Source organism: Xenorhabdus griffiniae, assembly GCF_037265215.1.
Lineage (GTDB): Bacteria > Pseudomonadota > Gammaproteobacteria > Enterobacterales > Enterobacteriaceae > Xenorhabdus > Xenorhabdus griffiniae.
Window position 1 is genome coordinate 3815223 of record NZ_CP147737.1, and the last position, 57671, is coordinate 3872893.

43 protein-coding genes, 2 tRNA genes, 3 rRNA genes and 4 pseudogenes (2 of these 52 cut by a window edge) are annotated in these 57671 nt (G+C 42.6%); 21 read left to right on the plus strand and 31 right to left on the minus strand.

Features of this window, described 5'->3' with window-relative positions:
* The 3 genes and pseudogenes from WDV75_RS17060 to WDV75_RS17070 form a co-directional block, all read left to right on the plus strand.
* A pseudogene (locus WDV75_RS17060) lies at window positions 1–241 on the plus strand (tyrosine-type recombinase/integrase); it begins 852 nt to the left of the window's first position.
* A gap of 479 nt (window positions 242–720) precedes the next feature.
* Window positions 721–1218, plus strand: a complete 498-nt coding sequence (locus WDV75_RS17065) for a Panacea domain-containing protein (protein ID WP_273572160.1) — start codon at window positions 721–723, stop codon at window positions 1216–1218.
* A 764-nt stretch (window positions 1219–1982) separates the two neighbouring features.
* Window positions 1983–3008, plus strand: a complete 1026-nt coding sequence (locus WDV75_RS17070) for an IS110 family transposase (protein WP_338860193.1) — start codon at window positions 1983–1985, stop codon at window positions 3006–3008.
* 280 nt (window positions 3009–3288) lie between these two features.
* Here WDV75_RS17070 and WDV75_RS17075 read toward each other — a convergent pair.
* The 3 genes and pseudogenes from WDV75_RS17075 to WDV75_RS17085 all read right to left on the minus strand — a co-directional run bounded on the left by WDV75_RS17075 (window position 3289) and on the right by WDV75_RS17085 (window position 6348).
* A pseudogene (locus tag WDV75_RS17075) lies at window positions 3289–4329 on the minus strand (IS481 family transposase).
* A gap of 166 nt (window positions 4330–4495) precedes the next feature.
* Window positions 4496–5044 carry a recombinase family protein gene (locus WDV75_RS17080; RefSeq protein ID WP_273572378.1) on the minus strand — a complete coding sequence of 183 codons (549 nt, stop codon included), beginning with the start codon at window positions 5042–5044 and terminating at the stop codon, window positions 4496–4498.
* Window positions 5045–5380: 336 nt separating this feature from the next.
* A pseudogene (locus WDV75_RS17085) lies at window positions 5381–6348 on the minus strand (IS30 family transposase).
* A gap of 153 nt (window positions 6349–6501) precedes the next feature.
* Here WDV75_RS17085 and dynA point away from each other — a divergent pair.
* The 6 genes from dynA (at window position 6502) to WDV75_RS17115 (ending at window position 12787) form a co-directional block, all read left to right on the plus strand.
* On the plus strand, window positions 6502–7698 hold the full coding sequence (gene dynA, locus WDV75_RS17090; RefSeq protein ID WP_273572366.1) for a dynobactin maturation radical SAM/SPASM protein DynA: 1197 nt from the start codon (window positions 6502–6504) through the stop codon (window positions 7696–7698).
* A gap of 154 nt (window positions 7699–7852) precedes the next feature.
* Window positions 7853–8872 carry an IS110 family transposase gene (locus WDV75_RS17095; RefSeq protein ID WP_273572382.1) on the plus strand — a complete coding sequence of 340 codons (1020 nt, stop codon included), beginning with the start codon at window positions 7853–7855 and terminating at the stop codon, window positions 8870–8872.
* A gap of 280 nt (window positions 8873–9152) precedes the next feature.
* Complete coding sequence (gene dynB, locus WDV75_RS17100) at window positions 9153–9320, plus strand: dynobactin A family peptide antibiotic (RefSeq protein WP_338860195.1); 168 nt, start codon at window positions 9153–9155, stop codon at window positions 9318–9320.
* Between the two features lie 276 nt (window positions 9321–9596).
* Complete coding sequence (locus tag WDV75_RS17105) at window positions 9597–10061, plus strand: hypothetical protein (protein WP_273571517.1); 465 nt, start codon at window positions 9597–9599, stop codon at window positions 10059–10061.
* The gene (locus WDV75_RS17110; protein ID WP_273571519.1) at window positions 10054–11337 is read left to right on the plus strand and encodes an HlyD family secretion protein; all 1284 of its coding nucleotides are present in this window, start codon (window positions 10054–10056) and stop codon (window positions 11335–11337) included. Before WDV75_RS17105 ends, WDV75_RS17110 begins: the two co-directional genes overlap by 8 nt.
* Complete coding sequence (locus WDV75_RS17115; protein ID WP_273571548.1) at window positions 11258–12787, plus strand: peptidase domain-containing ABC transporter; 1530 nt, start codon at window positions 11258–11260, stop codon at window positions 12785–12787. The genes WDV75_RS17110 and WDV75_RS17115 overlap by 80 nt, the downstream gene beginning before the upstream one ends.
* 378 nt (window positions 12788–13165) lie before the next feature.
* Here WDV75_RS17115 and WDV75_RS17120 read toward each other — a convergent pair whose 3' ends face one another.
* From WDV75_RS17120 to WDV75_RS17130, 3 genes are all read right to left on the minus strand, one after another.
* Window positions 13166–13267 (minus strand): tail fiber assembly protein, encoded by a 102-nt coding sequence (locus tag WDV75_RS17120; protein WP_338860199.1) that lies wholly within the window; start codon window positions 13265–13267, stop codon window positions 13166–13168.
* Window positions 13268–13468: 201 nt separating this feature from the next.
* Window positions 13469–14482, minus strand: coding sequence for a hypothetical protein (locus WDV75_RS17125; RefSeq protein ID WP_273571521.1), 1014 nt, complete (start codon window positions 14480–14482; stop codon window positions 13469–13471).
* A gap of 62 nt (window positions 14483–14544) precedes the next feature.
* Window positions 14545–15699, minus strand: a complete 1155-nt coding sequence (locus WDV75_RS17130; RefSeq protein WP_338860200.1) for a DUF1266 domain-containing protein — start codon at window positions 15697–15699, stop codon at window positions 14545–14547.
* Between the two features lie 413 nt (window positions 15700–16112).
* Here WDV75_RS17130 and zur point away from each other — a divergent pair, with 413 nt between their 5' ends.
* Window positions 16113–16625 carry a zinc uptake transcriptional repressor Zur gene (gene zur / locus WDV75_RS17135; protein ID WP_189761165.1) on the plus strand — a complete coding sequence of 171 codons (513 nt, stop codon included), beginning with the start codon at window positions 16113–16115 and terminating at the stop codon, window positions 16623–16625.
* A gap of 148 nt (window positions 16626–16773) precedes the next feature.
* Here zur and lexA read toward each other — a convergent pair whose 3' ends face one another.
* Both lexA and WDV75_RS17145 read right to left on the minus strand, forming a co-directional pair.
* A complete protein-coding gene (gene lexA / locus WDV75_RS17140) occupies window positions 16774–17388 on the minus strand; it encodes a transcriptional repressor LexA (protein ID WP_273571526.1) in 615 nt (204 codons plus the stop codon).
* Between the two features lie 118 nt (window positions 17389–17506).
* Window positions 17507–17878, minus strand: coding sequence for a diacylglycerol kinase (locus WDV75_RS17145; protein WP_273571527.1), 372 nt, complete (start codon window positions 17876–17878; stop codon window positions 17507–17509).
* A gap of 137 nt (window positions 17879–18015) precedes the next feature.
* On the opposite strand from WDV75_RS17145, the gene plsB reads away from it, so the two are divergent.
* A complete protein-coding gene (plsB, locus tag WDV75_RS17150; RefSeq protein ID WP_273571529.1) occupies window positions 18016–20484 on the plus strand; it encodes a glycerol-3-phosphate 1-O-acyltransferase PlsB in 2469 nt (822 codons plus the stop codon).
* A gap of 64 nt (window positions 20485–20548) precedes the next feature.
* Here plsB and ubiA read toward each other — a convergent pair whose 3' ends face one another.
* The 3 genes from ubiA to pgi form a co-directional block, all read right to left on the minus strand.
* Complete coding sequence (ubiA, locus tag WDV75_RS17155; RefSeq protein ID WP_273571532.1) at window positions 20549–21403, minus strand: 4-hydroxybenzoate octaprenyltransferase; 855 nt, start codon at window positions 21401–21403, stop codon at window positions 20549–20551.
* A gap of 47 nt (window positions 21404–21450) precedes the next feature.
* On the minus strand, window positions 21451–21957 hold the full coding sequence (gene ubiC / locus WDV75_RS17160; RefSeq protein ID WP_273571534.1) for a chorismate lyase: 507 nt from the start codon (window positions 21955–21957) through the stop codon (window positions 21451–21453).
* A 280-nt stretch (window positions 21958–22237) separates the two neighbouring features.
* Window positions 22238–23884, minus strand: coding sequence for a glucose-6-phosphate isomerase (gene pgi, locus WDV75_RS17165; RefSeq protein ID WP_273571536.1), 1647 nt, complete (start codon window positions 23882–23884; stop codon window positions 22238–22240).
* Window positions 23885–24160: 276 nt separating this feature from the next.
* Between pgi and lysC the strand changes: the two genes are divergently transcribed.
* From lysC to eda, 3 genes and pseudogenes are all read left to right on the plus strand, one after another.
* Window positions 24161–25534 carry a lysine-sensitive aspartokinase 3 gene (gene lysC, locus WDV75_RS17170; RefSeq protein WP_273571538.1) on the plus strand — a complete coding sequence of 458 codons (1374 nt, stop codon included), beginning with the start codon at window positions 24161–24163 and terminating at the stop codon, window positions 25532–25534.
* 196 nt (window positions 25535–25730) lie between these two features.
* Window positions 25731–26561: a glyoxylate bypass operon transcriptional repressor IclR gene (gene iclR / locus WDV75_RS17175; protein ID WP_189760899.1), complete on the plus strand. Its 831-nt coding sequence runs from the start codon at window positions 25731–25733 to the stop codon at window positions 26559–26561.
* Window positions 26562–26671: 110 nt separating this feature from the next.
* A pseudogene (gene eda, locus WDV75_RS17180) lies at window positions 26672–27111 on the plus strand (bifunctional 4-hydroxy-2-oxoglutarate aldolase/2-dehydro-3-deoxy-phosphogluconate aldolase); the annotation flags it as partial.
* Here eda and aceK read toward each other — a convergent pair.
* From aceK to gmhB, 10 genes are all read right to left on the minus strand, one after another.
* Window positions 27111–28913 carry a bifunctional isocitrate dehydrogenase kinase/phosphatase gene (aceK, locus tag WDV75_RS17185; RefSeq protein WP_273571541.1) on the minus strand — a complete coding sequence of 601 codons (1803 nt, stop codon included), beginning with the start codon at window positions 28911–28913 and terminating at the stop codon, window positions 27111–27113. The pseudogene eda and the gene aceK overlap by 1 nt on opposite strands.
* 85 nt (window positions 28914–28998) lie before the next feature.
* Window positions 28999–30306 carry an isocitrate lyase gene (gene aceA, locus WDV75_RS17190; protein ID WP_189760901.1) on the minus strand — a complete coding sequence of 436 codons (1308 nt, stop codon included), beginning with the start codon at window positions 30304–30306 and terminating at the stop codon, window positions 28999–29001.
* Between the two features lie 57 nt (window positions 30307–30363).
* A complete protein-coding gene (aceB, locus tag WDV75_RS17195) occupies window positions 30364–31959 on the minus strand; it encodes a malate synthase A (RefSeq protein ID WP_273571544.1) in 1596 nt (531 codons plus the stop codon).
* 309 nt (window positions 31960–32268) lie between these two features.
* Window positions 32269–33198 (minus strand): homoserine O-acetyltransferase MetA, encoded by a 930-nt coding sequence (gene metA, locus WDV75_RS17200; protein ID WP_273571546.1) that lies wholly within the window; start codon window positions 33196–33198, stop codon window positions 32269–32271.
* A gap of 597 nt (window positions 33199–33795) precedes the next feature.
* Window positions 33796–33911 (minus strand): 5S ribosomal RNA (gene rrf / locus WDV75_RS17205).
* An 89-nt stretch (window positions 33912–34000) separates the two neighbouring features.
* Window positions 34001–36911 (minus strand): 23S ribosomal RNA (locus WDV75_RS17210).
* A gap of 169 nt (window positions 36912–37080) precedes the next feature.
* Window positions 37081–37156, minus strand: a tRNA-Ala gene (locus tag WDV75_RS17215).
* Window positions 37157–37176: 20 nt separating this feature from the next.
* A tRNA-Ile gene (locus WDV75_RS17220) sits at window positions 37177–37253 on the minus strand.
* Window positions 37254–37319: 66 nt separating this feature from the next.
* Window positions 37320–38861, minus strand: a 16S ribosomal RNA gene (locus WDV75_RS17225).
* Together the 16S, 23S and 5S rRNA genes with 2 tRNA genes alongside form the textbook arrangement of a ribosomal RNA operon.
* A 366-nt stretch (window positions 38862–39227) precedes the next feature.
* Entirely contained in the window at window positions 39228–39794 is a 567-nt protein-coding gene (gmhB, locus tag WDV75_RS17230) for a D-glycero-beta-D-manno-heptose 1,7-bisphosphate 7-phosphatase (RefSeq protein WP_273558540.1), read from the minus strand.
* A gap of 179 nt (window positions 39795–39973) precedes the next feature.
* Here gmhB and metN point away from each other — a divergent pair, with 179 nt between their 5' ends.
* The 6 genes from metN to proS all read left to right on the plus strand — a co-directional run bounded on the left by metN (window position 39974) and on the right by proS (window position 45646).
* Entirely contained in the window at window positions 39974–41005 is a 1032-nt protein-coding gene (gene metN, locus WDV75_RS17235) for a methionine ABC transporter ATP-binding protein MetN (RefSeq protein ID WP_273558542.1), read from the plus strand.
* On the plus strand, window positions 40998–41651 hold the full coding sequence (locus WDV75_RS17240) for a methionine ABC transporter permease MetI (RefSeq protein WP_273558544.1): 654 nt from the start codon (window positions 40998–41000) through the stop codon (window positions 41649–41651). The genes metN and WDV75_RS17240 overlap by 8 nt, the downstream gene beginning before the upstream one ends.
* 166 nt (window positions 41652–41817) lie before the next feature.
* Window positions 41818–42633 (plus strand): MetQ/NlpA family lipoprotein, encoded by an 816-nt coding sequence (locus tag WDV75_RS17245; RefSeq protein ID WP_273558546.1) that lies wholly within the window; start codon window positions 41818–41820, stop codon window positions 42631–42633.
* 88 nt (window positions 42634–42721) lie between these two features.
* Entirely contained in the window at window positions 42722–43117 is a 396-nt protein-coding gene (gene rcsF / locus WDV75_RS17250; protein WP_273558548.1) for an Rcs stress response system protein RcsF, read from the plus strand.
* Between the two features lie 22 nt (window positions 43118–43139).
* Window positions 43140–43847 carry a tRNA (N6-threonylcarbamoyladenosine(37)-N6)-methyltransferase TrmO gene (gene tsaA, locus WDV75_RS17255; RefSeq protein WP_273558550.1) on the plus strand — a complete coding sequence of 236 codons (708 nt, stop codon included), beginning with the start codon at window positions 43140–43142 and terminating at the stop codon, window positions 43845–43847.
* 77 nt (window positions 43848–43924) lie between these two features.
* Entirely contained in the window at window positions 43925–45646 is a 1722-nt protein-coding gene (gene proS / locus WDV75_RS17260; RefSeq protein WP_273558552.1) for a proline--tRNA ligase, read from the plus strand.
* A gap of 81 nt (window positions 45647–45727) precedes the next feature.
* Here proS and nlpE read toward each other — a convergent pair whose 3' ends face one another.
* Window positions 45728–46411, minus strand: a complete 684-nt coding sequence (gene nlpE / locus WDV75_RS17265; RefSeq protein ID WP_273558554.1) for an envelope stress response activation lipoprotein NlpE — start codon at window positions 46409–46411, stop codon at window positions 45728–45730.
* 310 nt (window positions 46412–46721) lie between these two features.
* Here nlpE and rof point away from each other — a divergent pair, with 310 nt between their 5' ends.
* The gene (gene rof, locus WDV75_RS17270) at window positions 46722–46985 is read left to right on the plus strand and encodes a Rho-binding antiterminator (RefSeq protein ID WP_189759685.1); all 264 of its coding nucleotides are present in this window, start codon (window positions 46722–46724) and stop codon (window positions 46983–46985) included.
* 129 nt (window positions 46986–47114) lie between these two features.
* Here rof and tilS read toward each other — a convergent pair whose 3' ends face one another.
* From tilS to lpxD, 9 genes are all read right to left on the minus strand, one after another.
* Window positions 47115–48461 carry a tRNA lysidine(34) synthetase TilS gene (gene tilS, locus WDV75_RS17275; protein ID WP_273558556.1) on the minus strand — a complete coding sequence of 449 codons (1347 nt, stop codon included), beginning with the start codon at window positions 48459–48461 and terminating at the stop codon, window positions 47115–47117.
* A 31-nt stretch (window positions 48462–48492) separates the two neighbouring features.
* On the minus strand, window positions 48493–49410 hold the full coding sequence (locus tag WDV75_RS17280) for a DMT family transporter (protein WP_273558558.1): 918 nt from the start codon (window positions 49408–49410) through the stop codon (window positions 48493–48495).
* Window positions 49411–49625: 215 nt separating this feature from the next.
* Window positions 49626–50585 carry an acetyl-CoA carboxylase carboxyl transferase subunit alpha gene (gene accA, locus WDV75_RS17285; protein ID WP_273558560.1) on the minus strand — a complete coding sequence of 320 codons (960 nt, stop codon included), beginning with the start codon at window positions 50583–50585 and terminating at the stop codon, window positions 49626–49628.
* 12 nt (window positions 50586–50597) lie between these two features.
* Window positions 50598–54080: a DNA polymerase III subunit alpha gene (dnaE, locus tag WDV75_RS17290; protein ID WP_273558562.1), complete on the minus strand. Its 3483-nt coding sequence runs from the start codon at window positions 54078–54080 to the stop codon at window positions 50598–50600.
* Between the two features lie 14 nt (window positions 54081–54094).
* Window positions 54095–54688, minus strand: a complete 594-nt coding sequence (gene rnhB, locus WDV75_RS17295) for a ribonuclease HII (protein WP_273558680.1) — start codon at window positions 54686–54688, stop codon at window positions 54095–54097.
* The gene (gene lpxB, locus WDV75_RS17300) at window positions 54685–55869 is read right to left on the minus strand and encodes a lipid-A-disaccharide synthase (protein ID WP_273558564.1); all 1185 of its coding nucleotides are present in this window, start codon (window positions 55867–55869) and stop codon (window positions 54685–54687) included. The genes rnhB and lpxB overlap by 4 nt, the downstream gene beginning before the upstream one ends.
* A gap of 7 nt (window positions 55870–55876) precedes the next feature.
* Window positions 55877–56674 carry an acyl-ACP--UDP-N-acetylglucosamine O-acyltransferase gene (lpxA, locus tag WDV75_RS17305; protein ID WP_189759679.1) on the minus strand — a complete coding sequence of 266 codons (798 nt, stop codon included), beginning with the start codon at window positions 56672–56674 and terminating at the stop codon, window positions 55877–55879.
* A 3-nt stretch (window positions 56675–56677) separates the two neighbouring features.
* Window positions 56678–57130, minus strand: a complete 453-nt coding sequence (gene fabZ, locus WDV75_RS17310) for a 3-hydroxyacyl-ACP dehydratase FabZ (RefSeq protein WP_273558566.1) — start codon at window positions 57128–57130, stop codon at window positions 56678–56680.
* Between the two features lie 162 nt (window positions 57131–57292).
* A protein-coding gene (gene lpxD / locus WDV75_RS17315) for a UDP-3-O-(3-hydroxymyristoyl)glucosamine N-acyltransferase (protein ID WP_273558568.1) crosses the window boundary here: on the minus strand, window positions 57293–57671 show its 3' end. Its footprint extends 650 nt past the window's final position; only the last 379 of its 1029 coding nucleotides appear in the window; its start codon lies off the right edge, out of view; its stop codon occupies window positions 57293–57295.

A 57671-nucleotide genomic window follows, 5' to 3' on the forward strand; every position in this document is an offset into this window, starting at 1 on the left:
CAAAAGCGTAACAGCAGGATTCCAGAGAGTCCGTAACGCTCTAGGCATCGAAGACCTCCGCTACCACGACCTACGCCGAGAAGGAGCGAGCCGTTTGTTTGAGGCTGGCTTTTCAATTGAAGAAGTCGCGCAAGTCACAGACCATCGTTCTCTGAATATATTATGGCAGGTATACACAGAACTGTACCCGCAATCACTGCATGAAAAATTCAACAAGCTCATGCAGAAGAAAGAAGAGTAATCCCAAAGGGCAGTAATCTGCCCTTTAACTCCCAAAGTGAGGACCTCGGAAGAATCAATGGGTTATTGCCAAAGTGGGAATTCCCATTTAAATGGCTTTCAAATCCCAATTGGCGCGATTAACCAAAAATCTGTCCGATTTGAAATCAGAACATATTACCACCTCAGAGCAAATGATACTGGGGTGCAGGAGTGTGTCAGGGGTGGTGTTAATAAACTCTGAAAATCACAAAAAAATGACATTTGCAATATATTTATTTTTCTATTATAAATCAATTTCTTATATGTATTTTGTTGAAGAAAATTAGTTGTAAAATGTCTCAAAAAAGACAGAAATAATAGAGAATATTCATGCCCTAAAATATACTCCTCCGTGAGAGTTATCAATTTGATAACACGGATTCACTGGAGGTTTCTATGTTTTGCGAAATAAAAGTAGCCCAAATGGCTGCGTACCTGCTATCGAAAGGTGGCGGGCGCATGGCATACCTGAAACTCATGAAGCTCATGTACCTATCTGACAGGGAGCATATGAGGAAATACGGGGAGTCAATCAGCGGTGACCGTATGGTATCTATGCCTCACGGACCTGTGCTTTCATATTCACTCGATTTAATGAATGGCTCTAGCCAAGGTTCAGATGAGGGCTGGGGAAAGTGGATTGCTGGCGCTAGTAATTATGAACTGGAGACAAAGCTACCATCAGTTGAACGCGATGAATATGACGAGTTAACAGATGCTGAGCTTGCTGTTCTGAATGGCGTTTATTCAGAATACGGTTATATGACAAAATGGCAGATAAGGGACTACACACGCTCACATTGCCCTGAGTGGTTCGATCCTCATGGTGGCTCATACCCGATCGACCCAAAAAACGTTTTCCTTGCCCTTGGAAAATCAAATGAGGTTGCGATACAACTTGCAAACAGGATGCGAGAACAAAACGAACTAGATCGGGTTATTAGCGGATTAGTATGACAATTAACTTTGCACCTGTTAAAAAGGGAACCATAATGTTGCTTACAGGTGCGAAGGAGCATTTGTTCTTTATTTGTAGTATCCCGTGCTTTACCCTCAACTTACCAAAGAATGTTTTCTTGCTGTTAATTTAACCACTATTTATCCCGATATTGAATATGACAACACCTGTATTTTAAGTGTCGGCGATCATCCTTTTGTAAAGCACGATAGTTATATTCTTTATAAAAAAGCTGAGATACTGGGAGTTGATACAGTGACAAGTCAAGTCATTGCTGGTGATATCAGAGTATCAGAACCCTGCCGTAATGATGTGTTTGATAGAATACTGAACGGATTTAATACCTCCCATCACGTAAAGCCCAAAGTAAGAAAGTTTTACACTAAATATTGCGTTTAATTTCAATATTGCATTTATTCAGTACCATTAAATGGTGCCTATCATCAAGAGTCATTACCAAAGCGAGAACCTCGGCAATAGGACTCCTTAACCTAAAGGAATTCCTATAGTTATTCACGCCTGCGTTTGAAACGGAGGAATCAATGGCCTTTATTTATCGTGACGCGTCACGAATAACGCGAGCGGTAAGTGATGGGGGTTGGGACAAGTGGGGTAAGGAATGAAAAGGAGGATATTTACTATCCCAACTAAAATTAAATTTTATCTGTACTAGTCGCGACTTGATCTGATGAGATGGACGTCCCGTATGGCGTCAATTGTACCAAAATGAAATAAGCATATTCATTTTATGGGAGCGTCCATCATGTATCATAAAATTCTCGGTATTGATCTCGCTAAATCTGTTTTTCAGCTTTGTTTGCTTAACGATAATCACATTATATTTAATAAAAAAATGACCCGAAGTCGATTACTGGATGCTGTTAGACAAATGGAATCCGGGACTTTGATTGCTATGGAGGCTTGTAGTACCGCCCACTATTGGGCACGAACGATTGAAAATCTAGGTTTTAAAGTTTGCCTTATTCCCCCTCAGCATGTGAAAGCTTTCGTTAAACACCATAAAAATGATGCCAATGATGCGTTGGCAACATGTGAAGCTGCGAATCGGCCGGGTATGCATTTTGTTCCGGTCAAAAATCTGTATCAACAAGACCTCTGTGTTCTCCATAATGTCCGGCAGTCATTAGTTCAAAAACGCGTTGCTCTCTCTAATCAAATCAGAGGACTGGCAGCAGAATATGGCATTATTTTTCCGCAACGCTCTGCGGCTCTTAGAGAGTCACTGTACGAGGCACTTGAAGATGCCGATAATGGATTAACGATGATTGCACGCAGGGTTCTGAAACAACTCTATGAAGAATGGCTGAAGCTGATCCAGCAGACAGAAGAAATAGAAGAAACCCTCAAGTCGCTATCATCGCAAACGGCTCAGTGGCAGCAACTCCAATCTATTCCCGGTATTGGCCCCCTGATTGCCTCCGCAATGGTCGCGTATATTGGTGATGGAAAACAATTTAATAACGGCAGGCAAATGGCCGCTTGGTTAGGACTCGTTCCTCGACAGGCCAGCAGTGGTGGGAAAACACAATTAGGCAAAATCACTAAAAAGGGTAATCGGTACCTACGCGGGATTTTAATTCATGGCGCCAGAGCTGCTATACAACGCAGAGCGTTACGGCATGATGCCCTCGGTGATTGGATGCAGTCTTTGGTTAACCGACGGGGATTTAATAAGGCGTGTGTCGCTTATGCCAATAAATGTGCCAGGATATGCTGGTCAATTATGGTTAATAAAGATGCGTTCCAGATGAGCAAAGCCTTTGCTTAAATAAACCGGTTTCATTTTCAATAGAGTTGACTACAGTTGATGAGCTAAACGGTTATCCGGCCTTGCAAAAACCTGAGACTGTCGAGGATTTTTAATCCGTTGATCTGATGAGGAGGCAAGGTTCGGACTTCACCATGGCGCAGCAAATTTAAATGATTGCCAGACGCCGGATATATGACCGTGAACCGAAATTAGCAATACACTGAGTCACTAAAAAAGTTGAATATTATGGGACGTCCATATATGACAGTTACCCACTTTGTTATCGGCGACTGTCAGATTATATTTGGGTCAGATTTTTTTCTGCCCAAATAGATTTCCCATCCTGAAGGGTTTCTATTGGTGTCCGGCCGCAACACATTTTTCCTTGATGAGTGCGGTGATTGTTGTAATTGTCCATCCATTTGTCCAGATCTTTTTGTCACTCATCCAATGAGCCATACAATTTCTTTCTGAACGTCACTTGGTAAAATTCATTCAGGATGGTTTTGTGAAACCGTTCACAGATGCCATGGGTTTGCGGTGACATCGCCTTTGTCTTGGTATGGTCGATATCATTGACAGCCAGATACAGTTGGTAATCATGGTGCTCAACACACCCGCAATATTCGGTGCCTCTGTCTGTCAGAATACGTAACATCGGCAATCTATGAGCGCTGAAGAACGGCAGCACACGGTCATTCAGTAAATCCGCCGCCGTAATGGGCGTTTTACTCGTATAGAGTTTCGCGAAAGCCACTTTACTGTAAGTCTCGACGAAAGTTTGTTGGTACAAGCGTCCCACGCCTTTAAGATTACCGACATAAAAGGTATCTTGCGACCCTAAATAGCCAGGATGAGCGGTTTCAATTTCGCCACAAGCTTCGTCATCATGCTGCTTACGTTCAAGGGCGGCAACCTGCTCGTCAGTCAGGATAATGCCTTCGTCAGCCACTTTCTTTTCAAGGGCTGCCAGACGCTTTTTGAAGTTCTCAAGATGATGTCTGAGCCAGATAGAACGGACACCACTGGCAGACACAAAGATGCCTGCTTTTCTGAGTTCATTACTTGTTCTGGCTTGCCCATAGGCCGGGAATTCGATGGCCGAGTTGATAACGGCGTGTTCAGTCTCCGCATCCACACGGTTCTTCAAATTAGGGGTTTTTCTGCTTTGGTTGATTAACGCATCAATCCCGCCTGTTTCAACGAGTTCCTGATAACGATAAAACGTATCTCTGGATACCCCCATCACTTTACAGGCTCTTGAGACATTACTGAGTTCTTCAGCGAGATTAAGCAGACCCGCCTTGTGTTTGATGATTGGATTGCTAGTATAAAGCATGAGAGTTACCTCTTAGTCTTTGATTATGGATTCATCACCTTTAATCAAAGTCGGTAACTCTCTTCTTTTCAAACCGAAGTGTCAGATCTAGTCTGAACTAATACAATCATTTCAACCCTAAAATCGGGTTTTGTGCCCATTCCCTCGATAAGTTCACTGCACAAAATCAAACCATTTTTTTCAGTCTAAAGTAGGTCGCTCTGGATATTCCCGTCCTTTCCATGACGTCTTTCATCGAAGCTGCCTGAGTTATCATATTCTTGGCCTGAGCTGCACCTTTATGCGGTTTTCTGCTAAATCTAACGCCAGATTCCTTCGCAAATTGGCGACCTTCATTAGTACGCTCAAGAATACGTTCGCGCTCTGCTTCAGCCACTGCCGCCAGAATCTGAACCATCATCTTACCCATCGTGCCTTCAGTACTGAGGCTGTTGTCCAAAAACCGAATAGCGATGCCTTTTTTGTAGCAGCTATCGACAATTTTGATCATATCCGAGGTATTGCGGCCTAAACGATCCATTTTGGTACATATAATGGTGTCGTCTCTTTCAGCTCTGGCCAGTAACTTTTTCAACCTTTCTCTGTTGTCAGTTTTTCCTGTCATCTTATCCGTGAAAATTCGATCTTCACGAACCCCGGCCTGTTTCAGAACAGCAATCTGAATATCCAGTTTTTGTTGTGTGGTCGAAACCCGAGCATAACCCAGCAATGCCATTTTTATCGTTCCCGGTATCATAATTAGAAAGAAAGATATTTGAGACTGGTTTAAATATCCGACTGTAAAGTATCAAAATTTACAAATTATGATACCTAAAGCGGATAATGTATTAATTCAACACCACATAATAATAAATTGCGGTGATCAATACATTAGAAACAATCTTCTGAGTAATTTTATTTATTGTGACAACCTAAGCAAAAATAAAGTTAAAAAATTAAAAGCAGTAATATTTATTGATTTAAATCAATAACCACGCCTTTATTAGTTTGTTATTGATATGCTATATTTCGATTCAATAAATCTTGCATTCACATAATAAGTGCAACACCGTTATAAACGAAGTAAACGAGTGGATATTCCTTTGAATAACTCATCCGGTGTTTGTAATCCCGTGTCTTCCGTGGGCGTTTATTTAAGCGATTTGCGACGAGGTTTATCTCCCGCTCTGATACCTGATTAAAATCGGTCCCTTTTGGAAAGTAGTCTCTGATTAATCCATTAGTGTTCTCATTGATTCCTCTTTCCCAGGGTGAATAAGGATGGGCAAAATAAATCTTGGCCTCTAAATTTTTACTGATGAGTTCGTGTTCGGCAAACTCCAATCCATTATCAAAGGTGATGGTTTTAACCTTTTGTTTTATATTTGATAAATTCCTTGTTGTCGCTTTTGCAACACCTTCCGCTGTTTTATCTTCGAGTTTAATGATGACAGTAAATAACGATTTACGTTCAACTAAGGTTAATAATGCACTTTTATGATCTTTTCCAACGATAGTATCCCCTTCCCAATCACCAATACGCTGCTTTTTATCAACAAGTTTTGGGCGATGCTCAATACTGATTCTATTTTTGATTTTTCCTCTGCGCTCATCACTTCCATAGCGTTTACGATATGGTTTTTTAGCAATCCTAAGGTGCTGCCATAAATCACCACCATTGATTTTATCCTTATAAATCAATCTATACACGGTTTCATGATGCAAGGATATTATCTTCTCCCTTTTAAGATAACCGACGGTTTGTTCAGGGCTTAAATCTTGCCAAATTAACTGCTTAATCCACTTTGTTATCTCCGGTGTCACTTTGACGGCTTTTACCGCAGTACGGCGGCGCTCTGAAGCTTTAAGCTGAGCTTGTTTAGGGCAGTATTTCTGGGCTTCCCGGTTTCTTTTCAATTCGCGGCTAATCGTTGATGGGGCTCAATTAAGCGACGTTGCAATAAAACGTTGTGTAAAACCGGCTTCTTTTAAACTGAAAATCTGATATCTTTCTATTTCGGTCAGTTGCATATAGGCCATAGTGCATTTTCCTTTGGCGAGAAAGATGCCTACTATAGCAACTGACCGACTTTCTTAGAAATTGCACTTATTAGGCGAATCCAAGAATTATTAAATCCCTAAATTAAATTTAATTTTCATTACGTCAATAGTGGGATATGCAAGGAAACTCATATGCAACTTGTAAATATAATAAAACCAACCCATAGATGTAATTTAGCATGTAAATATTGCTATAACGAAGATATACGACATCCCGTTATGTCACTGGATATTCTTGAAAAAACGATTAAATACACATTCGACTATGCTAGTAGTAATAAAGTATTTACTTATGTTCATTTCATATGGCATGGTGGTGAGCCAATGCTACCAGGAATTAATTTCTATGAAAACGTTATAGATTTTCAGGAAAAATACAGTAATGGGATAAAATATTTAAATGCCCTTCAAACAAATGGAACATTAATAACTCAAAGATGGTGTGATTTTATAAAGAAAAATAAATTATTTATGTCCATCTCTATTGATGGCCCTAAAGATTTAAATGATAAGAATAGAATTACACATAAGAATACAGGGAGTTTCAATAAAATTATTGAAGGAATAAATAAACTAAGAAGAAATAATATTGATGTTGGTTGTGCTTTAGTAATGAGTAGAACAAACATAGATCACACGGACGAAATATATGATTTCATGCTTGAAAATAAATTACCATTTAATGTAATTCCATTAAATAAATCAGGGAATGCCATAGATAATTATCAAGATCTAGGATTAGGACCCGATGAGTATTATGTGGCATGGAGTAAATTATATGACAAGTGGTTTTACGCAGAACCAGAAAATTATATTTTCGTTTCTGACTTTGTAAGGAAAACTCAAGCAATTCTAGCAGGAAGAGCTGCTGACTGTATAGGAATGGCTCAATGTGGAAATACATCATTTTCTGTTGATCCGGTTGGAGATTTATACCCATGCGCAAGCCTTTCAGCTCAACCTGATATGAAATATGGAAATTTGCAGAATAATTCAATTTTAGAATTAATGAGTGGAATGAGGGCCACAATATATAGAACAAGAGAAAGTACGGATTCGTGTAAAAAATGTAAGTGGCAACACGTTTGCCATGGTGGTTGTCCCGCTAGAGCATATAAATACCACGATAATGATATATATCATAAAGACTATTACTGCCCAAGTTTGTATAAAATGTATGAACATATAGAAAAAAGATTAAATGAAAGAGGGCTAACTGCAAGTAAGCCATATAGTAAACATATGAGTGATGGTTTGCTTGGAACCAGTGCTTTTCTAGAGATAGAAAAGAATAAATTCAAGTTAATAGAAGTAGTAAACATTAAATAAGCATGATAAGGAGAATGTAATGAACGCATCCCAACCACTTGGCCTTTGGTACCGTGCTGGAATTGAGAGATGAGGCGTGGATCCTCACAGATTTCCGGCCTTATAGTGCCTAAAGCGGGAGCCTGTTGCTCCCTGATGACTGGAGGATCCACTCATGAAACATACACCTTTTGGCGTCGATATTGCAAAACATTTGATGCAGATTCATTTTGTTGATGAATACACCGGTGAACTCATTGATAAGCAACTGAGGCGAAATGACTTTTTAACGTTCTTCAGTAACCGTGAGCCTTGCCTGATTGGCATGGAAGCCTGTGGCGGTGCGCATTATTGGGCACGGGAGCTAAGAAAGCTGGGGCATGAAGTCCGTTTGCTTCAGGCTAAATTTGTCAAAGCGTTTCGGATGGGAAACAAAAACGATGTTCAGGATGCCCGGGCTATTTGGCTGGCCGTTCAGCAACCCGGTAAATCGGTCGCTGTCAAAAACGAAGAACAACAGGCCATTTTGTCGTTACACCGGATGCGCTACCAGCTAGTGAAATTCAGAACCTCGCAAATCAATGCGTTGCATGGCTTACTGCTGGAATTTGGTGAAACCGTGCATAAGGGAAGAGCCTCACTGGATAAAGCGATGCCGGAGGTGCTTGAGCGGCTAAGGGAAAAACTCGCCCCATTCCTGCTTGGACTCCTTGAAGAACAATACCGTCGTTTGGACGAAATCGATGAACAAATTGACCTGGTGGAAAAACAACTGACGGCGTGGGCAAAGCAGAATGCTGATTGTCAGCGAATTATGAAAATTCCCGGAGTCGGTGTCTTAATTGCCACAGCCGCCATCGCGACGATGGGCGAGCCCAGCGGGTTTCGGTCGGGCAGGGAATTTTCGGCCTATTTGGGCCTGGTGCCGAAACAAACGGGAACGGGAGGCAGGGTCAAATTACTGGGCATCAGCAAACGGGGAGATACCTACTTGAGAACCCTGTTTATTCACGGTGCTAGAGCGGCCACCTTACTCACGAAAACCCCGTCGCCGTGGGTGACAGAACTGAAAGAACGACGCCCAACCTGTGTAGCGATAGTAGGCATGGCTAATAAGCTGGCTCGTACCGTTTGGGCACTGGTTGCCCATCAACGGGACTACCAAAAAGATTACGTCAGTGTGAGGCCTTACTAAGGCGCTTCACTGGTCAACTTTAACTTGTAACACAACAAGGATGAATGCAGAAAGATTGCTGAGGCAAGGGTAACGATGACAAAGACAGGTAAGACCGTGACTTGCTAAACCTGAATAGTTCCTTGAGCATAAAGCTCGTCAGGAGAATGAGGAGCAAGCCAGCGGATTACATCGAGGCCCGCAGTTTTGGCTGCAATAAGGCCGGATATAGAGCTGCAACCTACCGTCGATGTCAGCGTGGTTTTTGTCTTGCAAACGGGATGCGTTCATATAGCTTACTATGAAAGACTTAAAAAAAAGTAATTTATGGAATAAAGCATTATTAGATTGCGTAGGTGGAGCAGGGAAAGATGTTGGTCAGGCTGTAGAACCTAAGCAAGTAAACAAACTTGTAAAACGAGCTGCTAGCCCTGGTTGGGATGGTAATATATATAAATATAGTTTTTAATTAGTTATAGGGAGAGGCATTCCCTCTCCCATTAATTTTTTACTACGCATCTAAAAATCATAATAAAAGCCTTCCTATTAATCCGTTAAATTTACATGGGTCTTTATTTCAATTATAGATGTAATTTCTTAGATGAGTATAAAACATTTACTGTTTGCTTTTTTATAGTTGTGAAAGGATTTCTTCTTAAATATTTTACTTGAAAAGTATTTTTTGAAATTTTCAAAAAAGGATATAAAATATATAATTATATAGTGAATTTCAGAGGGTTATGTGATGGGTGGTGAAAAAAAAGCAGTATTCTTTGTCATTTTAATTGTATCTATGTTTACTGCATTTATTGGGTTTTTAATTCATGTTGTTAACGTTGAATGGTTAACACCATATATTAGAAATGAAATGAGTAACATATCTGTTTTACCATCTTGGGATGTAAGATACTTAGCAGCATTAACAAGTATAGAAACAGGTTTTGGTATAACTATTTTATATATACTTATAAAAAGAGGTATGCCGACATATAATTCATTTGCAAGAGGAATTATCATGTGGTTGCTTGAGTTAGCAGTAATGGGTAGACTAGTTCGACAACCACTAATGGATTTAGCTATAGGAAACCCTTTCTATATATCTATATTACAAAATTCAATTGCATGGATTAATTGGCTTCTCATTTGTCTTGTAACTACATTTTTATATGATTATTTAATTAAACTATGGTGTAAAAACAATAATGAATGATGATATTTTCAGGAAGATAAATAGAGAAACAAAAGAAATAATGTGGGTCCCTAATACGATAATTAGGATTTACCCGCATTCGGTTATTCTATATGTAATAATTACCATCTTGATAACTTCTCTTTTCATTTTAATTTTTGTATTAAAGATAAACAATAGAATTGAAATAGAAGGTGAAGTTAACTCATTCCCTTCAACGGTAATAGTAAGATCGCCAATAAATGGATATGTTGAATTATCTAATGTTAGCATATTAAAACCTTCTAAATTACTTAAAGATGATATTGTTTTACAATTAAAAAGCATTGATAACGATATTAATGGTGATTTAAAGGAGCAAAAGCTTAAAAATTTAAATTCAATAATTTATAAATTAAATAAAAACATAAATAATAAAAATGAATTAAAGATAAAACTAGATGAATTCTATGAAAAAAATATAGCATTTACTGATCAAGAAATTGCTAATTTAAAAGCAGAATTAAATAAATCAAATAAAATAATTCAAGAGCATAATGATACCAGAAAAAAATATGAATTATTTTTAAAGAAAGGTTATGTAACCTTAGAGCAATTAAACTCAATAAATAGCAATTACGTTCAAAATAAAATTAGTTATATAAACATACATCAACAATTAAATTCTTTATTGGAAAAAAAACATCAATTTTTGATAGATAGAGACAGTAAAATGAATGACATAGAAAATAAAATTTCATCATTACAAGAGCAAATAGATGAAATTAAAATAAAAAAAATTGATATAAATTCTGATTCAAATAGAATTATAACATCTCCGATTGATGGAGTTTTAGATTATCAGTATAAGACATTAGGACAGGAGGTTGTTAAAAACGATCCTCTATTTAAAATATCGCCAAAAACAGTAGAATCATATTTTATTGTTTTTAGTATAAAGGGTGAGCATTATCCTTATGTAAGGATAGGTGAAAAAATAGATCTAAGATTTAAGTCATATCCATTCCAAAAATATGGCTCATTTAATGGTGTAATAGATAAGATTTCAAAATCAATTGTAAGTAATGAAAACTCTTCTTTACAGGGGTTAAAAAATGGCACTAAAAATAATAATAATGATAATATTTACTCTATCCAAATGAAAATAACTGATAAAAATATAGATAAATTAAAGTTGGTTTCGGGAATGAAAGCAGAAACATCTTTAATTGTTAATAATGGATCATGTTATAATAACAAAAGATACTCTATTATTGTCATCCATCTGCATTTTTTTAATATTTTTTACTTTAGTTAAAACTTTTTCTGATGCACTAAGATCTTATATGTCTCTTTCTATAAACGTCCTTTTGGATATGCAATGGAAAAATAGTCTTTTTGGGCATCTTATGAAAATTCCAATTGATTATTTTTCAAATAGGAAACTAGGGGATATTCAATCTAGGTTTAATTCAATAGAAGATATTAGAGAAACATTTTGCACTAATATAGTAACTTTAATTATTGATTTTTTAATGATACTAGGCTTACTGAGCATGATGATTATTTATGGAGGTGGTTTAACTGCTATAGTCATATTATTTTCAATTCTGTACTTTATGGTTAAATTAATTGTGTATAGAATATATAAGAATTCATCGGATAAAAAAATTAGAAATGAGGCCACTATAAACTCTTTCTTTATGGAGACTCTTTACAGCATGCCAACAATTAAAGTTCTTGATTTGCTTAATAATAGATTAAGAAATTACGGTGATAAAGTTAAAGATTTGAATAAATCCGAAATAAAAAAGAAAAAAATAGAAATTATTACTAGCGCACTGAGTTCAATTATAATATCTCTAGACCAAATAATTATTCTTTGGGTTGGTTCATATTTGGTAATAAATAGTTCTATAACTATAGGAATGTTTATAGCTTTCAATACGTACAGAGGTCAATTTTCAGATCGTGTTACTAATATAATTAATAAATCAGTAGAATTAAAACTACTCTCATTACATAATGAGAGGCTATCTGACATTGCTTTGCAAGAAAAAGAAGTTTTCAAAAATGATACTAATAACTATGCCGGTAACAACATGGCTTCTTTAGAACTATCGAATGTTTCTTATACGTATGAGAACTCAACTAATTCAGTAATATCAAATTTTTCAATAAAAATTAACGAAGGCGAATCAGTTACAATAATTGGACCATCAGGAACAGGAAAATCAACCCTTATTAAAATAATGTGTGGACTTATTAAACCTAAATCAGGGGATGTATTATTCAATAACAATGATATATATTCCATTGGAATAAATAACTACAGAAAAAATATTTCTTGCATTTTACAGGAAGATAAGCTTTTTTCAGGATCGATAGCAGAAAATATTTCAGGATTCGATGATAACATAAATATGGATTATGTTATTGAATGCGCAATAAAGGCCAACATCCATAGTGAAATTGCTAATTTTCCGATGGGATATTACACACAATTAAGTGAATTAGGCGGAAGTATTTCTGGAGGTCAAAAACAAAGAATAATGATAGCTAGAGCGATTTATAAAAAACCTAAAATTATTTTCATGGATGAAGCAACAAGTCATTTAGATACAGATAATGAATTATTTATTAATAAATCAATTCCAAATTTAAATGTGACTAGAATTATAGTGGCACACAGAGAATCTACCATTAAAAGTGCAGATAGAATTATTCATTTAAATGCTGAACTAGAAAAACAGACGGTTTTAATTTAATTAATGCTACCAACTAAATAAGATTTCAAAATAATAGGAGAGCATAAAAAAGTCTGGGGCACTTGGGTTGTTTGGCTGTAAAATGGGTAATTCAACCGGACTAAATAGCGTTTCAAAATGATAGGAGTATTCCTTACCCCGCGCTCCGCGCGGGGTAAGGGACTCCAACATCTGATACTCTCAGTATTATGAAAACCTATTTAGACTATGACCCATTAATACTTATACCGTTAAGTGGCTCTCCTCCATGTCAACCCTCTGGTTTGGCGACGCTTTAGGTTGCCAGGTGAAACTTCTTTAACTGTTTTGCCGCATAAGTGCCCCAGACTTTTTTATGCTCTACTATTAACAATAATCAGGGGCATTGCGCCCCTGTGGTTATTTTGGTTGTTCAGGCCAGTTGATATCCGGTGCGGTGGAAACATCCAGTCGGTATTGATGCCATGCAGTCAGTGCGGCTTTTTCTTCTTCCGTCGCCACACTAAGATAAACTACATCTTCAAGCGGTTAGATATGTTCTCTCACCACATGGATAAAGGTGATATTCTGGTTCATTTCGGCTTATTCAGCCATTAGGAAATATTAATGGGGGGAGCACAAACTCCCCTAAATTATCCAAGGCGGGCGATTATACAGAGCGAAAAGGATCGCTTCAAACTCAACCAAAAATGAATACTTGAATTAGCTCCATTTAAAGCGTAGTGACGAAAATTTCTCATGGATTTCATCAATAAATCGAGTTGTGCTAGAAAGACTCCAATTTCTAGCGATGTAATACTCCTCACCTTGATAAGCAAACTCAGGCTCTAACTGTGTACGATACTTTTTGTATTTGTCTTCAGTTCCTTTAATTTCTTCATATTTTTTCAGCAACTGAAACGAACAAGTTTTATTATTTCGGAGATAGTGAAAACCAGACTCATCAATTAATTTATGCTCCTCAAGTGCCTTAACTGTATAAAAACCAATATCTGACTTACGGAAACCTTGCTGGTAAAGAATTCCATTAACATACAAATTAAGTGATGAGTGATCTTTTTCATTGCTAACAACTCTCTTTTCCCGGTTTTTATGGCGTACCTCTATCTGGTAATCTACCGCTTCAGGAAGAGGAATAATTTGCTCAACATTCAATAAAAGTTTTTCATTGACTCGAAAAGGTTGAAGACGAACACAAGTTATATCCAGCCCTATATCATTCAGCCATAAAACCGATGTTGTGATCTCTTTAGAAAAACTAAAAGCAGCTAAAACGATACGCGTTTCTTTGGCAAAATCATTATGTTGCGGAGAGTCCCAGGCCAGAAAATCCAACAACGAACTTTCAGCATCAATATCCTGTCCCATTCGATTCAAAAATTCCCGGTAGGCACTAACAGCCTGCTCCCACGTTAGATTTGAAACCATGGCGGCGTACCGAATCGCCTGAAGTTCCATATGACCACCGTCGTCATCCCGCTTAAGCTCTATGACGACGAGATTGGCAGACTTATCGATACCAAGTAAATCAACGCGGCGATTAGAGCCAACAAAATGACTATATTCTTCTGCAATCACTAATGTATCTGGGCTAATGGCTCCAATTTGTGATTTTAAAAGACGCTGAATGTCTTGTCGTTCCTTTAGCTTCTCTGCCTCAAATGAAGTCATTTTAACTTCGATTAACGTATCCTGTGTTAATTCATATATTGCCATGTTTGTACTTATATTACTTTTTTGTCATTGTCCCTTGGTACCATATAGTATACATCAGGCTGTTAGTGCAAAACGCGGATTTCAGTATGGCTATATTCCTCATCCATGACTTCATCGTCGTCGAGTGGATCTTCCATTTGTTGATCGCGTAACATAGAATTGACCACATCAGCAAAACCCTCTTTCATATATTGCTCCATAAAGATACCTTTCGGGTTTGGCCAGGGTAATTGAGCCATCGGCCAGTCACAATGTTCCTTGTAAAACAAAAACGCTTTCAGGCGTCCTTTCGCTGTGTCAAAATCCCGACTCCAATAGGCATTACCTAACCGATAATTCGTATAGAATTCATCGAAGCTGCCAAAAATTTCATAAACATAATCAGCTGTTTTTAGTATATTTTTCCACGCCGTTTCTTCACTAATATAGCCCGCTGCAAAACAATTTCGGCTCAAAACAATCGCGCGCCAGAGATCGAATCCCCAAAGTAAAGCGGGCGGGCGTCCATTAATTGAGCGAGAACATTGTTGTACATATTCTTCTGGCTCTTCAATTAAACTGCCAAGTATTTTAAACATTTCGCCATCAGTAAAAACCGCATCAACTGCAAAGCGTTCTGAGTGTATTCCTGCCCATAAATCATGCACTACTTTCCAATAATCTTTTTCATTAAGTATTCCCCAATCTGCGTAGACTTGGGACTGATGAGGCTCTGCATCAGATAAGGGCAAGATACGGTATTGGTAATTATCGTGAGAAACTCGGCTTTTTAAAGGGTAATGTTCTAATGTTTCTGTCCAAAAACCCTCGTAATAACAGTTAACGATATGCAAACGCAATGCCTGACGCTTTTCTTCCGGTAAAACAGAATACTTTGCCTGTAAGTAATAACGTTTTTGTTCGGTAATAGGGAGATTTTTGATACGTTGGAAAGTATAAGTGGAGAGATATATACCAAGTAAGCTCAAGCCAATCATGCTAGCCCAAAGTATATATCCCTTTGAAGGTACGTTATTAGCATCAAAGATCAGTATCGTTATGCCGACCGATAATACCCCTAAAAAAAGTGTTGCAATCCAAAGAGCACTTAAGCCAATTACCTGAATAGGCTTGAGAAATGCCACGCCTTTTCTTTCCTTGAGGATATTTTTGATTATCCTAAAACCATTCACAGGAAATCTTCTATTATTCGGGTGGTTTTGCAATAATTCTTTCATTTTTAGTCCATGAATTAAGTAAGATGTATTTATACGCATTAAACTTCAAGTTGCAATTTACAACACGATATGGAACCTGATTCCCCCGCTTCGCGGGAATAAATTACACGCATATTGCAGTTAGATTGGTATATAATTTTAATTTTCAATATAATTATCCAGATAAATTAATTTAAATCCTCAGATATTATCCAATATTTTCAGTTTTATTTTCTCCGTTTTTTAGCCCATTTTATTGTTCTTATCCACGGATTAACTTTATTTTCAAGTATCTCATCATGACAAGTTAACCCCTCTTCTTCACCGCTATGTTACATATCAGACGAGAACCGAACATCATCTAGATCCCACTCTCAGGTTAAAAAACATGATAACATTAAAGTCATTAGCATCGGGTAGGTGTGAGAGGTGTAATGAAAACTATCAATCAAAAAAAGTTACTGGCACAGGCTGAAACAATCTGCCTGTCAAGAGGAGTTCGTTTGACACCTCAACGCCTTGAGATTCTTCGTTTGATTACTGAACAGCCTGGCGCGATAAGCGCTTATGATTTGCTGGATTTATTGCGTGAAGTCGAGCCACAAGCCAAGCCTCCAACAGTTTATCGTGGATTAGAGTTTCTGCTGGAACAAGGTTTTATTCACAAGATAGAATCCACAAACAGCTATGTGCTTTGCCATCATTTTGAAGAACCATGCCATACTTCGGCAATGTTTATCTGTGAATTTTGTGGCTCTGTGACCGAAAAGGATGCAAAGAATATTGAATCAGCGATTCAACAGTTAGCGCAAGGTACGGGGTTTCATTTACGAAATAGCGTGATAGAAGTTCATGGCCTATGTTCTTCCTGCCATGAGATTGAATCCTGCACGGAGCGCGATATATGTCAGCACAATCATTCGGTTGAAGAAAATAAAAAGAAATAAGAAAAAACATTTGCAGCCAAATTGGGCAATGAGGCGGTCATAACTGATATAATCATATATTTTTCAAGCTCCCGTTGAACTTAAGTTTAACGGGTTCTAGGAAAAATGACCGCCCCAGAATGGCAACTGCAATTATCCGCCTTTACAATCAGAACCAGTCCCCGCTACGAATAACGCCGACGGCCAATCCTTCAATAGTGAAATTCTGCTCGCTCAAATCAACAACAATAGGTTTAAATTCCGGATTTTCAGCAATCAGTTCAATTTTGTTTCCTGTTTGTTTGAAGCGTTTTACTGTGACTTCATCTTCAATACGCGCTACAATGACTTGCCCATTATGAACATCCTGTGTTTTATGCACAGCCAGTAAATCTCCGTCCATAATCCCAATGTCTTTCATGGACATGCCACTGACACGTAACAGAAAATCAGCGCTTGGTTTGAATAATTCAGGATCAACCTTATAATGGCTTTCGATGTGTTCCTGCGCCAGCAGTGGTTCCCCAGCAGCAACACGACCGATCAGCGGCAATCCTGCCCCTTCAGCTTCTTCAAGCAGCAAACGGATACCTCTGGATGCACCAGAGATAATCTCTATCACCCCTTTACGCGCAAGTGCCTTTAAATGCTCTTCTGCTGCGTTAGGTGAACGAAAACCAAGTCGCGCTGCAATTTCAGCACGTGTTGGTGGCATACCCGTTTGCGAAATATGGTCACGCACCAAGTCATAAACTTGCTGCTGCCTGGCAGTTAATGCTTTCATTTCGCCCCCTGTTTGTTTATACAGTCAGACTGTGAGTATATACAGGTAAAGTCGAATTGGGAACCTGTCAGCATGTAAAAGCAGCTAAATAACGTATTTGATGAAAAGATACGCGCCATCAATGCATAAAATGCGACCAGAAGATCATTCCCCAAATAAACAACGCCAAAAGCAGGGTGAGCAATACCGCCGCCGATCCCATATCTTTCGCTCGACCTGATAATTCATGATATTCACTACCGATACGATCGACGACTGCTTCTATGGCACTATTGAGGATTTCGACAATGACCACCAGCATAACAGAGCCAATCAGGAAGAGTCTCTCATGCAAGCTAAAATCTAAAGAAAATGCAACGATGATCGCAAGTATGGCCGCAATTGCCTCCTGCCGAAATGCCGCTTCATTTTGCCATGCAGCCCTGATTCCTTTCATCGAATACCCAGCCGCTTTAATGATACGGCTTAAACCTGTTGATTGATTTGCCATAAAAATTTTCTTTAATGAACTTAATGATTATATGGTTATATAACTTTTAGCTCTTATTATTGTCTTATTTCCACAGATCTCAAAATCTGTTTCTGGTATCCTTGCGATGCGTTGCTAACAAGAGGCTTAAAGCAGTTATGTCAGGTTGGCGTAAAATATATTATAAGTTATTGAATTTACCACTAAAATTATTAGTAAAAAGTAAATTAATCCCTACGGATCCTATTGCGGAGCTGCGTCTTGATACGACTCGGCCTATTTTGTATATACTGCCGTATCACTCAAAAACAGACTTATTGACTCTGCGTCAACAATGTCTGGCGCAAGATCTGCCTGATCCGTTGAATCCTTTGGAAATTAGTGATACACAGCTTCCCAGCTGTGTCTTTATCGATAACGGTCCACGTGTGTTCCGTTGTTATGCACCAAAACATGAATCTGTGAGAATTTTTCACTCCTATCTGGACTTGCACCACAATAATCCTGATCTGGATATTCAGATGGTGCCTGTTTCCGTCATGTTTGGTCGTTCCCCGGGACGCGAAGGGCAAGAAGGACATACCACGCCACAATTACGCTTGCTAAATGGCGTGCAGAAGTTTTTTGCCATCTTATGGCTTGGACGGGATAGTTTTGTCCGTTTCTCCACACCGGTGTCTTTACGTCATATGGCCGATGAGCATGGTACAGATAATATCATCGCCAATAAACTCGCCCGTGTAGCTCGGATGCACTATTCCCGCCAACGTCTTGCGGCCGTTGGGCCTCGTTTACCTGCCAGACAGGATCTGTTCAACAAGTTATTGACCTCAAAAGCAATAGAAAAAGCGATTGCTGATGAAGCCCGTAGCAAGAAAATCTCTCCCGAAAAGGCAAAACAGAATGCCATCAATATGTTGGAAGAGATTGCCGCAAATTTCTCCTATGAAACCGTACGCTTGACTGATCGGGTTTTAAGCTGGACCTGGAACCGTTTGTATCAAGGCATTAATGTTCATAACGCCGAACGAGTTCGCCAGTTGGCGCAGGATGGCCATGAACTGGTTTATGTTCCATGCCACCGCAGCCATATGGACTACCTTTTGCTCTCTTATGTGCTCTATCACCAAGGGCTAGTTCCACCACACATTGCTGCGGGCATTAACCTGAATTTCTGGCCTGCCGGTCCGATATTCCGTCGTCTCGGTGCGTTCTTTATCCGCCGTACGTTTAAAGGTAATAAGCTCTATTCAACCCTCTTTCGTGAATATCTCGGCGAGTTGTTTACCCGTGGTTATTCAGTTGAATACTTTGTCGAAGGAGGACGTTCCCGTACTGGTCGTTTGCTTGATCCCAAAACAGGGACGCTCTCCATGACCTTGCAAGCCATGCTACGAGGGGAATCTCGTCCCATCACGATTGTACCGATCTACATCGGTTATGAGCATGTGATGGAAGTGGCAACGTATGCCAAAGAGCTGCGCGGTGCAACCAAGGAAAAAGAAGGCTTTTTCCAGATGGTGCGCGGGTTGCGCAAATTACGTAATCTGGGACAAGGTTACGTGAATTTTGGTGAACCGATCCCGTTGACACAATACCTGAATCAGCATGTACCTGAGTGGCGTGACTCCATTGATCCAATCGAATCTCAGCGTCCAACATGGCTGACACCAACAGTCAGTAAACTGGCTGACAATATTATGGTCAATATCAATAATGCTGCCGCTGCCAATGCTATTAATTTATGCACTACGGCGTTATTGTCATCACGCCAGCGAGCGCTGACCCGTGAACAGCTTATTGAGCAGTTGGATTGCTATCTGCAATTATTGCGTAATGTGCCTTACACTGACGATATCACGGTGCCAAACCAAACCGCAGAAGAGTTGCTAGATCACGCTCTTATGATGGATAAGTTTGAGGTCGAGAAAGATAGTCTGGGAGATATTATTATCCTGCCACGTGAAAGCGCGGTATTGATGACTTATTATCGTAATAATATCCAGCACTTATTGATCCTGCCTTCCCTGATCACCAGTATTATTATGCATCACCGCCGCATTAGCCGTAGTGAATTGCTCAGACAAGTAGCGCTGATTTATCCGCTGATCAAGCAGGAACTTTTCATGCGTTACAGCAAGGAAACGCTTCCGGAGGTTGTCAATACCTTGATTGATGAGCTGGCACGCCAATGCCTTATCTGCAACAAAGAGCAAGGAATGCTGGTGCTAAATCCTGCGCGTATTCGCCCGCTGCAATTGCTGGCAGCCGGCATCAGGGAAACGCTGCAACGTTATGCCATTACGCTCTCTTTGTTGAATGCCACACCTGAAATTAGCCGTGGTGTACTGGAAAAAGAGAGCCGGATGCTGGCACAACGTCTGTCAGTGCTGCATGGCATCAATGCGCCGGAGTTCTTTGACAAGGCTGTTTTTGCCTGTTCAGTCAATACGTTGCGTGAAGAAGGTTATATTCAAGACAGCGGCGATATGATTACCACCAGTGCTCAAGAACTCTATCATGTATTGAGTGAGCTGATGTCACCTGAAATTCGTTTGACGATTGAAAGTGTCAGTATGCCACCAGAACAAAATGAACCTGTACAGGTAACACAAGATCAGCAATAACGACACCACGCTGGTCAGAAGATAACGGGCGGTAATCCGCCCGTTATCTAAACGCTACACCCTATTAGACATAGCTAAAAAAGATGCCGAGGAACAGAACTAAACCAACGTAGTTATTGTTCATAAAAGCGTGAAAACAGGCAGACCTTTCCCGATTTGTGATCAATTTTTGCTGATAAATGAATAATGCTGTTACCAGCAATACCGTCCAATAATAGATCCCGCCCAGATTCACCATCCCGCCAACGAAGACCAAAATGCCCAGCATGATGAATTGCAGAATGCCAATGATCAGTTTATCAAAGCGTCCGAAAAGTACGGCGGTCGATTTCACGCCGATTTTCAGGTCATCGTCACGATCAACCATGGCATACTGCGTATCGTAAATTACAGACCAAATGATATTGGCTAAAAATAACAGCCAGCATTCCAAGGGTAAGGATTCACTAACTGCGGCAAAGGCCATCGGAATTGACCAGCCGTAAGCCGCACCTAACACAACTTGTGGCAAGTGACTAACGCGTTTGACAAAAGGGTAAACACACGCCAATGCCAGACCAACGACCGACAATGCAATCGTCATTTTATTCAGTGTTAAAACCAGTGCGAAAGAAATGAGTACCAGTGTGGCAAACAAGATTTTGCTTTCTTTTTCGGTAATATCGCCACTGGGAAGAGGACGAGATTTTGTCCGTTCTACATACCCATCAAATTTTCTGTCTGCGAAGTCATTAATGCAACATCCCGCAGCACGCATGAAAAACACACCAAGAGTAAATATTAACCCTATGTGCCAATCTGGTATGCCTTTTGCGGCGATCCACAATGCCCAATAGGTTGGCCATAATAGTAATAATGCGCCAATAGGTTTATCAATACGCATTAAACGGCAATAAGCACGCCATTTATCTCGCGTCATACTAACCTTCAATCTATTTCTCCCCTTTAGTTCTGTTGATCTTAATTCTATTTATATACAGGTGAATTCGGTAAAAAAGTCTCTGTGAGCAACAGTGGCTTGCCTGACAGCCTCAACAAGGAACGGCGTGCCCAGCGATCCCCCTGCCGACCTATTTGAATATAATCCCGCGTTAAATTATTACCACTAAAAAGATAACGTCCAAGTGGCACAGTTCCGATATCAACCAATTTTTTATCTGGGCCTGTGAGTGTTTCCACTGGAATAATTGTACGCCCTAAAAGCCACGGGATGTTATCCCCATACAAAACAGTTTCACGTAACCAGTATTTTTCACTTATAGGTAAGTGCTTACTTTCATTATTTAACGCTTCCGGAGTGATAAAACCTTCCTGAAAAGGCATCACCGATACATTCTGACAATATTGTTCAAAACGACGTGTCATTGAGCCGGCTTCCATCAGCCAATCGAAAACAGATTCAGGAATGTGGTCAGTCTCATCTGGCGATAACCAGTAAATGGAGGGTGAAGTTAATATTGTGTCATCTACCATGTTATTTTCCCATTGCGGAGAATAGCAATTTCCCCGACAGCACAACGAATGGGGAGTGAGGATATCATGTTGCAGACCAATAAAATTAAAAGTTGATAACAAATTATGTAATTCACAAAAAAACTCACCTTAATAACTGTTATTAAGGTGATAAGAGATTATCCCAATCTAACTTCAAGATGCGTGTGATTTCTCCCCGCTTCGCGGGGAAAAATCAGGTTTCATAGTGTCGTAAATTGCAACTTGAAGTTTAATACGTATAGATAATAGGTAGTTCAGATTAACGCCATGCTTTGAATTGGTTAATCAGGCCATTTGTAGAGCTGTCATGGCTAGTTACAGCTTCTGCATCGTGCAGCTCAGGCAAGATACGGTTCGCCAATTGCTTGCCCAATTCTACGCCCCATTGATCAAATGAGAAGATATTCAGAATGGCGCCTTGAACAAAGATCTTATGTTCATACATAGCAATCAATGCGCCCAAACTGAATGGGGTAATTTCACGTAATAAAATAGAGTTGGTCGGACGGTTACCTTCAAACACTTTGAATGGCACAACATTCGCCACGTCTTCAGCATTTTTTCCTGCTTGCGCAAATTCAGCTTCCACCTGAGCCTGTGTTTTACCAAATGCCAACGCTTCAGTTTGTGCAAAGAAGTTAGAGAGCAGTTTACTGTGGTGATCGCTCACGGGATTATGGCTGATTGCTGGAGCAATAAAATCACACGGGATCAATTTAGTTCCCTGGTGGATAAGCTGATAGAACGCATGTTGACCATTAGTGCCAGGCTCGCCCCAGATAATCGGCCCTGTCTGGTAATTCACCGGATTGCCATTACGATCGACATACTTACCATTTGATTCCATATTGCCTTGTTGGAAATAGGCAGCAAAACGGTGCAGGTATTGGTCGTAAGGCAGAATCGCTTCAGTTTCCGCCCCAAAGAAATTGTTGTACCAGATACCGATCAGCGCCAGCAAAACAGGAATGTTCTGCTCGAAGGCCGTTTGCTCAAAGTGTTTATCCATAGCATGAGCGCCACTTAGCAGCTGTTCGAAATTTTCATAACCAATGGAAAGCGCAATAGATAAACCAATTGCAGACCAAAGCGAATAGCGTCCCCCTACCCAATCCCAGAACTCAAACATGTTTTGGGGATCGATACCGAATTTTCTCACTTCTTGTTCATTGGTGGATAATGCCGCAAAATGTTTCGCAATATACGTTTCATCAACAGCACCTTGCAGGAACCAATGGCGGGCAGAATGTGCATTGGTCATCGTTTCTTGCGTGGTAAACGTCTTGGAGGCAACCAAAAATAAAGTGGTTTCTGGATCTAAGTTTTTTAGTGTTTCGACAATGTGGGTTCCATCAACATTGGAAACAAAATGCATATTCAGGTGATTTTTATACGCTTTCAGTGCTTCAGTCACCATATAAGGACCAAGATCAGAGCCACCAATGCCAATATTGACAACATCTGTAATAGCTTTGCCTGTATAACCTTTCCACTCGCCACTAATGATGCGCTCACTGAATGATTTCATTTTCGCCAGCACCGCATTGACTTGCGGCATCACATCTTCGCCATCCACCATAATCGGTGTATTACTACGGTTACGTAGGGCAATATGCAGCACCGCACGATCTTCAGTACGATTGATTTTCTCACCAGAGAACATACTGCGAATTGCGCTGGCTAAATCGGTTTCTTGCGCCAATGCTTGTAATTTTTCCAGTGTTTCCGCGGTAATGCGGTTTTTAGCGTAATCCACCAAAATCTGCTGATCAAACGTCGCAGAAAATGTCGTAAATCGTTTTTTATCCTGTTCAAACAGATCCCGCAAATGCACATTTTTCATTTGCTCAAAATGCTGCTGCAATGCTTTCCAGGCTTCGGTCTGGCTAGGGTTGATGCTTTTCATGAATAATGCTCTCTATCAACTGTCAATAACAATAGGAATGCACAGATTGTAACGGTTTAATTCTGTGATTAATCTCCTTTTCCTTGTAATTACTGATATTGGTCAAAATAGTTCATGATTTCCAGTCTTAATTGTTGAGATAGGCAAAAACGATAATTGCCTTTCCATCATGAAAATTATTTATGCTTCATCATCAAACATTGACTCCGTAAGCCTAACCCGATATTTCTAAAAGCCTACTCTCTGAACTATTCTCCGAACAAAAGGTTATCATCCATGTGTGCTGTTTCATCTCCTAACTCGCAGTATGTAGTAGCAAAATTTGGTGGTACTAGTGTGGCAGACTTTGATGCCATGAATCATTGCGCCAACATTATTTTGGCGGACACCAATATCCGTGTGATCGTTCTGTCAGCTTCCGCTGGCGTAACCAATTTGCTGGTTGCATTAGCAGCTGGCTGCGAGAGTGACAAACGGGAGAACTACCTGAAACAGATCCGTGACATTCAATACGCCATTATTGACCGATTGAATGACGCTGGTGTGATCCGTGAGGAAATAAATCGTCTGCTGGAAAATATTGAAATGCTGTCAGAAGCAGCATCGCTTGCCACTTCAGAAGCATTGATAGATGAATTGGTTAGCCACGGTGAAGTTATGTCCACCTTATTGTTTGTAGAGTTGCTACGTCAACGCAATATGGATGCCGAATGGTTTGATATCCGGCGGATCATGCGAACCAATGATAACTTTGGGCAGGCAGAGCCAGATATACTCCAGCTCCATACTTTGGCAATGGAATCTCTTCATCCTCGCCTGAACGATACCATCGTCATTACTCAAGGGTTTATTGGCAGAGAAGAAAAAGGGCGTACAACTACGCTGGGGAGAGGTGGCAGTGATTATACCGCCGCCTTACTGGGTGAAGCGCTTGGTTTACAGCGTGTTGATATCTGGACAGATGTTCCAGGCATCTACACTACCGATCCCCGTATTGTTCCTACAGCTAAACGCATCAATAAAATTGCCTTTGATGAAGCGGCAGAAATGGCAACATTTGGTGCCAAAATCCTCCATCCTGCCACTCTGCTACCCGCTGTTCGCTGTGGCATTCCGGTATTTGTCGGCTCCAGCAAAGATCCACAAGCAGGCGGTACGGTGGTGTGTGATAAAACAGAAAATCCTCCGCTGTTTCGTGCATTGGCCTTGCGCCGTAAACAAACTTTACTGACATTACATAGCCTGAAAATGCTACATGCCAGGGGCTTTTTGGCTGAAGTTTTTACCTTACTGTCACGCCATAATATTTCGGTAGATTTGATTACTACATCAGAAGTCAGCATCGCCCTGACGCTGGATACCAAAGGTTCCACCAGCACTAATGGCAACCTGCTAACCAATGCATTGTTAACTGAACTTTCTAAATTGTGCCGTGTGGAAGTCGAAGAAGATATGGCATTAGTGGCGATTATCGGTAATGAACTTTCACAGGCAAAAGGGTTGGGAAAAGGAATTTTTGGTGTGTTGGAGCCATTTAATATTCGCATGATTAGCTGTGGTGCAAGCAGCCATAATGTCTGTCTGCTTGTTCCTGGTAACGATGCGGAACAGGTCGTTCAGACATTGCATCAGAGTTTGTTTGAAGGCTGAAAAAATAAAGTCAAATATCTTGCCAGAAAACCCGCATAAAAAGCGGGTTTTTTGATCTTGCAAAGAAAAAACCACAACACATCGGATGTGTTTTTCCCCTCGTTATCATCCATAATAAGAAAACGAAAATAAATTCCATTTTGTGTCCATCGCAGCTATCGTTGCTGCAAGCAGACGATTATTCAGAGGGAATCTTATGAGCACAGCCGTTGCCAGCAAACGCACAAAAAAAACGAAAACGATGACAAACAGTGCCGCTGCAAGCGGTCAGGTTCAATCTTTAAGTCGAGGGCTAACACTTTTGGAATATATTTCCGATTCATCTGTTGGTGTTGCCCTGACTGATCTGGCGATACAAGCCGGTTTGCCCAATTCCACTACCCATCGCCTTTTAACCACCTTGCAACAACATGGTTTTGTTCGCCAGATAGGTGATCTAGGATTGTGGGTGATCGCTTCCCATGCTTTTGTCGTTGGCAGTAGTTTTCTACAAAGCCGTAATCTGATGGTGCTGGTTCACCCGATATTGCGTCAGTTAATGGAAGATTCCGGTGAAACCGTCAACCTTGCCATCCTTAATCTGGATGAATATGAAGCCGTGATTGTCGATCAAGTGCAATGTAATGCGCTGATGAGAATGTCCGCCCCCATTGGCGGTAAACTACCAATGCACGCTTCCGGTGCTGGAAAAGCCCTGCTGTCTACCCTATCTGAGCAAAAACGCCTCCAATTGCTGCATAAAAAAGGGATGCACGCTTATACCCAACATACCTGTACCACCGCCGCAGCATTAACAGAAAATCTCGAACAGATCCGCAAGCAAGGTTTTTCATTTGATGATGAAGAACATGCGTTAGGATTACGCTGTATTGCTGCCTGTATCTATGATGAGCATCATGAGGCTTTTGCCGCTATTTCCATCTCCGGCCCAGTATCACGCATCTCTGATGATCGAGTGATTGAACTTGGCGCTCTTGTTATGCGGGCTGCAAAAGCAATTAGCCGAGAATATGGTGGAATTAAGTAATGTTAGACTTGTAAGCTAAATCGTGACTGTGCTGTCGTTGTCCATTATCAATGCTCACTGCCGGAATTGCACATCTTGCATTACATTTTAATCAACGGGAGAAACGGCTAATGAATAATTGGAAAACAACCGCAGAAAATATCCTGACCGATAGCCCTGTCATCCCTGTCATTGTTATCAATGAAATTGAACATGTATTCCTTTGGCAAAGGCATTGGTTGCTGGTGGAATTCGTATTCTGGAAGTGACATTAAGAACTGAATGTGCACTGGAGGCCATTCGCCTTATCACCAAAGAAGTTCCTCAAGCGATTATCGGTGCAGGCACTGTGATTAATCCTGAACAATTGTCTGCCGTCACTAAAGCCGGTGCTCAATTTGCCATTAGCCCAGGATTGACTGATGAACTGTTAAAAGCCGCAAATACAGGCTCAATCCCTCTTATTCCGGGGATCTCCACTGTTTCTGAATTAATGCTGGGGATGAGTTATGACTTGAACTGTTTTAAATTCTTCCCAGCAGAAGCAAATGGCGGTGTTAAGGCATTACGCTATTCTTTATCATGTAATAATTCATTATCTTTATCTGTGGACATGGTAATACCACTGATGATACGTTTTATTTGGTTGATTTCAGTACGCTGACTGAACCGCTGTCTACGGCGATAAGCAAAAACATCTTCTATATATCCTTTTTTAATCCGCTCTTGCAAAGTCCGCCAATAATCTGCCTTAAATAGATCACTGTGACTTTCTTCAAAATAACACCGAATACGTTTGTCAGTGCATAAAAAATGTCGAAACTCTTCTGGAAAAACATCGTTAACAGCAACGCTGTACCAAGGTTCACTTGCCAATTCATCTTCCGGATAACGTGGTGGAGGAATATCCCGAAAGTTCACTTCGGTCATGTAACAAATTTCATCATAATCGTAGAAAATCACCCTCCCATGACGTGTCACACCAAAGTTTTTAAACAACATATCACCAGGGAAAATATTTGCAGCAGCCAGTTGTTTAATGGCGTTTCCGTATTCTTCAATCACATCCTTTAACTGCACTTCATTGATCTGTTCCATATAAATATTTAACGGTATCATTTTACGTTCCATATAAAGATGCTTTATCAAAAGCTTATCTCCAAAATCTTCTAACTTTTCAGGTATCTCCTTTTGCAATTCCTCCATTAACTCAGGACTAATATGGCGTTTATCAATCACAAAGTTTTCGAATTCCTGGGTATCTGCCATTCTTCCAACACGATCATGCTCTTTTACCAGTCGATAGCACTCCTGAACACGCTCTTGAGAAACCTCTTTCTGTGGTGCAAATTTGTCTTTAATCACTTTAAATACACGATCAAATGACGGAAAAGTGAAAACCAGCATGACCATGCCCTTCACACCTGGTGCAATTGTAAACTGCTCCTGAGTGGAATTAAGGAATGTCAGGTATTCACGGTAATATTCTGTTTTACCGTGTTTCTGACAGCCTATCGCCATGTATAGCTCTGCCGTGGATTTCGTAGGAAGAATTTCACGCAACCACTCAACTAAAGCTGCGGGTAAGGGCGCGTAAACCATAAAATAGGAACGGGCAAAACCAAAAACAATGCTGGCATCATCGTAATTAGTCAGACAGGTATCGACAAAAATTCCTCCCGATTCATTGTGATGAATTGGCAACAAAAAGGGATACACAATCGCTCCCATTCTAATTTTTCCTACTAACCAGGCTGCCTTATTACGGTAAAATAGTTCATTAGCAATTTGGAATGTGGAGTGTAATAAATCACATGGGGAGAATGTATTCTGTAAATATTGCGTGATATAACCAATATCTCGATCTAAATCCTCCCATTTAAGGCGTAATGGCAAATCATTTAAAATGGTCCGCAGCATTGATGCAAGATCCCCATCAGGGAAAAAATCCCGTGATAATGGGCGAGAAATATGACGAAAACGGGAAGAAGGTTGAGAAGAAAATATATAGAGGTTTTCTGGTTTCAAGTTACGATGTTTAAAAAATCGGCAGTAAACTGAATTAAAAAAACTTTCTGCAATTTCAAAACGCGGATAATCAGGCAGTAAACAGGTATAAACCGCTTTAACTTCGGCAATGTAATCTTCATCATATTGTAACGGAGTGTGAATGCGTTTCAATTGCTCCACCACCAATCCAACATGATGATCATACAAGTTAATCCGCTTTTTCATCGCCCGTTGTACAGCCGGCCAATCAGCCTGTTCAAAACGTTGCTGTGCCCCAGAAGTGACTTCCAGAAACCGACCATATTGCGCATCAAATCCCTGCAAAATGGTTTGTGCAATTAAATGTGCAAGATCTATTTCCATATTTAGCCACCTTTACCTGGCACGTAAAGGGGTATCCCTTTTTGGAATTCCCCCACAATTTATTACCTCAATCAGGATAATGAACTTAGAATTGCTGTTCTTCAGTTGATCCGGTTAATGCAGTAACAGAAGAACCCTCTCCCTGAATAATCGTGGTCACTTTATCAAAATATCCCGTACCCACTTCCTGCTGATGTGAGGAGAATGTATAACCACGGTCAAGGGCAGCAAATTCTTGTTCCTGAACTTTTTCAACATAATGTTTCATTCCTTCACCACGTGCGTAATCGTAGGCCAAATCAAACATGTTGAACCACATGCTATGTATGCCCGCAAGTGTGATGAACTGGAACTTATATCCCATCGCAGATAACTGATCCTGGAAACTGGAGATCGTTTTATCATCCAGATTCTTTTTCCAGTTGAAAGAAGGCGAACAGTTATAAGCTAGCAACTTACCAGGATATTTAGCATGGATGGCTTCAGCAAAACAACGAGCCGCTTCAATATCCGGTGTAGAGGTTTCGCACCAGACAACATCGGCGTAAGGAGCATAAGCCAACCCACGACTGATAGCTTGTTCAATACCAGCACGGGTGCAATAGAAACCTTCACAGGTTCGCTTGCCAGTAATGAACGCTTTGTCATAAGGATCACAATCTGAAGTCAGCAAATCTGCTGCATCTGCGTCAGTACGAGCGATTAACAAGGTGGGCACACCAGAGACATCAGCCGCTAACCGTGCAGCTACCAGCTTCTGAATAGCCTCTTGAGTTGGAACCAAGACTTTTCCCCCCATGTGTCCACATTTTTTCACTGCTGCCAGTTGATCTTCAAAATGCACTGCCGCGGCACCGGCCTCGATCATCGCTTTCATCAGTTCAAATGCGTTCAATACCCCGCCAAACCCCGCTTCCGCATCGGCGACAATCGGCAGGAAATAGTCAATATATTCTTGACTATCTGGCTCGATACCATTTGACCATTGGATCTGATCTGCACGACGGAAGCTATTATTAATACGTTTGATTACATTAGGAACAGAATCAACAGGATACAATGATTGATCAGGATACATGCTCGCTGCAGTATTCGCATCTGCCGCTACTTGCCAACCGGAAAGATAGACCGCCTCAATACCTGCTTTAGCTTGCTGAAGTGCCTGGCCGCCTGTCAGCGCCCCAAGCGCATTCACATAGCCTTTTTTTGCGTTACCATTCAACAAGTTCCATAATTTTTTCGCCCCCATTTGCGCTAAAGTATGTTCAGGATTAATCGAACCACGCAATTTGACGACGTCTTCAGCACTATATGGTCGAGTGATACCTTTCCAACGCGGTTGTTGCCACTCCTGTTCCAATTGAGCGATTTGTTGTTTCCGGGACATGGTCATGATGTTCTACTTCCTATTTTTAATTAATCGGATATTTTTGCCATTATTGTCTTTAAACTAGTCTAATAACTGATAACCAGGTAATGTTAGGAAATCAATTAAGTTGTCCTGAGTGGTAATTCTTTCCATTAAATCAGAAGCTTCCATAAACCGTCCTTGATTAAAACTCAGCTCCCCAACTTCCTGTTTAATAACATCGAGTTCTTCTTTCAACATTTCTCTGAACAGTTCCTTTGTCACTTTTTTACCGTTAGAGAGTGATTTTTCATGGCGGATCCATTGCCAAATCGAAGTTCGGGAAATCTCTGCTGTAGCAGCATCTTCCATTAAACCGTAAATAGGTACACAGCCATTCCCCGAAATCCAGGCTTCTATGTACTGAACAGCAACTCGAATATTTGCGCGCATTCCCTCTTCTGTTCTTTCTCCCAAACAAGGTGCAAGCAATTGTTCAGCCGTAATCGCCTCATCTTCTTCACGTGAAACTGTTAATTGGTTGTGACGCTCTCCCAGCTTTGCGTCAAAAACCTCCATGACAATATCTGCAAGCCCTGGATGCGCCACCCATGTACCATCATGACCGTTATTGGCTTCCAGCTCTTTATCCGCTCTGACTTTGTGCAAAACTTGCTGATTTTGCACAGGATCTTTACTAGGAATAAATGCCGACATTCCGCCCATTGCAAATGCGCCACGTTTATGACAGGTTTTAATCAGCAAGCGAGAGTAAGCACTCAAGAAAGGTTGTGTCATCGTCACGGATTGACGATCCGGCAAAACGCGGTCAGCATGATTTTTCAGTGTCTTGATATAACTGAAAATATAATCCCAGCGCCCACAATTCAGGCCAACGATGTGATGACGTAAGTGATACAAAATTTCATCCATCTGGAATACGGCTGGCAAGGTTTCAATCAAAACCGTTGCCTTAATCGTACCTATTGGCAAATTGAAACGTGATTCTGTAAAACTGAAAACATCACTCCACCATTGTGCTTCATGGTAGCTCTGTATTTTAGGTAGATAAAAATAAGGACCACTGCCTTTTTGCAGTAATTTCTTATGATTCAAGTAGAAATAGAGAGCAAAATCAAACAACCCGCCAGAAATCGGTTCATTCTTGTAGAGGATATGTTTTTCTGATAGATGTAATCCCCTAACCCGAGCAATCAATACTGCGGGATCTGCTTTCAACTCATAACGCTTACCCTGCTCATTGGTATATGAGATAGTCCCATTGACGGCATCCCTTAAGTTAATCTGTCCATTGATGACCTTATCCCACTCAGGTGCTAATGAATCCTCAAAATCGGCCATAAATACTTTTACATTGGCATTTAAGGCATTGATGACCATCTTACGCTCTACAGGGCCGGTTATTTCAACTCGACGATCTTTGAGATCATCGGGTATTCCCTGAACTTTCCAATCTCCATTTCTAATGGAAGCTGTTTCCGAAATAAAGTCAGGTAATGAACCGTTATCTATCTTTTCCTGCCAGCGTACACGCTCATCCAATAATTTTGTACGTCTGTCAGAAAATTCGATAATTAATTCTTCTAAAAAGCGAATAGATTCAGGTGATAACACCTGTTTCTCCGCCTCTCCAAAAGGTTTAATAAAGGTTAATTTTGTTGCTAATGCCTGCTGCATAATTTCCCCACTTCTCACTTTTAAACACTCATCTGCTTAAGAGTAATCAATTGAAAAAATAAATCAAAAACAGTTTCCATTATTTTAAATAATTAAAATTAATGACGTAGAATCAATAAATTAAGTCATATTAAAGATAAAAAAAGCAGGGAAATAAATTCCAAAAAATTGAATACGACAATGTTAAGTTTTTGTTATGCATGAAAAATCACGGTTGATGATTGAACGACAGCAACGGAAGGAAAATTGACAAAATGAGAAGTGTCTCGCTTCAGCAACTTCTCATTTTATTTAAAACTTAAATTGGGTTTAATCTAAAGTGGGGTTCATAAAAGCGAGATCGTATGGCGTAATTTGGTAGACATAGTAGTTCAACCAATTTGAAAATAGTAAATGGCCGTGACTACGCCAAGATGCAACAGGTTTATTTGCAGGATCATTATCTGGAAAGTAATTGACCGGCAACTTTGGTTTCAAACCTGCATTACTATCACGCCAATATTCCGCAGCCAATGTACCTACATCATATTCAGGGTGCCCTGTCACAAACACTAATCTCTTGTCTTTACTGGCTAATAAATAGGCTCCTGCCTCTTCTGAACTGGCTAAAATATCTAAATCCGTATGTTCACGAATAAGAGATTCAGGAAAATCAGCAAAACGCGAATGAGGGGCAAAAAATGTTTCGTCAAATCCACGGGTTAACAATGCCAGCGGATCTAAAGTTGAATGAGAATAAACACCAGAGAGTTTAGTTTTTCGGGTATGCTTGGGAAGTTGATAAAGAACTTTTAATGCAGCTTGAACCGCCCAACAGACAAAAAGTGTCGAAGTAACATGTTCTTTTGCCCAAGTCACTATTTTTTCAACTTCACTCCAATACACCACATCTTCAAATTCAATGAGTCCTAACGGAGCACCTGTGACAATCAATCCATCGAAATTTTGATCTTTTATTGAATCAAAATCACAATAAAAAGTATCCAGATGTTCAGCAGGGGTATTCTTACATTGACGACTATCAATGCGCAGCAATTGAATATCGATTTGAAGGGGTGTATTAGACAATAGCCGAATAAACTGGTTTTCTGTTTCTATCTTCTTTGGCATTAAGTTGAGCAGCAATACCTTCAATGGACGAATATTCTGAATATTGGCCCGTGTTGACGTCATAACAAAGATGTTCTCATTGCGAAGAGCATTCACCGCAGGTAATTCATCAGGTACACGAATTGGCATTGCTTAAAACCTCGACTATTTAGCTTTTACTTTTAGACTTCTAGATAGCCAAATTTACCCCAAACGGAAAGCAAATGTCGAGTTATTGTACTCAAATTGAAATTATTTCATTTTATTATATGGAAAATAGTTATCAGAATAAGGGAGAAAAGTTAAGGTGATATTAGTCATAATACGATGTAACCAATATCAACCTTTCATTAATAAAATTAAAGATAGGCAGAGTTCATAACTTGGAGGTTCAAACAACCTTTAAACGCCTGATAACTCTGTTTGCTTAGCTGCTCAGGGTAGCTTAAGACAAACGGCCCTGATGACTTCTCTGCTCATGTAAAGGAAAAGCTGTGTTATAGAGTTCATTGATGAGGTCAAAAAAATGATCTTGATGGCTATTAATTCTTCTAAATTTCAGCATTCTCTTGTCAGTAACTTCATATAAATCAGTGGGATTTTATTGTTGAATAATGAAACTAACACTGAAATAAAGTTATGTCTATTGTTATCACTTTTTAAACAAACTTCATCGTAATTGATTTTTCCAAACACCCAAACGCAAAAAAGCCATCCGGTGACGGATGGCTTCTCTGACTAATTGATGTCTGGCAGTGCCCTACTCTCACATGGGGAGACCCCACACTACCATCGGCGCTACGGCGTTTCACTGCTGAGTTCGGCATGGGGTCAGGTGGGACCACCGCGCTATTGCCGCCAGACAAATCCTGTTTTCAATCCCGAACAAGCTGCTTTTCTACGCTGAAACCCGTCTCTCTCTTTCCACTCCCGAAAACCCCTTCGGTGTTGTCAGGTTAAGCCGCACGGTTCATTAGTACCGGTTAGCTCAACGTCTCGCAACGCTTACACACCCGGCCTATCTACGTCCTCGTCTCGAACGTTCCTTCAGTACCCTCAAGGAGTAAGGGAAGACTCATCTTAAGGCAAGTTTCCCGCTTAGATGCTTTCAGCGGTTATCTCTTCCGCACTTAGCTACCGGGCAGTGCCATTGGCATGACAACCCGAACACCAGTGGTGCGTCCACTCCGGTCCTCTCGTACTAGGAGCAGCCCCTTGCAATCTTCCAACGCCCACGGCAGATAGGGACCGAACTGTCTCACGACGTTCTAAACCCAGCTCGCGTACCACTTTAAATGGCGAACAGCCATACCCTTGGGACCTACTTCAGCCCCAGGATGTGATGAGCCGACATCGAGGTGCCAAACACCGCCGTCGATATGAACTCTTGGGCGGTATCAGCCTGTTATCCCCGGAGTACCTTTTATCCGTTGAGCGATGGCCCTTCCATGCAGAACCACCGGATCACTAAGACCTACTTTCGTACCTGCTCGAGCCGTCACTCTCGCAGTCAAGCTAGCTTATGCCTTTGCACTAACCTCACGATGTCCGACCGTGATTAGCTAACCTTCGTGCTCCTCCGTTACACTTTGGGAGGAGACCGCCCCAGTCAAACTACCCACCAGACACTGTCCGCAACCCGGATAACGGGCCGGCGTTAGAACATCAAACATTCAAGGGTGGTATTTCAAGGATGGCTCCATGCAGACTGGCGTCCACACTTCACAGCCTCCCACCTATCCTACACATCAAGGCTCCATGTTCAGTGTCAAGCTATAGTAAAGGTTCACGGGGTCTTTCCGTCTTGCCGCGGGTACACTGCATCTTCACAGCGAGTTCAATTTCACTGAGTCTCGGGTGGAGACAGCCTGGCCATCATTACGCCATTCGTGCAGGTCGGAACTTACCCGACAAGGAATTTCGCTACCTTAGGACCGTTATAGTTACGGCCGCCGTTTACTGGGGCTTCGATCAAGAGCTTCTCGCCGAGGCGATAACCCCATCAATTAACCTTCCAGCACCGGGCAGGCGTCACACCGTATACGTCCACTTTCGTGTTTGCACAGTGCTGTGTTTTTATTAAACAGTTGCAGCCAGCTGGTATCTGCGACTGGCCTCGGCTCCGGAAGCAGGTTCCTTCACCTAACGCCAGCGTGCCTTCTCCCGAAGTTACGGCACCATTTTGCCTAGTTCCTTCACCCGAGTTCTCTCAAGCGCCTGAGTATTCTCTACCTGACCACCTGTGTCGGTTTGGGGTACGATGGACCCGAATCTGAAGCTTAGGGGCTTTTCCTGGAAGCGGGGCATCAGCAACTTCAGCACCGTAGTGCCTCGTCATCGTGCCTCAGTGTTGTGGCTCACCGGATTTGCCTGGTCAGCCCACCTACACACTTAAACCGGGACGACCGTCGCCCGGCTTGCCTAGCCTTCTCCGTCCCCCCATCGCAATTCGGGCCCGTACAGGAATATTAACCTGTTTCCCATCGACTACGCTTTTCAGCCTCGCCTTAGGGGTCGACTCACCCTGCCCCGATTAACGTTGGACAGGAACCCTTGGTCTTCCGGCGAGCGGGTTTTTCACCCGCTTTATCGTTACTTATGTCAGCATTCGCACTTCTGATACCTCCAGCCCACCTCACAGTGGACCTTCAACGGCTTACAGAACGCTCCCCTACCCAACGACACGTTGTGTCGCTGCCGCAGCTTCGGTGCATGGTTTAGCCCCGTTACATCTTCCGCGCAGGCCGACTCGACCAGTGAGCTATTACGCTTTCTTTAAATGATGGCTGCTTCTAAGCCAACATCCTGGCTGTCTGAGCCTTCCCACTTCGTTTCCCACTTAACCATGACTTGGGGACCTTAGCTGGCGGTCTGGGTTGTTTCCCTCTTCACGACGGACGTTAGCACCCGCCGTGTGTCTCCCGTGATAACATTCTTCGGTATTCGCAGTTTGCATCGGGTTGGTAAGTCGGGATGACCCCCTAGCCGAAACAGTGCTCTACCCCCGAAGATGAATTCACGAGGCGCTACCTAAATAGCTTTCGGGGAGAACCAGCTATCTCCCGGTTTGATTGGCCTTTCACCCCCAGCCACAAGTCATCCGCTAATTTTTCAACATTAGTCGGTTCGGTCCTCCAGTTAGTGTTACCCAACCTTCAACCTGCCCATGGCTAGATCACCGGGTTTCGGGTCTATACCCTGCAACTTAACGCCCCGTTAAGACTCGGTTTCCCTGCGGCTCCCCTATACGGTTAACCTTGCTACAGAATATAAGTCGCTGACCCATTATACAAAAGGTACGCAGTCACCCTGATAAATCAAGGCTCCCACTGCTTGTACGTACACGGTTTCAGGTTCTTTTTCACTCCCCTCGCCGGGGTTCTTTTCGCCTTTCCCTCACGGTACTGGTTCACTATCGGTCAGTCAGGAGTATTTAGCCTTGGAGGATGGTCCCCCCACATTCAGACAGGATAACACGTGTCCCGCCCTACTCATCGAACTCACAGCCTGTGTCTCTTCGTGTACGGGACTATCACCCTTTACTGTGCGCCTTTCCAGACGCTTCCACTGACACACACACTGATGCTGGTTCTGGGCTCCTCCCCGTTCGCTCGCCGCTACTGGGGGAATCTCGGTTGATTTCTTTTCCTCGGGGTACTGAGATGTTTCAGTTCCCCCGGTTCGCCTCATTAACCTATGGATTCAGTTAATGATGGTGCAACGGATTGCACCGGGTTTCCCCATTCGGACATCGCCGGCTGATAGCGCTTCATATCAGCTCACCGGCGCTTTTCGCAGATTAGCACGTCCTTCATCGCCTCTGACTGCCTAGGCATCCACCGTGTACGCTTAGTCGCTTAACCTCACAACCCGAAGAAGTCTTCCGGTCGGAGTGTTGAGAGTTTCATCAATGTTAATTCCATAACATTGACGGTTTCAAATTTTCAGCTTGTTCCAGATTGTTAAAGAGCCATAATTTCACAACACACCACGTTTGATGCGTTCTGAAATCATTCAAGTCAAGAAGAGTCATGGTGGAGCTAAGCGGGATCGAACCGCTGACCTCCTGCGTGCAAGGCAGGCGCTCTCCCAGCTGAGCTATAGCCCCATGTCACCGGACAGCAAAATTGGTAGGCCTGAGTGGACTTGAACCACCGACCTCACCCTTATCAGGGGTGCGCTCTAACCACCTGAGCTACAAGCCTATTTCGTTTCCGTCTCTTCTTTTATCAGACAATCTGTGTGAGCACTGCACAATCACTATCGTTTGGTAAGGAGGTGATCCAACCGCAGGTTCCCCTACGGTTACCTTGTTACGACTTCACCCCAGTCATGAATCACAAAGTGGCAAGCGCCCTCCAAAAGGTTAAGCTACCTGCTTCTTTTGCAACCCACTCCCATGGTGTGACGGGCGGTGTGTACAAGGCCCGGGAACGTATTCACCGCAGCATGCTGATCTGCGATTACTAGCGATTCCGACTTCATGGAGTCGAGTTGCAGACTCCAATCCGGACTACGACAGACTTTATGAGGTCCGCTTGCTCTCGCGAGGTCGCTTCTCTTTGTATCTGCCATTGTAGCACGTGTGTAGCCCTACTCGTAAGGGCCATGATGACTTGACGTCATCCCCACCTTCCTCCGGTTTATCACCGGCAGTCTCCCTTGAGTTCCCACCCGAAGTGCTGGCAACAAAGGATAAGGGTTGCGCTCGTTGCGGGACTTAACCCAACATTTCACAACACGAGCTGACGACAGCCATGCAGCACCTGTCTCACGGTGCCCGAAGGCACTTCCGCATCTCTGCAGAATTCCGTGGATGTCAAGAGTAGGTAAGGTTCTTCGCGTTGCATCGAATTAAACCACATGCTCCACCGCTTGTGCGGGCCCCCGTCAATTCATTTGAGTTTTAATCTTGCGACCGTACTCCCCAGGCGGTCGATTTAACGCGTTAGCTCCGGAAGCCACAGCTCAAGGCCACAACCTCCAAATCGACATCGTTTACAGCGTGGACTACCAGGGTATCTAATCCTGTTTGCTCCCCACGCTTTCGCACCTGAGCGTCAGTCTTCGTCCAGGGGGCCGCCTTCGCCACCGGTATTCCTCCACATCTCTACGCATTTCACCGCTACACGTGGAATTCTACCCCCCTCTACGAGACTCTAGCCAACCAGTCTTAGATGCCATTCCCAGGTTAAGCCCGGGGATTTCACATCTAACTTAATTGACCGCCTGCGTGCGCTTTACGCCCAGTAATTCCGATTAACGCTTGCACCCTCCGTATTACCGCGGCTGCTGGCACGGAGTTAGCCGGTGCTTCTTCTGTGGGTAACGTCAATCACAGGGTGTATTCGACCCTGTGCCTTCCTCCCCACTGAAAGTACTTTACAACCCGAAGGCCTTCTTCATACACGCGGCATGGCTGCATCAGGCTTGCGCCCATTGTGCAATATTCCCCACTGCTGCCTCCCGTAGGAGTCTGGGCCGTGTCTCAGTCCCAGTGTGGCTGGTCATCCTCTCAGACCAGCTAGGGATCGTCGCCTAGGTGAGCCATTACCCCACCTACTAGCTAATCCCATCTGGGTTCATCCGAAGGCGTGAGGCCCGAAGGTCCCCCACTTTGCTCCTTAGAGATTATGCGGTATTAGCCACCGTTTCCAGTGGTTATCCCCCGCCCTCGGGCAGATCCCCAGACATTACTCACCCGTCCGCCGCTCGCCGGCAGGAAAGCAAGCTTTCCCCCGCTGCCGCTCGACTTGCATGTGTTAGGCCTGCCGCCAGCGTTCAATCTGAGCCATGATCAAACTCTTCAATTAAAAGTTTGATGCTCAAAGAATTTCACTGTTAGTTCATAATGAATTAACTGCTTAGTCACTCTTTAAGACTTGAATCTTTTTTGCCTTGCGGCAATTCGATAGTCTCTTGCGAGTGCCCACACAGATTGTCTGATTAACTTGTTAAAGAGCATTGGCAACCGGAAATCACTTCCGGGTTGCGAGGCTGCGTATCTTACGCTTTCCTCTTACCGTGTCAAGCCTTATTTTTCAGGGCTTTTCACGTTGTCATCCCGACCGGTTTGTATGTTTGTCGTGACAACGGAAGCGCATTATAGGGAGCCTTCTAATTTAGGCAAGTCTTTTTTGTGATTTTTTATTTAAACGTTCACAATTTAGCCCAAAAGGTCATTTTTGCCTATTTTTTATTACATTTGGTAAATCTGACAAGCTATTAACGACCAAATCCGCAGTTTGTTCTGCTTCTTCTGTTATCGGTTTTCCTGTACGAACGAGAACTCTGGTTCCAACTTTTGCCGCCTTAGCTGCCAACATATCTTCTATTTTATCCCCTACCATATAAGAAGAGGACATATCGATATGTAATGTTTTCTGCGCATCTAACAACATACCTGGTTGTGGTTTACGACAGTCGCAGTGCTTCTTATATCCTTCATCTTCTGCTTCTGGATGATGCGGACAATAATAGATGCCATCAAGATCAACACCTCTATCCGCCAATGACCAATCCATCCATTCTGTTAATTGCATAAACTGATCTTCAGTAAAAATCTTACGTGCAATACCTGACTGATTGGTCACTAAAACCAGAGCATAGCCCATTTTTTTCAATTCAAGCATGGCTTCAATAGCACCATCAATAAATTGAAAATTATCTATCTCATGTACATAACCATGATCGATGTTAATTGTGCCGTCACGATCTAAAAATACGGCGGGAATACCTTGAGTCACCTGATTACTCCAAGAATGTATCAAGTGGACAGTATCGCATGATTTATTACTGATTGAGAATGCAGCATTTAATTTATTCCTAGTTGACTTAGACGTCTAGACGCCTTAACATCCACTTTAATTCATGACTTGTTGAAATGTTCTCAAGTCATTCATCTTTACATCTAATAAGAAAAAAAATGATAAGACTGACTCAGATAAATAAGATATTTCAACAAGGAACGCGCACGATAAAAGCGCTTTCAGATATCAACCTACATGTCCCGCAGGGACAAATATATGGCGTTATTGGTTCTTCCGGTGCGGGCAAAAGTACCTTAATTCGCTGTGTGAATATGCTTGAACGACCGACTTCTGGTCAGGTATTAGTGGCAGGGCAGGATCTCACTTCCCTTTCAGAACGTGAGCTAACGCATGCGCGTCGCCATATTGGCATGATTTTCCAGCACTTTAATTTGTTGTCATCCAGAACCGTATTTGGCAATGTTGCGTTACCTTTGGAACTTAATAACACACCTAAAGCCGAAATAAAGGCTAAAGTTAACGAATTGCTAGAGTTAGTTGGCCTTGCTGAAAAACATGATGCTTATCCTGCCAATTTATCAGGTGGTCAAAAGCAGCGTGTTGCTATTGCACGGGCCCTGGCAAACTCGCCCAAAGTGCTTTTGTGCGACGAAGCCACCAGCGCGCTGGATCCAGCAACAACACGTTCTATTCTGGAATTATTAAAAGACATTAACCGTCGACTGGGTTTGACCATTCTTCTTATTACCCATGAAATGGATGTCGTTAAACGTATTTGTGATCAAGTTGCTGTCATCAGTGGTGGACAATTGATCGAACAAGATGTTGTGAGCGAGATATTTTCGCATCCCAAAACGCCGGTTGCTCAGGAATTTATCAAATCTACGTTGCATTTGGATATTCCAGAAGATTACTTGCAGAAGTTGCAACCGGAATACGCGCCTGATCGCAGTCCATTATTGAAGCTGGAGTTCACAGGTAAATCCGTTGATGCACCTGTAATCTCGATAGCCGTGCGCCGCTTTAATATCGACATCAGCATATTAAGTTCCCAAATTGACTACGCCGGCGGTGTGAAATTTGGGGTCATGCTGGCTGAATTAGATGGGGAAAGCGATAGCATTAAATCAACAATTGCATTTTTAGAAGAGCATCATGTGAAAGTAGAGGTTCTCGGTTATGTCTGAAGGAATGATTTTATTATTAGCTAAAGGAGTCTGGGAAACCCTCGTTATGACTTTCGTCTCTGGTTTCTTTGGCTTTGTTATTGGATTGCCAGCGGGTGTACTTCTATATGTTACCCGTCCTGGGCAGATAATTGAAAATGGTACGCTTTATCGCATACTTTCTGCATTGGTAAATATTACGCGTTCAATACCTTTTATTATTTTATTGGTATGGATGATCCCATTTACCCGTCTGATTGTAGGAACATCAATCGGTTTGCAGGCAGCCATTGTTCCGCTGACTGTGGGTGCTGCACCGTTTATTGCTCGCATGGTGGAAAATGCATTGTTGGAAATTCCGACTGGTTTAATTGAAGCGGCACGTGCAATGGGAGCAACACCGTTTCAGATTGTCAAAAAGATTTTATTGCCGGAAGCCTTACCAAGTTTGATTAATGCCGCAACCATAACTTTAATTACATTGGTTGGTTATTCCGCAATGGGTGGCGCTGTTGGTGCCGGTGGTTTAGGCCAGATTGGTTATCAATATGGTTATATCGGCTACGATGCAACAATAATGAATACCGTATTAGCATTATTAGTTGTTTTAGTGTTCTTGATTCAGATCAGCGGTGATCGTTTAGCAAAAACCGTCAATCGTAAATAAATTGTTTTCAACAAAGTGGCAAGGTTTATACCTATACCCAACAAATTTCAAGTTGCCGCAGGCAAAGCAGCAACTTGGAAGATGAAGGGAATAAGAGCCTCAATATAGTAGTACGCAGTAACTTGATAAGACAGGTTATAAATCAGTATTCAATAGGGGTGAAAATATGTCAGTAAAATTGAAATCTATTGCAGCAATCAGTGCATTATTAGGTACATTAATTCTTGCGGGTTGCGGACAGGAACAACGTGATCCAAACCATATCAAGGTTGGCGTTATTGCAGGACCTGAACTTAAAGTTGCTGAAGTGGCTAAACAAGTGGCTAAAGATAAATATGGCCTTGATGTCGAACTGACAACATTCAATGATTACGTTCTGCCAAATGAATCATTGAGCAAGGGCGATATTGATGTGAATGTTTTCCAGCATAAGCCTTTTTTAGATCAGCAAGTGAAAGAACGTAACTATAAATTAGCAATTGTTGGTAACTCTTTCATTTTCCCAATGGCGGCATACTCTAAAAAAATTAAGTCACTGGATGAACTGCAAGAGGGTTCTCAAATTGCCATCCCTAACGATCCGACGAACCAAGGCCGCGCTCTGCTGTTATTACAAAAACAAGGTCTTATCACTCTGAAAGAGGGTGTCGGGCTGCTGCCAACTATTTTGGACATCACCAGCAATCCTAAGCACCTGGATATTGTACAGTTGGAAGGTCCACAATTGCCACGCTCACTGGACGACCAAAAGATTGTTTTCGCTATTATCAATAACACTTATGCAGGGCAAATTGGTTTAACACCAGAGCAAGATGGCATCTTTGTTGAAGATAAAGATTCACCTTACGTAAATCTCATTGTCAGTCGCGAAGACAATAAGGACGCTGAGAACGTGCAAAAATTTGTAAAAGCGTACCAATCTCCAGAAGTAGCAAAAGAAGCCAATGAAGCCTTCAAGGGTGGAGCAATAAAAGGCTGGTAACCTTTCCTATTCAGTTAATCAAGATTAAAATCATTGGGTGGATATTTTTATATCCACCCATTTTTAATTTTAATGAGGATCCAACTCGATGCGTGTGTTACCTGTCTGTTTCATGGCGCTCTTTATCGCTGGGTGTACTTCACCGTCAACCCAGTTTAATAAATCTGGTATGTCAGATCCGAAGTTGAAACATCAGTCAGTCAAAAAAAGCAAGGCACCCTCTTATGTCCGTCTTTATACCAAGCCGGATGAGCTTTTAGGTGTTACATTTAAAGAGTTAGGTATTGTAGCCGGAGAATCCTGCCGTAATACGTTGCAAGACTCTCCCGCCAGTATTGCAACCGCACGACAAAATATGCTGACAAGGGCATCTTATCTAAACGCAAATGCAGTTTTACTTCATCAATGTGCAATTTTACCGGGTCAGGGTTGTTACCAAATTGCCATCTGTGAAGGCACTGCCTTACTGACAACCAATAAATAATTGTGATTAATAAAAAGCGCTTATGGCAGATTTTCAGTTTACACAAATAGGGACCATTCATTCTCCTTACAAAGAGAAATTTGCCATTCCCCGCCAGCCGGGTTTGGTCGAAGATGGTACAGGGCAGCTAGAGTTACTTGCGCCTTACAATCAGGTTGATGCAGTACGCGGGTTGGAGCAGTTCAGTCATTTGTGGATTATTTTTGTCTTCCATCAAACCATGGCGAGTGGCTGGAATCCATTAGTACGCCCACCCCGTTTAGGCGGAAATGCCAAAATGGGTGTTTTTGCCACCCGTTCCACCTTCCGCCCCAACCCAATTGGCATGTCACTGGTGGAATTGAGAGATATTCAGTGCAAAAACAACCGCGTCATTCTGGAACTGGGTAGTTTGGATTTGGTGGATGGGACACCGGTTATCGACATCAAGCCCTACCTGCCTTTTGCCGAATCGCGACCAGAAGCCAAGGCGGGTTTTGCCCAGGCAGCACCAGAGGCAGATATGACAGTGAATTTCTCACCAGAGGCGGAATACCAACTTTTATCCCACAAAGCCCATTATCCTCATTTGAAGCGCTTTATCAGCCAAGTGTTAGCGCAAGATCCTCGTCCTGCCTACCGTAAAAACACGCAGGAAGACCGCATATACGCTGTTCATCTCTTGGATTTTAACGTCCGCTGGCGCGTTTTTAATGCCATAACAGAAGTGGTTTCTATCGAACACCGCTAAAACTCCTTTTGACATCGCAAGCTCACTGGTAGACTAGCGATTTGTCTTTATTTTTCGCTATCCAATGGAAACTTACTATGCGTACTAGCCAATATCTGCTCTCTACGTTAAAAGAGACACCTGCTGATGCAGAAGTCGTCAGTCATAAACTGATGCTTCGTGCTGGAATGATCCGTAAACTCGCTTCAGGGCTGTACAACTGGATGCCGACAGGTGTCCGCACGTTGAGAAAAGTTGAAAACATTGTTCGCGAAGAGATGAACAATGCAGGAGCGGTTGAAGTTTCCATGCCAGTAGTTCAGCCAGCAGATTTGTGGCAGGAAAGTGGCCGTTGGGAACAATATGGCCCAGAATTACTGCGTTTTGTTGATCGCGGTGAACGCCCTTTCGTTTTGGGACCAACCCATGAAGAAGTTATCACTGATCTGGTTCGTAACGAAGTCACTTCCTATAAGCAGCTTCCACTGAACCTGTTCCAGATCCAGACCAAATTCCGTGATGAAGTTCGTCCACGTTTTGGTGTTATGCGTTCACGTGAATTTATCATGAAAGATGCATACTCTTTCCACACCAGCCAAGAGTCCCTGCAAGAAACTTACGATAAGATGTACGATGCCTACAGCAAGATCTTTACCCGCATCGGCTTAGATTTCCGTGCAGTTCTGGCTGATACAGGTTCAATCGGTGGCAGTGCTTCCCATGAATTCCAGGTTCTGGCAGACAGTGGTGAAGATGATATCGTTTTCTCTACCGAGTCTAACTATGCAGCTAATATTGAATTGGCTGAAGCAGTGATGCCCTCTCAAGAGCGTGCGGCTCCGTCTGAAGAAATGCGCCTGGTTGATACACCAAACGCCAAAACGATTGCTGAACTGGTAGAGCAATTTAATCTGCCAATTGAAAAAACCGTTAAGACACTGCTCGTTCATGCTACAGAAGAAAGCGGGCATAAATTAGTTGCCTTGCTGGTACGCGGTGATCATGAGCTGAATGAGATCAAGGCAGAAAAACTGTCTTTGGTCGCCAGCCCACTGACTTTCGCGACCGAAGAAGAAATCCGCGCCATCGTGAAAGCCGGTCCAGGCTCTTTAGGACCAGTCAACCTGCCGATGCCTGTCATTATTGACCGCAGCGTATCTGTCATGAGTGATTTTGGTGCTGGCGCCAATATTGATGACAAACACTATTTCGGCATTAACTGGGAGCGTGATTTAGCATTACCAGAAGTGGCTGATATCCGTAATGTCGTTGAAGGTGACACCAGCCCAGACGGTAAAGGAACGCTGTTAATCAAGCGTGGTATTGAAGTTGGTCACATCTTCCAATTAGGCACCAAATACTCTGACGCTTTGAAAGCCACTGTACAAAATGAAGATGGGCACAATCAAGTTATCACTATGGGATGCTATGGGATTGGTATCACCCGTATCGTTGCAGCAGCCATTGAACAGAACCACGATGATCGCGGCATTATCTGGCCAGATGCTATTGCCCCATTCCAGGTAGCCATCCTGCCAATGAACATGCACAAATCTTACCGCGTGAAAGAAGTCGCTGAAAAATTATATGCCGACTTACGTGCCAACGGCATTGATGTCATTTTCGATGATCGTAAAGAACGCCCTGGTGTTATGTTTGCGGATATGGAACTGATCGGTGTACCACATACTCTGGTTATCGGTGATCGTAATTTAGATAACGGTGAGATCGAATATAAATACCGCCGTACTGGTGATAAGCAGATGCTGAAACTGGAAAATATCGTTGATTACCTGAAAGGCCATATTCAACCAGCTTAATTTTGTTTGTCAGCTTTAATTAAGAGAACCTGCGTATTCATTACGCAGGTTTTTCAAAAGATTATGCGTCGCTGTTATACGTTATTTCTTAGTATGGCAGGAAGAAGCCTTATCAAAACGAATTTTACCTGTTTGGACCACGGCATTATCAAACAAACCATCTTCCATTGAAGGGCGAACCGTATAATAGCCCTCTATTTCTACATAAACAGGGGTTCCACCTTCGACTCCCGTGGCGCTATAGCCACGTTCTAAATCGATATTTTCCGCCGCATCATAACGCCTTCCTGTACCACATTCCGTAAAGAGCGCGGAATCAGCAAAATAGCTGTACTCTCCGGCCAGTTTTTTCGGTTTGACTTTATCTAATTCATAATTGAAGCTTGATTGAATTGGCTCGCCGTCGATATCCAGCATAACCAGGTTTTCGCCTTTCATCTGATAATAAGATTTTTGGCCATCTTGCTGACTTAAGACAATCTTTTTACCATCCATCACCCAATGACCGGTTTCAAAGAATGTATTTTCCCCGTGTTTAGCTTCCAGATAGGTTCGCCCCAATATATATGTCCCATCTTTAGCAAGTTGTAAGGTGGTTTCGATACCTGCACAATCCGCACAAGGTACAACACCACTAAACACGTTTTCGGTTGGCGGAGACTTTTCCTCAGATACAGGGCTATCCTGGGTTACGGAGGTATTCTGGCATCCTGTAGCGGTGAATACACCAGCAACCAACAATGCAAGCAATATTTTTTTATTCATCATTTGATCCAATAAATTCAAAAAGATAATTACTGACTTCCAAGCAAAGCATAAACTTTACCTAATAAAATTGACATTACTCTACTGGGTTCCAAAATGCACGGAGAGAGCAATCGAATAGCATGACTTTATTTTATTGCATAATGGTAAGATACCGGTTTTATCTGCTTTTTGTTTACACGAAAGTCTCACCGACTTATTCGTAATAACGGGAAGCTTACTGTGCTATAGTCGTAAGTAGCATTTTGCATTTGATTTTGGTCAATCACGGGCGGCACGATAACCGCCACTAACATAGTGGTGAGCAAATATGTCTATAGATAACGAAGAATATCAACCAATTAACTGTGATGATTACGATAATCTTGAGCTAGCATGCCAACGCCAGCTATATTTGCATCTCCAATTGCGAGATGGTGAAACACTTGAAGGAAAAGCTAATAAGCTGATTTTAAGAAAAAAAATTGAATATCTTCTCGTCGATTCAAATGAAGGAACCCGTGAATTAAGGTTAGATTACATTATTAGTTTCAGCAATCCAGAAATTGGAACGATTGTTATCGAGCATTCTTAAATCTGATCGCGAATAACGATTAGCACCTTTTGCCAAAAGTCCTTATCTTAATAAGGACTTTTTATGTAAAAAAATCTATAAATCAATGAGTAATCCGCTATAGCCCACGCTATGTCACTCACCCTGCCATTAAATATGGTGGGTAATTTTCTTCCACTGAACTGAAATTCCTTCGTCATCAGGCAAATTCTGCCCTTCTTTAGTGATAAAAACCCCCAACGCGGCTATCAGTTTTTCGTTGTAATAGAGCAAAGGTGTTCTCTCTCTGAGCCAAGGCGCAACCCCAAATTCTTGCCACAGTTTTTTACTGTGGCGGGAATGTTGTCGTCCCACAATACTAATATTCCCCTGAACACCAAAACGAATTGTCACTTGCTCATTAGCGGTTGTCTTTCTCACTGTCATGCCATTTTCTTTAGCGCAGAGCAGCATTCCCAACCCATCTGGTAACGTCAATGCCTGCTGTAAATCCCACGCAAGAATAGTTCCCGCCAGATTTTGATATTGCGGAAGTAGCCAAAGTTGCTGCCGATAACGACGAATGTCATAGGATCCTAACCTAAAACGCGGTTCTGCATCTTGCCTGGCAAGTGCCACTTCTGACCAAATGCGTTGAAGCTGCTCTCGTGCCGGCATTTTTACCCCACACTGACTGAGCCATCGCCGCAACAATGCATTTCGTTTTGCTTCAGAACTGCTTTCCAAAGGAGGAATGGATATCGCACCTTCCGCAGTAATCAATGAATCCAAAGATTCTTGCAGCAATTCATCCAGTAATTGTTCTTGCTCACCACACAAACTGGCACTACGGGAAACTGCCTGGGGGAAATGAGGCCAACGCTGATTGAGTAATGGCATGATATTCAGACGCAGGAAATTACGGTCATAACGATCATCTTGATTACTGTCATCCTCTACCCATTGTAATTTTTGTGTCTGTGCATATTCTTCCAATTCTGCACGGCTTACATTTAGCAATGGACGAATTAATGTCGTTCCTGCAAATGGCATTCTGGCAGGCATGGAAGATAATCCTGCCGGACCACTGCCCCGTTTCAATGCTAATAAGAACGTTTCTGCCTGATCATCAAGATGTTGTGCTGTAATTAAAATTTCATCCTGCTGTAACTCACGTTGGAAAGCGTGATAACGCGCATTGCGAGCCGCAGCTTCAATCCCATTCTGGCGAGTATCAAGTTGGACTTTTTCGGTTCGGAAATCCACCTGCCAATCGGCACAAACTTGGCGACAATGTTCGACCCATAAATCCGCCTTTAAGTTTAAGCCATGGTGAATATGGATTGCCCTTAACGCCATTGGTTCGCTACTCCATTGATGAGATTGGGTTCGCAAACGAACAAGCAGATGCAACAATACGCTGGAGTCCAATCCACCGCTAAATCCAACCAAAATCTTTTTATGCTGGCCAATTTGGTCTGCCAACGTCATAAGCAAAAGATCATGCATATTTGCCATTATGGAACCAAACCTTTCTTCATTTTCCTGCTCAATCCTCAATCAGATCATCCATCAATTCATTTTGTTTGGCATTTTTTCTCTTAGCACTGATGCAGAGTAATCCAGAAATGATAACCAGAGCTAACCCAATCACATAGGCAGGGACAAACGCATCACCAAAAAATAAAATAATCCACATCATCGACAAGACAGGGGATAAAAATAAAATTGAGGCAACCTTATGGGAATCAGGGCCATTCATAGCCTTAAACCAAATAATATAAGAGATTCCATTCAGTATGATGCCGTTAAGTAATGTTGGCATCAGTGAATCACCGACAGGCAAGTTAATTCGGCTAAAAGCAAACATAAATACCGCGGAAACTAAGGTAGAACAGAGGAATACCCAGAATGTACTAATATAGGGATCAATAGCATACTGCCTCGATAATACTGACATTAATGCAAAACAAAACGATCCGCTAAATACCAGCAACAATGCCTGCGGATGTTCCACCGCAATCTCGGTGATATTTCCTTTCGTGAAAGTGATCACAACAGCCATAAAGCCCATTGCAATGCCAATCATCTGCTTGATCGTCAATGTTTCTTTAAACAAGAAAAATGACAATCCAATAATCATTAACGGCCAGCTATATTGGATCACCAAAACAGCAACACCATTTTCAATGGAATAACCATAGTAAAGCAGTAAATAAAAGAAACAATCCAAAGCACCTAAGATCAATACCTTAAGCATAACGGGCAAAGGGATAAATAAAAGCGTCTTCCAACTTCTGCCCATCATGAGGGCAACGATAAATACGGCCAAAACAGACAAAATATTTGACCAGAATAAGTATTGGAAGTGATCCATCTCTTTCTGACCAAAACGTGATATAGAAGGAATAAAACTCCAGATAAACACACAAGAAAACGCATAAATAATATATTTATATTTGGCCATAGAAAAACTCAACTTATTATTTTAAAGCCCAGCCTACGAGGCGCCTATTCCATCCCAATGCCATCAGGCATGATAATATTAGATTATATATGCGTTACCTTTTAAGTTGCTCATTATAAGACAACATAACTCATTGTTTCTCCCCGCTACGCGGGGAGAAATCACACGCATCTTGAAGTTAGATTGGTATATTAGCGAGTAAAAAACTTTAGACCTTAGCAATAACCGTACTGCATTAAGTGCTCATAACGGCGGTTAACTAATTCTTCACTGTCCAGTTCGCTCAACTCAGAAAGATCAGCTAACAATTGGGCTTTCAATGTTTCAGCGATTTCTTCATAGTTACGGTGCGCACCACCCAATGGCTCAGGAATCACAGTATCAATCAGATTCAGTTCTTTCAAACGTGGAGCCGTATTCCCCATGGCTTCCGCCGCCAATGGTGCTTTTTCAGCGCTTTTCCACAAAATGGATGCACAACCTTCAGGAGAGATGGTAGAGAAGGTGCTGTATTGCAACATGTTGATTTTATCACCAACACTAAGCGCCAATGCGCCACCAGAGCCACCTTCGCCAATCACGGTGCAGATGATAGGAACAGAAAGATGGGACATTTCACGCAGGTTACGGGCAATGGCTTCTGACTGACCACGCTCTTCTGCACCGACCCCAGGATAGGCACCAGGTGTATCAATGAAAGTAATAATTGGCAATTTGAAACGCTCTGCCATCTCCATTAATCTCAACGCCTTGCGATAACCTTCCGGTGATGGCATACCAAAATTACGGCGGATCTTCTCTTTGGTTTCACGCCCTTTCTGGTGGCCTATTACCATGACAGGACGGCCATCAATACGCGCTAATCCGCCCACAATGGCCTTATCATCCGCATAGGCACGATCGCCCGCCAGCTCTTCAAAATCAGTAAAGATGCGCTGAATATAATCCAGTGTATAAGGGCGCAGTGGATGACGTGACAGCTGGGAAATTTGCCATGCCCCTAAATCAGCGAAAATTTTGCGAGTCAGCTCCAGGCTTTTTTCCCGCAAACGCTGGATTTCTTCATCCAGATTGATATCTAGCTTTTCATCTTGACGGCTAACTGCGGTAAGCGAATCAATTTTCGCTTCCAGCTCGGCAATCGGCTGTTCAAAATCCAGAAAATTCAGACTCATAATGTTCCTATTCTAGTCAAATTCTAATTCTACCTGCTCATTACCCAGCAGAGTTCGCAGATCTGTCAAAAGGGTGTCTGTTGGCGTTACCCGCCATGTCGCCCCGAATCGTAAACGGGCGCGGGCATCCACCCGCTGGTAATAAAGATGAACCGGTATCGTACCTGAACGGTGTGGTTCCAATACCCCACGAAGACGGCTCAATAATTGTTCATCAATTTGCCTGTCCGATAACGAGATAGCAAGCCCACGTGCAAATTTTTCACGTGCCTCACTGATATCCATTAATTCACGAACGGTCATTTTAAGCCCACCGCTGAAGTCATCAAAGCTGACTTGTCCGGTGGCAATCAAAATCTTGTCTTGCTCTAATAAATGCTGATACCTTTCCAATGCATCAGAAAATAGCATGATCTCCAGACGTCCTGAACGATCATCCAATGTACTGATACCAATCCGGTTTCCCCGTTTGGTCGTCACTATTTTGGAAACTAATACCAAACCTACCACAGTTGTTACTTGGCCACGGGATGTCGGGTTCACATCTTTTAGACGTAATCCATTGGTATATCGTTCAATCTCTTTCAAATAACCTGTAATTGGGTGTCCCGTTAAGTACAGTCCCAGCGTTTCCCGCTCACCATCCAATACCACCTGATCTGGCCATTTTGGGGTACTGGCATAGGAACGCTCAACTTGTTCTGGTTCTTCAGCCAACACGCCAAACATATCGGTTTGCCCCGTGGCTTCGGCTTTGGCATGTTGATCCGCTGCTTTCAGTGCCCCTTCCAAGGAAGACATCAATGCCGCACGATGTGGTCCCAACCGATCAAACGCACCGGACATGATCAGTTTTTCCATCACCCGACGGTTTATTTTTTTGGTATCAACACGTGCGCACAGGTCAAATAGCTCTTTGAAATGTCCTTCTTTCTGTCGGGCTTCGAGCATCGCTTCGATCGGTCCTTCACCTACACCTTTAATCGCACCAATGCCGTAAACAATTTCTCCATCATCATTGACATGGAAATGATACAAACCGCTGTTAATATCAGGAGGAAGAACTTTCAACCCCATACGCCAGCACTCGTCCACCAGCCCAACGACTTTTTCGGTGTTATCCATATCTGCTGTCATCACGGCAGCCATAAATTCTGCCGGATAGTGCGCTTTCAACCACAACGTTTGGTAAGAAACCAGTGCATAAGCTGCGGAGTGAGATTTGTTAAAGCCATAACCCGCGAATTTCTCCACCAAATCGAAGATTTTCATCGCGAGCGTACCATCAACGCCCTGTTTTACCGCTCCCTCTTCAAATACCGACCGCTGTTTAGCCATCTCCTCTGGTTTTTTCTTGCCCATTGCACGGCGCAACATATCTGCGCCGCCCAAGGTATAACCGGCCAAAACCTGTGCAATCTGCATCACCTGTTCCTGATACAGAATGATACCGTAAGTTGGTTCCAGTACAGGTTTTAAGGATTCGTGCTGCCATTCAACATCAGGATAGGATAGCTCTTCCCGACCATGTTTACGGTCGATAAAGTTATCTACCATGCCTGATTGCAACGGCCCGGGACGGAACAGTGCCACCAATGCGATCATGTCTTCAAAACAGTCAGGGCGCAGGCGTTTGATTAAGTCCTTCATTCCGCGCGATTCAAGCTGGAACACGGCCGTGGTTTCAGAACGTTGCAGCATATCGAAACTTTTCTGATCATCCAGCGGAATAGCTGCGATATCAATCGGCTCCAGCCCTTTCCTGGCACGACGAACATTCACCATCTCAAGTGCCCAGTTGATGATGGTCAGGGTTCTCAAGCCCAGGAAGTCAAACTTAACCAGGCCTGCGTATTCCACATCGTTTTTGTCAAACTGGGTAACCGGGTTTTGCCCTTCTGGATCACAGTAAATCGGCGCAAAATCAGTAATTTTAGTTGGTGCAATAACAACACCACCGGCATGTTTACCTGCGTTACGAGTGACACCTTCCAGTTTGCGCGCCATGTCTATCAGCGCTTTAACCTCTTCATCCGCTTCGTAAATTTCAGGTAGCTGTGGCTCGGCGGCAAACGCTTTTTCCAGCGTCATCCCCGGATCAGAAGGCACCAGTTTCGAGATTCGATCCACAAATCCATAAGGGTGTCCAAGTACACGCCCAACATCGCGGATAACCGCTTTCGCCGCCATCGTACCAAAAGTGATGATCTGCGATACCGCATCTCGTCCGTACATATCTGCGACGTGATCGATAACCTGATCGCGTTTTTCCATACAGAAATCGATGTCAAAATCTGGCATGGAAATACGTTCAGGGTTGAGGAAACGTTCAAACAGCAGATCGAATTCCAGCGGATCGAGGTCGGTAATTTTCAACGCATAAGCCACAAGGGAGCCGGCACCAGAACCTCGCCCTGGTCCAACGGGAACACCGTTGTCTTTCGACCACTGGATAAATTCCATTACGATCAGGAAGTAACCTGGGAATCCCATTTGGTTGATAACGTTCAGTTCAATAGCCAAACGTTCATCATATTCTGGCCGTTTTTGCGCCCTGACTTCCGGATCGGGGTAGAGAAATTCCAGACGCTCTTCCAACCCTTGCCTGGATTTTTCAATGAGGAAATCTTCAGTGCTCATTTCTCCCGTCGGAAATTGCGGCAGGAAATACTCACCAAGACGGATCGTGACATTACAGCGTTTAGCAATTTCTACGCTATTTTGTAGCGCTTCAGGAATGTCTGAGAAAAGCTCACACATCTCCTGTTCACTGCGTAGATATTGCTGAGGGCTGTAATTTTTAGGACGTTTCGGATCAGACAGCGTATACCCATCGTGGATAGCAACCCGAATCTCGTGGGCTTCAAAGTCTTCGCTTTCAAGAAAACAAACGTCATTGGTTGCCACAACAGGAAGATTTTTTTCTGACGCTAGTGCCACAGCCGCATGAAGATAGTTTTCTTCATCCTGACGTCCGGTACGGATCAACTCAAGGTAATAGCTGTCAGGAAAATGTTCCTGATAAAAATCGAGGCATTGCTCCGCCATCGCACGATTGCCACGCAGCAGGAATTTACCCACATCCCCCATGCGCCCACCCGATAGCAGAATCAACCCTGTTTTGTATTTCACCAGCCATTCCCGCTGGATAGTCGGGCCAATCGCGCCATAACCTTTTTGGTACGCTTGAGAGATCAGCAAAGTCAGATTTTTGTAACCTTCATTATCGCGGGCAAGGATCGTCAGGTGAGCATATTCATCTCCCAACAAATCACTTTCCACATAAAAATCTGCACCAATAATTGGCTTGATGCCGGCACCGTGGGCGCTGCCATAGAATTTCACCAATCCACATAAGTTGGTAAAATCCGTGATCGCAAAAGCTGGCATTCCCAATTTGGCGATTTTTTTCACCAATGGGCCGATCTTAGCCAAGCCATCAATCATTGAATAATCACTGTGAACACGTAAGTGTATAAAACGTGGTTCTGTCATAATCTGCCCAGATTTTATCTAAGACCTAGCGCTCGTTTAACAGGCGCAAAACTCTTACGATGATGCTCCGTAGCGCCCAAAGAAGCCAATTTTTCCAGATGCAGGGCGGTTGGATAACCTTTATGTTTTGCAAAACCGTAACCAGGGAACTGCTTATCCAGCGCTGCCATTTCCCTGTCACGTGTTACTTTGGCAAGAATAGAGGCGGCGCTAATTTCTGCAACCAAGCTATCGCCCTTCACGATGGCTTGAGCTGGCATGGCTAATGCCGGACAGCGATTGCCATCAATCAGAACATAATCCGGTATGAGTACCAACCCCTCAACGGCTCTTTGCATAGCCAGCATGGTGGCGTGGAGGATATTAAGCTGATCGATCTCTTCCGGCTCTGCGCGGCCAAGGCTCCAACATAAGGCCTTTTCTTTTATTTCCCAATACAGTGCTTCACGGCGTTTTTCCGTCAGTTTTTTCGAATCCATCAAGCCTGCAATGGGCTTAGCCGGATCAAGAATAACCGCCGCAGTTACTACAGCACCTACTAATGGGCCACGCCCAACTTCATCAACACCGGCAATCAAATTCGCCTGTGGATAAACAAAATCCATTATCTTCTCGCTAATTCCAGAACGGCTTGCGCAGCCTGTTCATCGGCATCACAGCGAATGCTTTCATGCAAATGCAAGAAGGTTTGTTTCAACGCTTCCACATCTGCACCACCTTGCACAAGAGGTAACAATGCCTCTGACAACGCGTGTGGTTCGCATTCATCCTGTAGTAATTCTTTGACTAATTGTTTGCCTGCCAACAAATTAGGCAAGGAAACATACGGCGTCTTCACTAGACGTTGTGCCAGCCAGAATGTAAAAGGTTTCATTCTATAGCCCACCACCATTGGGCATTTGGCTAGCATACATTCCAGTGCTGCCGTACCGGATGCAAGTAAAGTCGCGTCACTGGCAATCATGGCTTCACGCGCCTTACCATCCAATAAATGGAGCAACAAATCCGGTGCTATCTCATTTTTAATGCGCTGAAACTGCTCACGCCGTTTGGCATTAACTAAAGGAACCAATACATGCAAATCGGGAAATTTCTCCCGCAATAATTGCGCAGTTTTTAAGAAGTCAGCACTGAGCATCTCTACTTCAGCATGACGACTGCCAGGCAATATCGCCAAACAGTGCGCAGCCAATGGAATACCCAGAATTTCTCTGGCGGCGGCTTTATCAGGTTGCAAAGGCATCGCATCTGCCATTGTGTGCCCAATAAATCGACATGGAACGTTAAATCGATCGTAGAAGGCTTTTTCAAAAGGTAAAAACGCCAATACTAAATCCGTTGACCGACCAATTTTAAACACACGTTTCTGACGCCATGCCCATACCGATGGGCTAACGTAATGGATCGTTTTAATTCCCTGCTGTTTAAGCCTGCCTTCCAAAGTAAGGTTAAAGTCAGGCGCATCAATGCCAATAAACACATCAGGCCGCAACGCGGTAAAACGTGCGGTTAAGTCTTTACGTATTTTCAGCAACCGGGGTAAACGTCCCAGAACTTCAACGATCCCCATCACGGCCAGCTCTTCCATCTCATACCAGGCTTCACAACCTTCTGCCTGCATAAGAGGGCCAGCAACACCCACAAAGTGGGCGTGCGGAATTTTTGCTTTCAATGCACGAATCAGCCCTGCCCCAAGAATATCACCGGAAGTTTCTCCGGCGACCAAACCAATTATCAGTGGGCGCTGATTATCAACAGAAGAAAAGGTAGTCAAAGGAGTATCCTTCATCTACTTATTAACGAATGATGCCACGGCTGGATTTTGCGGAATGTTCCAGAAAATCACTGAATACTTTCACATGCGGATTGTTTTCCGCCTGAAGATCAATCTCTTGTCTGGCTTCTTCCAATGTTTTTCCGCTGCGATAAAGCGTCTTATAGGCATGACGAATTGCGTGCAGAGATTCTTTGTCAAACCCACGGCGTTTCAGACCTTCGATATTCAACCCGAAAGGAGTTGCATGGTTTCCCTGTGCAATGATGTAAGGAGGAATATCCTGAGCAACGCCGGAACAACCACCAACCATCACGTGGGAACCAATTTGACAGAATTGATGCACGGCCGTCATTCCACCAATAATGACGTAATCGCCCAGAATAACATGTCCGCCCAATGTCCCATTGTTCGCGATGATACAACGATCACCAATGATACAGTCATGGGCGATATGGGCGTTGATCATCAACAGATTGTCACTGCCAACTTTAGTCACGCCTCCACCCTGCACAGTGCCTCTGTGGATAGAAACACTTTCACGGATGCGGTTACGGTCACCAATTTCAACACGGGTTGGTTCACCCTGATATTTGAGATCCTGATTGACTTCACCGATAGAAGCAAACTGATAAATCTGGTTATCACGACCAATCTTAGTTATCCCATTAACCACAACATGGGATTTCAATTCAGTCCCTTCACCAATCTCAACTTGGGCACCGATATAACAAAATGGGCCAATGCGAACATTGGCACCAATAACAGCACCCTCTTCAATAATGGAAGAGGGATGGATAACAGCGGTTTGATCAATCATGGATTAAGCCTCACGACGGCGAGCACACATCATTTCAGCTTCGCAAGCCACTTCTCCATCGACTTTCGCTACGCCCCTGAAACGCGCAACACCGCGACGTTCTTTAATAAATTCTACTTCCATGACCATTTGATCACCTGGCAGAACCGGACGCTTGAAACGCGCGCCATCAATCGCTGCAAAGTAATACAATTCTCCCGGTTCCAGTGATCCCATACTTTTGAACGCCAGAATGCCGGTAGCCTGGGCCATTGCTTCAAGGATCAAAACACCAGGAAAAATCGGTTTACCAGGGAAATGTCCCTGAAAGAATGGTTCATTAAATGATACATTCTTGACTGCGCGCAGAAATTTACCTTCCTCAAAATCTAAGACACGATCTACCAACAAAAATGGGTAGCGGTGAGGCAGTAAATCTAAAATTTCTTCAATTTGCAGAGTATGATTATCACTCATCTAAATACTCTTCCTGTCATATAAGAATCATAATATTAACGACACGGCCTGCGTTAACTCCAAATTCAGAGTTATCAGGCAGGCCGCAAAAATCAAAAGCACAACCAAAAATGCTAATTAAAAACGTTTAATCAAAAATGTCTATCCAAAATGCGGGTATGATTACTCGTTTTCACCTTCCAGTTGGCGTTCAACTGACTTCAAGCGCTTATTCATCTCATTAATGTTCATGATTAAGGCGGCAGTCTTACGCCAAACTTTGTTCGGTTGTAACGGGAATCCTGACGAGTATACGCCAGGTTCTGTAATTGGACGTATCACCATGCTCATGCCCGTCACGGTCACTTTATCACAGATTTCCATGTGCCCATTGATGACACTGGCTCCACCAATCATACAGTAACGGCCAATTTTCAAACTACCCGCCATAATGACGCCACCCGCTACTGCGGTGTTGTCTCCAATCGTCACGTTGTGGGCAATCTGACATTGATTGTCTATGATAACACCATTACCGATGACAGTGTTATCCAATGCGCCA

Excerpts from the sequence above, each read along its gene's own strand:
- WDV75_RS17095 (WP_273572382.1), top strand. The coding sequence starts at position 7,853 with ATGAAACATACACCTTTTGGCGTCGATATTGCAAAACATTTGATGCAG.
- ubiC (WP_273571534.1), bottom strand. The coding sequence starts at position 21,957 with ATGGTAGATGACACAATATTAACTTCACCCTCCATTTACTGGTTATCG.
- WDV75_RS17115 (WP_273571548.1), top strand. The coding sequence starts at position 11,258 with ATGGATCATGTTATAATAACAAAAGATACTCTATTATTGTCATCCATC.
- WDV75_RS17070 (WP_338860193.1), top strand. The coding sequence starts at position 1,983 with ATGTATCATAAAATTCTCGGTATTGATCTCGCTAAATCTGTTTTTCAG.
- plsB (WP_273571529.1), top strand. The coding sequence starts at position 18,016 with ATGTCAGGTTGGCGTAAAATATATTATAAGTTATTGAATTTACCACTA.
- pgi (WP_273571536.1), bottom strand. The coding sequence starts at position 23,884 with ATGAAAAGCATCAACCCTAGCCAGACCGAAGCCTGGAAAGCATTGCAG.
- WDV75_RS17065 (WP_273572160.1), top strand. The coding sequence starts at position 721 with ATGGCATACCTGAAACTCATGAAGCTCATGTACCTATCTGACAGGGAG.
- accA (WP_273558560.1), bottom strand. The coding sequence starts at position 50,585 with ATGAGTCTGAATTTTCTGGATTTTGAACAGCCGATTGCCGAGCTGGAA.
- WDV75_RS17110 (WP_273571519.1), top strand. The coding sequence starts at position 10,054 with ATGAATGATGATATTTTCAGGAAGATAAATAGAGAAACAAAAGAAATA.
- WDV75_RS17080 (WP_273572378.1), bottom strand. The coding sequence starts at position 5,044 with ATGGCATTGCTGGGTTATGCTCGGGTTTCGACCACACAACAAAAACTG.
- WDV75_RS17105 (WP_273571517.1), top strand. The coding sequence starts at position 9,597 with ATGGGTGGTGAAAAAAAAGCAGTATTCTTTGTCATTTTAATTGTATCT.
- dnaE (WP_273558562.1), bottom strand. The coding sequence starts at position 54,080 with ATGACAGAACCACGTTTTATACACTTACGTGTTCACAGTGATTATTCA.
- tilS (WP_273558556.1), bottom strand. The coding sequence starts at position 48,461 with ATGGCAAATATGCATGATCTTTTGCTTATGACGTTGGCAGACCAAATT.
- iclR (WP_189760899.1), top strand. The coding sequence starts at position 25,731 with ATGAGCACAGCCGTTGCCAGCAAACGCACAAAAAAAACGAAAACGATG.
- WDV75_RS17280 (WP_273558558.1), bottom strand. The coding sequence starts at position 49,410 with ATGGCCAAATATAAATATATTATTTATGCGTTTTCTTGTGTGTTTATC.
- WDV75_RS17240 (WP_273558544.1), top strand. The coding sequence starts at position 40,998 with ATGTCTGAAGGAATGATTTTATTATTAGCTAAAGGAGTCTGGGAAACC.
- aceK (WP_273571541.1), bottom strand. The coding sequence starts at position 28,913 with ATGGAAATAGATCTTGCACATTTAATTGCACAAACCATTTTGCAGGGA.
- WDV75_RS17130 (WP_338860200.1), bottom strand. The coding sequence starts at position 15,699 with ATGAAAGAATTATTGCAAAACCACCCGAATAATAGAAGATTTCCTGTG.
- rof (WP_189759685.1), top strand. The coding sequence starts at position 46,722 with ATGTCTATAGATAACGAAGAATATCAACCAATTAACTGTGATGATTAC.
- ubiA (WP_273571532.1), bottom strand. The coding sequence starts at position 21,403 with ATGACGCGAGATAAATGGCGTGCTTATTGCCGTTTAATGCGTATTGAT.
- lpxA (WP_189759679.1), bottom strand. The coding sequence starts at position 56,674 with ATGATTGATCAAACCGCTGTTATCCATCCCTCTTCCATTATTGAAGAG.
- WDV75_RS17125 (WP_273571521.1), bottom strand. The coding sequence starts at position 14,482 with ATGGCAATATATGAATTAACACAGGATACGTTAATCGAAGTTAAAATG.
- dynA (WP_273572366.1), top strand. The coding sequence starts at position 6,502 with ATGCAACTTGTAAATATAATAAAACCAACCCATAGATGTAATTTAGCA.
- tsaA (WP_273558550.1), top strand. The coding sequence starts at position 43,140 with ATGGCAGATTTTCAGTTTACACAAATAGGGACCATTCATTCTCCTTAC.
- fabZ (WP_273558566.1), bottom strand. The coding sequence starts at position 57,130 with ATGAGTGATAATCATACTCTGCAAATTGAAGAAATTTTAGATTTACTG.
- nlpE (WP_273558554.1), bottom strand. The coding sequence starts at position 46,411 with ATGAATAAAAAAATATTGCTTGCATTGTTGGTTGCTGGTGTATTCACC.
- proS (WP_273558552.1), top strand. The coding sequence starts at position 43,925 with ATGCGTACTAGCCAATATCTGCTCTCTACGTTAAAAGAGACACCTGCT.
- metA (WP_273571546.1), bottom strand. The coding sequence starts at position 33,198 with ATGCCAATTCGTGTACCTGATGAATTACCTGCGGTGAATGCTCTTCGC.
- lpxB (WP_273558564.1), bottom strand. The coding sequence starts at position 55,869 with ATGAAGGATACTCCTTTGACTACCTTTTCTTCTGTTGATAATCAGCGC.
- zur (WP_189761165.1), top strand. The coding sequence starts at position 16,113 with ATGAAAACTATCAATCAAAAAAAGTTACTGGCACAGGCTGAAACAATC.
- aceA (WP_189760901.1), bottom strand. The coding sequence starts at position 30,306 with ATGACCATGTCCCGGAAACAACAAATCGCTCAATTGGAACAGGAGTGG.
- WDV75_RS17245 (WP_273558546.1), top strand. The coding sequence starts at position 41,818 with ATGTCAGTAAAATTGAAATCTATTGCAGCAATCAGTGCATTATTAGGT.
- WDV75_RS17145 (WP_273571527.1), bottom strand. The coding sequence starts at position 17,878 with ATGGCAAATCAATCAACAGGTTTAAGCCGTATCATTAAAGCGGCTGGG.
- aceB (WP_273571544.1), bottom strand. The coding sequence starts at position 31,959 with ATGCAGCAGGCATTAGCAACAAAATTAACCTTTATTAAACCTTTTGGA.
- dynB (WP_338860195.1), top strand. The coding sequence starts at position 9,153 with ATGAAAGACTTAAAAAAAAGTAATTTATGGAATAAAGCATTATTAGAT.
- metN (WP_273558542.1), top strand. The coding sequence starts at position 39,974 with ATGATAAGACTGACTCAGATAAATAAGATATTTCAACAAGGAACGCGC.
- lysC (WP_273571538.1), top strand. The coding sequence starts at position 24,161 with ATGTGTGCTGTTTCATCTCCTAACTCGCAGTATGTAGTAGCAAAATTT.
- lexA (WP_273571526.1), bottom strand. The coding sequence starts at position 17,388 with ATGAAAGCATTAACTGCCAGGCAGCAGCAAGTTTATGACTTGGTGCGT.
- rcsF (WP_273558548.1), top strand. The coding sequence starts at position 42,722 with ATGCGTGTGTTACCTGTCTGTTTCATGGCGCTCTTTATCGCTGGGTGT.